We start from the raw sequence: 57671 nt of genomic DNA, 5'->3' as shown, positions 1-57671 counted from the left end.
GGAGTTAGTTTTTTATTGGCGGCTATCCTTGAAATGTTTATGGTTATCCCACAAACAATCCGTGATAAATCCTCCAGCATCGTTCAGGACTTTGGGAATGATTTAAAAGAAGGACTCAAATTCGTAGGGAAGAGCCAATATCTTGGTAAATTAATCTTTGCGACTCTTATTGCAAATGTGTTCATATCGCCGATTTTTACAGTGGGAATTGCCTATATCACGAAAATAAGCTTGAAAATGTCGGATCAGATGTACGGATTAAGCGAAGGGGTAATTATGGCGGGTAGTCTTATGGCCCCGATCGCCTTGAGTCTATTAACGAAAAAACTGACTGTGAAAAATGCCTTTGTGTCCATGCTTTTTCTATCAGGCATTTTCCTGTTAGCCACTAGCGGCTCCATTCTTCCATCCTTCACAAGTATTTTCCCAAATGCAACGATTCCGTTCTGGATATTTACTGCATGTGGATTTGGCATCATGGCTTCTATTACGATTCTTTCTATCGTTGGGATGACCATGCTACAAAACGATACACCAAATGAGATGCTTGGTCGTGTAATGGCACTTGTCACATCCATGACAATGGCTGCAATACCACTTGGACAACTGATGTATGGTTTGCTGTTTGATCGGTTTTCCGATAGCAGCTATATCCCGATGGTGCTGTCTGCTATTGTCAGTGTAATCCTTAGTCTTTACATTAAAGCTGCACTTGCTGGATATAAAAATGATGAATCAGCACCTAAGAGTCAAGATACGACCTCTGCTTAACGATGCGAATGAAAAGATAGAGGGGGTTAGTAATCCTTGCAGCAATAGATTCATCTAGCTAAGGGGAGAAATAACGGACCTTAAAGTAAGAAGAACATGTTTAAACAACAAATCCGGTATGCAAAAAGAGTCGTTTGGCACCGCGACTCTTTTTGCGTTCAAATCTATCTGGAATTGTATAAGCAGATGGGTTTAAGGAATATTTCCTGATTTAAAATAATGTAAGCAAAATGTCGTTACATAAACTGATGAAAGTTACATTTCAGATGCATCAGAATTATAACAAATTAGCTATGTATAAGATTATTTTTTATTAGGCACTGTTACATTTGATTATTATACTAGCTCGATAGTTGAACTAACGCAAATTGTGGCTACCGGTTTCGGCAGTTTTTAAAATTAATGGAGGAGAGGAAGCGAAAACGATGCTATAAGGTCGTTTATTAAGAAGATTAAGAAGATTAAGAAGACTTACGAATCTAGGAGAAGTTTAGTTTACAGGTAATGATGAAATTATCTAATAGCGATAAAACAAATTAAAGGCGCTGAGGAAGTATCAGTGTGACATAAATTTTTGAGTTGGTTCGAAGGATGCTAACATATCATAAATAAATCGTTTCCAGATGCTAATTTATGTGATTTTTATTATTTATTTCTATTTCAGTTCTTAAAACAGCCATTTCATGAACTGAAAATAAAATAATGAATTCCATTAACATACACTATCCCATTTACATCTCTACTTTATGTTCAATTATGTATCTTTAGGTATCATGCTGTTAATCGTAACAAGCATCAGCATGAAAAAACAACGAGCAAAAAACTTTGTCCATATTGAGTGTTTACTAATAGATTTGGCTTCGCGATCGTAGTTAAATAATAGCTGTAGTTATTTTTAATCAATCTGATTCTAAAATTATTTGTACGAATCAGGAACAGCCCATTTTATATTTGGCAAACTCGACTGCTTTTTTAAAATAATTTCTCCCTGACTAATAACCAATACAGTGACACTAAAGCTCTTACATTACTTCCAAATATGACTAGGACTGTAGTAATTCAATCAACATGTAAGCTGCTTATAATTATCATTTATGATACTTGAACATCTCATGGTATGTTATGAAACCTCAAATCGAACACAACTCTTATTATCTGCATATACAGGAACCGAATGTCTAGTGTCTGGCTGATTGTACTTTCTTTTTGTTTTATTTGTTTACATAATATATATTATCGGACTCAATGAATCCACTATAAAATTACGAGGTAACTTCCCTTATCCAAAAATCATTTTCTCTATTTCCCATAATGAGAATTTATTTTCTAGCAATGCTACAAAAATGGCTTTAAGTAATCGATCAGATGATATACTTCCTTCTTTATTTAAAATCATTGTTTCTGACTTTGGCCTTTTTCGCAAAAATTGCAATTTCAAGTTTCCAGATTAGGTGGTGAAATATCTGTAATCAAGTCCCATTCAAAAAGAACGCTGCTTTATATTAGATGTAAGAAAGATGCCCTGCAACCACACATGTTGCTCTTGCTAACGGTGATCTACATGGGGGCCACAAAAGGCATCCACAGCGGTATCAATTTGTATTACATATTGAACCGTATCTCCTCCTCCAATACAACCAAACATCGGCAATATTGCGGATGGCCGCTTATTTCGAGTATTTGGCCGGCTATTGTGTTATTAAGTAATTGGGAATCTGGAAATCCAGGAATTAAAGGAAATCTCTACTCCCAGCTTAAACCATAAATGTTCGGGCCGTTTTTGGTCATGTCTCTTCTAGCTTCTTACTCCAGCAAGCCAAATTCTTCGTAAACCCTTTTTGAAACAACACCGTTCTGCGGCAAATGATGATCGCGTTGAAATTTTTTGAGAGCCGCAGTTGTATTTGAGCGAAACTTTCCATCGCATACCCCATTGAAATATCCAGCGCTTTTTAAACGTGATTGAATCAGCTGTACATCTCCACCGACATCCCCTTCGGCCAAATATCTCGGATTATGATTGGGATCCCCTAATACATGCCCATGAATCGTAACTTTTGTTCCGATGGGAATCATCTCGAACAATTCTACGATGTCTTTGTTACGCATACGGATACAACCGTGGCTCAGATGCTGTCCAATCGAATGTGGCTTGTTCGTGCCGTGAATACCATAAATTCCCCATGGGACGTTTAATCCTAACCAACGTGGACCAAAAGCGGGTCCCCAGTTTTTCCCTTTGTATATGACTTTGTATTCACCAACCGGTGTAGGAGTAGATGGATTACCCACAGCAACAGTATAAGTCTTAATTTTTTGATCCTGTATCCGCACAATTAGTTGGTGTAGCTGAGGATATATTTCTACAGAAAAAATCCCTTGATTAACTCCAATAGGCAGCGATGGTTCCGCATGAGCGGGCTCGAAATTGATTACTGCAACCATGATCAGACTGAGAAAAGTAGCTACAACGCCTCGACAGGAAGGATATCGTAAATTTCGTTTCATCATTTCATCACTACTTTATTTGATAGTTATCCAATATCGTGTACAACGTTATGCTGTTTTTTGTTAAAACTCAAGTAGATATCTCCAAATAACATGGAGAATAATGCTGTGTCACATGCGATATTTGTTGCTGTTTCCCCCTCAACTAAGTTAATGAATCACATTAATACATATCCTAACCTCTTTTATTACTCCCAATACGAACTATCAATCTGAGTTACTACAACTACCGGATTATTCGCCAACAAAGCAGCTGCGCTACCGCACTACTCCGCTTCTATTTTCCTGTCGTACATCATTTATCCCTACTATTCCGCAGTCACTCTTTCACTCTAGCTGAATTTAGCCAAAACCTAAAATTCTCTGTTTGTGTTCGATTTCTTTGGTATACGTTACTTGTTATATAAACCAGTAGCAAAAGTAACCGCAAAAAATAAAATCCTCTTCATTGTTCAGTTTCCTCCTTATTCTTGTTTTTCTAGGATAGAGAAAACTGTTTAGATAAAAAGTAGTGGTAAAAATAAAATTTATATTACATGTAGATGCCTAGCATATCCCCTTCATATCTCTCCCGCTTTTCTCACATTTTACTCTCAACCCCCACCCCCTATTTTCTTCAAGCTTCATTCTCTATTTTGTCAAGAAAATATAATCTTATTGCCTAGATTTGTTAAGGAGCTTGGGAATAATTCCCGATATATAAATTACAGGATCTCCCTATTAAGAAATCAAATAAGCTTCTGTAACCTGCCGATCGAATAGTCATATATTTTGAAACAAGAACGAGGTTAACGCCGCTCCCCTTGTAAATTTGTAATTTTCATGACGTATTAATTATTTTTTTGTATTTGTTATTTATTTTAAGATAAAATATATCCTACGTTTTAGCCTGCAACGTAAATCCTAACACTACAAGTAAACCTTACAGGAAAACATATAAATAAAAGTTATAAGATTAGGAGGAATATACAAAATAATGATAACATTATATTTAGAAAAAGGGATTCTTCGCTGTATCCAGCTTGCTAAACTAATAACAAGCGAAAATAGATGGTTTACCATCTCGGAGCTGGTGAAAAAAATAGGAGGTTCAAATCAAACCATTCGGAAAGACATTTCATTTATAAAAGAAGTATTACCACCAAACTGGGAGCTTACTTGTCAAAAAGGCAGAGGGATTCAATTAATAAAACCATCAAGCTCTTCTAATAATGAATTGTACTGTTTGTTATACAGGCGATCGGTTGCATTCGAAATATTTGACGAGCTGCTGCAAGGTGATGTAAAGACAGTATGTCATTTGACTGAAAAACTATTTTTGCAACCCCGCTCTGTCTACACCCATCTAAAAAAAATCCAGAAACATATCCAGCTATACGGTTTGCTTTTAGAGAAGAAACCTTTGAGGATTGTGGGGAATGAATCGCAGATCATCTTGATGTTTTATGATCTGTACCTGCAAGCCTATTCAGATCATGAATGGCCATTTACTGAAATCAATCAAGAAGTCATTCTTCGTTATATCCATCTTTTTGAAGAATTAGCCGGTATAAATTTTCATCAAAGTTCCAGACGAAAATTATCTTTTTTTCTAACGATTTTTTTAAAACGAAAGCAACAAGGGTATGTAGTAGAATTAGAGCCTTGTAAAATAGATACTTACGTACATACAAGTATTTATCAAAAGATGTCATTAATAAGTGAAAAATTACACAATGAACTCAATATTTCTTTAACAATTGATGATACCGTACTGATAACCATTGCTATTAATGCTTCTCGGTACACTTTTAAGGATATTAATCTAGCAAAACAAACGTTCCTGCAATATTTTAAAGAAGGAAAGATAGCTATCTATCAATACGCTAAGGAATTTATTAACATGCTGGAACAAGAAACGGGGCAACGCTTAACTGAAAATGAAGAATTCATTTTTGACATTTGCAATTATTTAAGAAGAATTCCTTATCGTTTCCAGCGCCTGTCCATGATCAAAAGACCAGAAAAAATAACCACAAGATATATTAAAGAAAAGTATGCTAATACATTTGAACAGGTGAAAATCGCCTTTGATACCTTTGTCCAAAAATACGGGTTGGCTACTAATGCTTATGAGGAAGAGATTGCGAAGGTTACTCTGCGTATAGAGGCCTCTAGCATGCTGGCTGCCACCGCTCATAAAAAAGCACTGCTTGTGATTGCAGAAGGTGATAGCTGGAAGGCTTACATAAGAGCCGCTCTGATCCAGCGTTTTGGCGGAAAGCTTCAGTGTGTTCAAAAAGAGATTAATGACTTAACCAAAGATGAATTATTATCAATGGGCATCGATCTGATTATTACAACGACACCTCTGGAAATCGAAGGTATAGCAACGATTTGTATAAACCCTATTATTTCGCAAAGTGATATTGAAAACATAAGGGATTTTATAGACGATTAACACCTGTCTGCTTGAAAACGCAAATGCCCCCTGGATACTCGTATGCTCCTTCAAATTGAGAAGGCAACAAGTTATCCAGGGGGTTTTAACATGTACATTTTTATACCATTCCTTATAGAAAACCACATTTGTCAAAAATAGTTTTTGCTATAGTGAAGATCTACGTAGTTCTGATACGATTTAACTGTAAGAAAAATTCTCAATTAAAGGAGGATTAAAAAGAATTGTATAATCTGTGGAAATAAGGATGAATAAATTTTAACAGCCTTCAAGAGTCTAACATGATTTCAAACCTTCATTTTCCCAGAAAACTCTATTGACTAAAAATGCTCAAATGATCAAATTACTGATTCGCAAGAGGAGCATCCATGGAGGTTTTATTATGAAGAAAAAACTTATCTCTGCCGCCGCAGTATTGACTCTGGCAGTAACAGGACTAGAAGCAGGCATCCCCGTTAATGCTCTAGCCTCTGATCACGTAAAAAATTATGTATTGCAAGATCACATAGAATCCAAAGTATTTGATTTAGAAGCATTGCTTCTCAAGCATACCAAAAATGACATGCCTCTTCCCGATCTAAGCACTTCTACTAGAACGGTACTAAATCTAGATACCTTAAAAGCAGATGTGGTCTTCGGTGAACAAGAAGTCATTGCCGATTCCTTAAAGAAAAAAACGAACTTTAAGACAGCGAATGTGTTTATAAATGAAGATCCTGAGCCTCAAGCTTTTCCAACTAGAGAAATATTAGAAAATGTATCCGATACTCACTCTAAAACGATAACACAAGGCTTTAAAGCAGGAGCAAGCGTAAAGGCAGGCTTTGACCTAGGTTTTACCAAGGGAGATGTTACGCTGAACACTGAGTACAATCGAACAAATCAGGAAGGCAATACAACCGTTACCTCCAAAACGATTAAGTACCCGTCGCAAACAATTACAGCTCCGGCGAAATCCGTAGTAGTATTAGAATATAGTTTAGAAGAGAATAAAGCGAAAGCGTATACAGATGTAAACGCTGTGTTATCTGGGGAATATGAGAAAAAATATTACTTCATTCCTGCCCATAAATTTATTCCTGATCCACTGGGCATTAGCATTCTGGCTGACCTGATCGAGACTGGCGATATTAAGCCGGAAAAGGAAAAAACACAAAGATTTAACTTATATGATGAATTAGCCAATAATGATTTACTTAAGACTGACGATCCAGTTACGCTGGATGAAAAGAATAAAAAAGTCATTCTAAATGGTAAAATCTTAACTGATTCGTCTGTATACAGCGATAGATTTATTATTAAAAAGAAAACATACTCCCTTGAGGAATATGAGCAGCTTCAGAATAACGGAAAAGGTGGCAGAAGCAAGAGAGATGTTTCTAGCTTAGATGCTGCTCACAAGGATTTATCGGCTTTAACTCCGATCGATGAAGAAACCTATACTGTTCAGGCTATCGTTACTGAAAAATAGGCTGCAAACCAATAAAAATTAAACCCGCTCCCTGCATGTAATCGTTTCAATAGTAAAGAGGCTCATACACGATAGGCATGAGCCTCTTCTTACTTCGTCAACCAGATACACCGATTCCTCTGTAAGCAACCATAAAAAAGCCACTAAACTACCGTGTCGTGTTGACAATCATAAGAATAAAGACAATCGATAAGTAATTTATCGAAATAAAAAAATTCGTTTTCGCCCAGCTTTCATCATCTTTTACATAGAGTCCCCGCAAGGTGTGAATCAGCCAAATCACTCCTCCCAAAACAGAAACAGTCAGAAAAAAAACACCGACATAGCCGTAATAAAACATGAGTATGGTTGCTGGGATCATCAACAGGACATAGGGAATCATTTGTAATTTCGTGCGTTTTATTCCCTTTACAACCGGTAGTAGCGGAAATCCAGCTGCCCGGTACTCCTCTACTCTCCGAATGCCAAGTGACCAGAAATGAGCAGGCTGCCAGAAGAACAAAAGAGCAAACAAGAGCCACGCCCCCATGTCAACCTGATTCGTTACTGCACAATAGCCGATTACAGGTGGCATGGCTCCAGAGATACCACCAATTGATGTGCTCCAGGTTGAGCTTCGCTTTAACCAGATCGTATATATCACAATGTAGACAAACCAGCCAAGAAGCGCAAGCCAGCCGGCAACAGCGTTAACGAAGGTAAATAACAAGCCTGTTCCCAGAATACCCAGCAATATTCCATAGCCAAGAGCAAAACCAGGCTTTATACGATCAGTAGCCATCACTCGGTTTTTCGTACGTTCCATCTTTTGATCAAGCTCGCGATCCCAATAATTATTAGTCACGCAGGCTGATGCAATCATTAACGTAGAGCCTATTAGCACCCAAGTCAGCTCTAGCCAGTCCACGCTCCATTTGGAAGCCACCCAGAAACCAGCTACAACTGCAAATACATTAAGCAGAAGGAGCCGTGGTTTTGTCAAAGCAATCATATCCTTAAACACGAAGTAAACCTCCTGGAATAAGACAAGGTGTCACATGTACACCTAAGAATATTTTTGAATAACAGAAAATTTCGCTAAATTCATACCAATTACAATATCATACATAAAAGTAGTAGTAATTACAACAGACCCTCTCTTTTGTTCATTATTACGCCACTTGGAATCGGCACGAAAATAATCAAATAGGCCTTTTGACAAAAAAATCTTTCCTTTCAGCCTAATTAGCTAGTCAGGAAAGATTTTTTTGCCTGTAATCTTAGGTTTTTAATACATACAGGTAAGTACTTGCTGGGCCAAACGCAATACACTGTTCGATTGTAAGTCCCGCTTTGTGAAAGGCTAGATCATACTCCTCTTTTGTTGGGATGTTCACATCCATAAATGCATGTACTAGCTCAAAACCTACATTAAAAATCGGTAGCTTTTCTTTCATATAAGAAATAGGCGTTTGCAAGGTATCAGAAATGAGGAAGTATTTCGCTTTTGGAAAAACGTTCCGAAGCTTATCAAAGAGAGTTTCGCGTATTTCCGGTATATTAAAAAGATCATGAAGCATCATAAAACTAGTTACGACCTCTACCTCGCCGAGCAATTCGATATCCTTATGAGATGCGTTGATATCTAAAATGTTTGCATGGAGAAGCGCAGCACGCTCAGACAAGCCATGTTGTTTTAGATTTTGCCGAGCTAAAACGATAGCATCAGCGCTGATATCTATGCCAATGCCCCTTCTTTCTGGATAGTGTTTTAGCATGTTGATTAATTTGCTCCCGTTGCCGCATCCAAAATCGCAGATAGATTGAAACGGAATGCTATCTAGGATCTCTCGTAACAGGTTTTCTAATAGATCGCTATTCATTAAATCTGATCCAAGTGCAACCTTGCCTTCATCGCGTAGCCCAGACGTTCCCTGCTCGCCTGTATGCAAGTCCCCTAACCTGCGTAGCATATCGCCATAAGCCCCAACGCTCCAAATGAAATACCCTATCTGCTTTCGCACCTCCTCACCAAGTAAACTTAGCTGGATGAAGTCGTCCTGATAGCGGTTAATATAGCCAAGAATCTCTCCAGCCTGCAATAATGCCTTAAGCCGACCTATTTCACTCCCCGTCTTACGTGCGACCTCTGCGATTGAAACTTGCCGGTTGCTAACAATATCGAATAGTCCTATTTGGTGAAAAGCATAGACGACATTTGCTCCCAGATAATGATTAAAAAGCGTTTGCGGATCATGTGTTTGTTTCGTCTGCCCCATAACTAAATTCATCTTATCTCCCATCATTTATTTACTCGTGCCTTTTAGAATTGCATCTATAATTCGGGCATTTTCGGCCAGGTTATCAGGGTCAATAAGCATATTCATATGTTCACCCGCTCCTTTATGCACATAAACCTGATGGAGAGTGGATCTTTCCCATGATTGAATATCTTCTTCGGTTGTCTCATTGGAAGTGATGATATGAATATTTGCATTCAGAACGCCTTTATTGATCATTTTATTGGTATAGTCATAATATTCCTTAATCACTGCGATGTTTTGGTCTGCCACGGTACGAATACTTTCACCTAAATGCTCTGCCATTAGGTTTACTAGCTTCTGTGCTTCCGTTTGAATTTTATCGCCATCCAATTGCATAGCCTCTACACGTAGAGGTGCATCGACTATGATCAAATCGCTTACAGCCAGCCCGCATTCTTCTAATTTCTTGGTGACCTCAAAGGCTAGATTACCTCCGGCTGAATATCCTAATACAACATACGGCCCTTCTGATTGAGCTGCCTTTATATGTTGTATATACTTCTCAATCCGATCTTCCCCTCTAATAAAATCAAAGGCATGTAGAGTACAACCTGATAATTTTTGATGCAAAGCCTTATAAAGTACCCCCTGCCCTGTCATCGGCGGGAAGCAAATGACTTCCTTTGCATGCTCTGTATGATCTCGGAAGGAGATAAATGGTTTCTTCTGCACTACCCCTTTTTCAAGCAAGAGGGCCATTTGCCGTACTGTTGGGTATTCAAATACATTTCGAAGCAAAAGCTCAACTTGGAATGTCTCTTTGATTTTGTCAACCAATTCTGCCGTCTTCAAGGAATGACCACCTAGATCAAAAAAGTTCCCTACTACGCTTACTTGCTCAAGATTAAGCACTTGTCCCCAAATTTTTGCCAGCTTACTCTCCCATTCATTCTTTGGAGGCACATATTCAACCATCTGTTGCGAGAAGCTCTCCTCAGGAGCCGACAAAAGATCCCGATTGATTTTACCATTCGTGGTTTTTGGGAGAGAATCGACAAAAACATAATAGAGAGGCACCATATAATCAGGCAGCTTTTGCTGCAAATAGGTGCGCAGTTCCGCTGAGGTTATTTCTTGCCCTTCTTCTATTACGATATAAGAGACCAGGGAATCATTATTGACTTTATCCCGGTGAACACTTACCTTAGCTTGATTTACACCAGGATGTTGCACTAAGGCATTTCCGATTTCATCGAGTTCAATTCGATATCCTCTGATTTTGATCTGATTGTCTCGGCGTCCAAGATATTCTATTGTCCCATCCACCAAAAAGCGTCCAAGATCACCTGTTCGATATAAACGTACGGACTGATCTGGCGCAAATTGATGGTGTATAAATTTGGCCGCTGTTAATTCGGGCTGATTTAAATATCCTCTGGCTACCCCGACGCCACCAATATAAATCTCCCCTTTTACCCCGATTGGAACAGGATTCAGAGAATCATCCAGTATATAAGCCTGGATATTGGCAAATGGACGACCTACGAGACTCGGTATACTCTCCTTTGCACATAAATGCACGCTGTTAATGATAGAGGTCTCTGTCTGTCCATAGCCATTAAATAGTTTACGCGATCCCTTACTCCATTCGGCCATATCCACGGTGCAAAGCTCACCTGCACTCAATACTGTCTGCAAGGAATCTGGCAGCTCATCTGGGGTGAGTGTTGCTAGAACAGAAGGCGTAATAAACATTGTGGTAATCTGATTTTCATGTAAAAAGGCAACAAGATTCTTTCCTCCCGCTCTAACATCAGGGCTTGTCAGGCATAACGTAGCCCCTGCACATAGAGCAGAAAATATTTCATGAGCGGACGCATCAAAACCGATAGAAAAAAACTGGGTAAGCTTACTATCTGAAGTAATTTGGAACCTGTTAATGGTGTCTTCAGTTACATTACATAATCCTTGGTGCTCAATCATGACGCCTTTTGGATTTCCAGTGGAGCCTGATGTATAGATAATATAAGCAAGACTGTCGGCATTCGCCTGCGGCGGGAGATTTTGAGTATCTTCACCTAAAAACGCCTCTTGCTCGCTATCCAGACAAATGCACTGCATTCCTTCCTTGCTCATCAATTCTTGTAAGGATTGGCTTGTAAGGACGATTTGAAGACCCGAGTCCTGAAGAATATGTTGAACTCTTTCTATTGGATAGATAGGATCAATTGGTATATAGGCTCCCCCTGCTTTCAAAATTCCAAGCAAACCAACGATCATTTCAATCGAACGTTCCATATACAAGCCAATGAGCGTCTCACGTTCCACCCCTCTTTTTCTTAATAAACGAGCGACCTGATTCGCACGATTGTTTAATTCCTGATAAGTAATGATTTGTTTATTATACGTAAGAGCAATTTGCTCAGGCGTTTTCTTTACTTGGGCTTCAAATAATTCATGGATGCAAGCATTATCAGAGAATGGCTGGTTGTTGCTATTCCAATCAATAATGAGCTGTTGTTTTTCACCCTCCGTTAACATAGCCAAATCATTTATAGAGGCATGTGGATTTTCTAAAATGGCGTAAAGCAAGCGATGCCAATGCTCTCGCATCCGCTCGATCGTGTCCTGACGGAACAAATCAGGTGAATATTCAAAAAATCCTTCCAGCCCTTTTTCCGTTTCAGAAAAACCTGCTGTAATATCATACTTGGCGGTTTCACCGTCAATCATTTCAAATTCTACTGTAAGATCTGGCAACTGCAATTTTTCCTCCGGCACATCAACATACACAAATATAGCCTGAACTAACGGGTTTCGGCTGATATCCGCAGGCACCTTCAATTCATCAATTAATAAACCAATCGGCATATCCTGATGCTTGTATACCGCGAGAGCTGTTTCCCTTACACTGTGTAATAAGTGGATAAATGTCATATCTTTAGACATTCGGGTGCGGAGTGTACCCAGGGTTAGGAAATACCCCATTACATCCTCTAGCTCTGCTCGGCTGCGATTGGCAAGAGGAGTACCGACTAAAATATCTGATTGGCCTGTGTATCGATATAAAAGCAATTTAAAAGCGGCTAGTATAATCATGAAAGCAGACGCGTTTTCCTTTTGTGCGATCGCTTTTAGGCCATTCAAAACTTCGAGCGGTGTTTGAATAAAGCATCTGGCACCACGGTATGTAATAGCTGGCGGACGCGGAAAATCTGTACTGATATCCAAGACATAGTCACAATTTGCTAGCTGTTCTTTCCAGAATGTTAGTAATTTGGCTTTCGTCTCGCCTTGTAAATAATTTCGTTGCCATTCAGCATAATCTGCATATTGGATGGCAAGCTCCGGCAACTGTACAGGAATGCCAGTAAGCATCGACTGATAGTGCAAAGACAGCTCTTTGAAAAAGATAGAGAAAGTAATCCGGTCAATTACAATGTGATGTACAGTCATAACTAACATTGATTCTGTATTACTTACGTGAAACAGCTTAAAGCGGATGAGCGGACCTTTTTTCAAATCAAATAGCCGCTGTACCTCTTCTTTCATCTGTCTCTGTAGTTCTTCATCCCGAGTTTCATCCGGAGTAAGACGAAGATCGACCTCTGGCACCGTTATCTGGAGTTTTGGCAAGACAATTTGACGTGCTTGTCCATCTACGCTGTCAAATACGGTACGCCATGCTTCATGACGTTTCACAATCTCATTGATGCTCTTCTCTAAAGCCCAATGATGCACAGTGCCTGTTAATCTAGCGGCTCCATATACGTTATAGGTGTGACTTTCTGGATGCATTCGATTGAAAAACCACAAGCGTTCCTGATCATACGAAAGGGGACTTGCATTCGTATGCCCGCGAGGATTAATCTTTTCTTTATTGATCCCAATTTTGTTCACGTCAACATTTTTCTTCTTCAATTGCTTTTCTAGCAGTTCACGTTGTTTGTCAGAAAGTGAATTGATACGGTCCGTCAAGCTTTTCATAAAGACAGCTCCTTTTGATTACATGATTTTTTCAACTCGGTCAGCATTCTGATGCTATTCATAATCGTCTCGTTATCAATGCCGAAGTCCACTAAGCAGGCCACCTCGTCTACACCAATATCACCGAGAGTTTCGACAAGCTTTTTACATTTGTCGTGGCTGCCAAATAATGCACTTTCTTGGAAATAAGATTCAAACGCATGATTAACAATGACATCGAAGTCAGAGGCAGACATGGAGGCATAATCTGTCAGAATGTTCTTCTGTTGCTTCATAAAGGTTTTTAAATATTCCTTCATCGGCTTTTCTACCTTCGCCTTGACCTCTTCGTCACTTGTTCCTAAGCAAGTATGAAGCATCACCGCTACTTTGCGAGATTCGGGCAAAAATCCACTTTGGGATAAAGTCTTTCGATACAACTCAATTTTTGCTTCTAAATCCGCTAAATCACCAGCCGTAATTCCTGTGAGAATATTAGCTCCGATTTTGGCTGCACGCTGATAAGTGTCAGCACTTCCGTTCGTCGCTATCCAGATATTTAGTTCATTTTGCAACGGTCTAGGCAGAGTACGTATTTCGTGAACGGCTCCATTGACATCTGTAAAAGGAATCTGCTCACCAGCCCAAAGCCTTTTTACCAATTCTATAGAGTTGAACATCTCGTCTTTTCTGGATTCGTAGTAATCGGGAGCTTGGACAGGGGCAATCACAAAATCAGCAGGATGCCAGCCCGTTGCAAAGGCTACCGAAACACGTCCTTTTGAAAGATTGTCCACTACAGACCATTCCTCAACAAAGCGAATTGGGTGATGCAATGGTAGTACAACGCTTCCTGCTCTAAGCTCAATTCGTTCTGTAATCGTAGCTAGAGCAGCACTTAGCACCGAAGGGTTTGGATATAATCCCCCAAAGTCCTCAAAATGTCGCTCAGGTGTCCAAACACCTGCAAATCCATGCTGATCAGCATAAGCTGTACTCTCCAAGAGCAAAGCATACTTATTCTGATCCTGCGTAGAACCGTCGCCTGAGAAAAAGAAGAGACTAAATTCCATCCTATCTTCTCTTCTTTTTCGCTTTGGCACAAAGCTACTAGCCGCGCTGGTTTGATTTTTCACTTCCTGTTTAGATAACCTCGTAGGAAACGGGGGTTGTATGCCTTTTTGTTTGAGGCGCTGTTCAAATAAAACCCGTTGTTCAGGAGAAAGTGCTGCTAACCTTTTATCTAACTGGTTCATTCTTTATTCTCTCCTTAATTGTTCTCGCCTTTATACTTCGTTAACAAGCTTGAGTGACAGCTCCTCTGGTGACATTTTCTCGATTTCACTCAGCATACGCTCGATCTCATCCATCTCCTCTTGCCCGATCTGAGACATCGTTATCGCTTGAGCTAACTCGACAATAGTCGGATTTTGGAAAAGAATATCCATCGGAATATCGTTATAGAACGTATTTCTCAAACGTGTAACAAGCTGAATGGAAAGTAGAGAGTTGCCACCTAATTCAAAAAAGTTAGCTTGCGTACTAATCGCAGAGATACCGAATAGATCTTGCCAAATATCTGCTATTTTCCTTTCCGTCTCATCACGCGGTGCAACATATTTATCAGCTGCTTGCTTGAGATGCTCATTAGCTCGGTGAGAAGGAGTGCTCGATTGTAAGATATCGTATTGACTGAATTCTTGAATCGCAGAATGAATGTCCTGTGTAGAAACAATCACTTGAGAATAGTCGCTTGTAAGAATACGGTTCATGACCTGGGTGCCTTCTTTGGCTGTAATTCCGTATTTTTCTTGTAATTGTTCCATATGCAACTGCATTTCTAGCGGCATTCCTGTTTGGCTGTGAATCCAATTATCGTTTTTCCACATGCCCCAGTTAATCGCAATAGTAGGTATTCCTTTTGCAGTTTGATATCTCGCAAATGTATCCAAAAAGACATTTGCTACACAATTGTCCATTTGACCTACCCCGCCTGTTAGTGAGAATGTACGAGAGAATAGGAGCATAAACTCTATGTTCATATGGTCTATGAGCTTTTCTAAGACGAGTGGGCCATACACCTGCTGTGCAATATTTTGATAGCAGGAATCTTTACTTTTCAACGGGATGAAGCCAGAGCTAAATCGTTCTGCTGCATAAACAACACCTGTAATCCTTCCCGCGCTATTTTCCGCTGAACGAATCACCTGTCTCATTTCCTCTTCGTCTGTCAAATTAGCTGAGTAATAACGTAGCTGTTCACAATTTTGCTTAAGAAGACGGATTCGTTTGATTTTACTTGCAATCTCGTCATTTGCATCATTAGCTTGCAGGTAGCTATCCCAATGCTCCATTGCTGGAAAATCCGGATCCCCTATCAAAATAAGTGAAGCGTTTACTGAGCTGGCTATCTCTTCACTTACCGACAATCCTATTTCCTGCGTGGCACCTGTAATAAGGTATATGCCTTTATCACGGAAAGAAGGGGAATAAGAATGGGATTTCTTCTCTGGCAATCTTGTTTGTTTAAATTTTTGAACAAATCGGTGAGTCCCGCGAATAGCGACCATAAAATCAGAAGGAGTACTCAAAATCTCATCCAACACGTTTTTGAGCAAGCGATCTGATTTGTGAGGCAACATATCTGTCAGTTGAACATCAATGTAACGTGTTGTTACCTGCGGATATTCTTGTGCTAGTACACGCAGAGGTCCGAGTATGGTTGATCGTACTGGCAAATGAATCTCTTCATTGGATATTTCCTGGAGATTATTCGACATTGCAATGATTTCCATTTTTTGTTGAAATGCATATATTCCTAATTGTTTAGCGATGTATAGCATGCTGTATAAACTATAATGCTCTAAGTGTTCATCCCCCTGCTTTGATTCTTGCTCGTCTGTATGCTGAATGCTCCACATGTGAATGATTTTATCTGGCAGAGAATTTTGTGTATCCAAGGTTTTAAACAACTCTTCGTAGGATTCTTCACTCATGATATTGACGGTATAAGCATTTTCACCAATTTTAGAAAACGTCCGATCAGGAACGACAGTCGCTATTTCAAACCCAAGCCTTTCAGCATACTCCCCTACTTGCTTTCCTAAGCCTTGCTCATCTTGAAAAATCAGCCATCTTTGACTGGTAGAAAAGTTTTCCGCGTCTTCGATAGAGTAAGCTTTGCTTGATTGATTCCACACAGGAATATAGAACCAATCAGCCATTTCTCTTCTCTTTCGATCGAATGTTTCTGCATGACTACTTGCTGGATGTTCCTTTTTCTCCAGGAAGTAGCTCTTTCTTTCAAAAGGGTAGGTTGGAAGATGAACGCGGCGAGCGTTTTCATGATTTCCTAAAGCAGACTGATCCATCTCCACTCCGTGGCACCACAAGCCCGCAACCGTTAATCGTAGGCTAGCCACGTCTGAGTGTTCCTTTTTCGCCGATGGTAGGGTGGTGAAGGTGATCGCCTGCTGCGTTTCTCTATGCTGTCGTACAAGAGAGACAAGCGACCGGCCCGGTCCTACCTCAATAAAAATACAATTTGGCTCTGCCATCAGGGTGCGGACTCCTGTAGAGAAGTGAACGGTCTCTCTGAGATGTTTTTGCCAATAAAGAGGGTCTGTTGCTTGTGAAGCAGTAATTTTTTCACCTGTAAGATTAGAAATGTACGGAATTAGCGGTTCATGGAAGGTCCTCTGCTGGAGCGCTTCATAAAACTCTTCTAGCATAGGCTCCATCATCATCGAATGATAAGCATGAGAGGTAATCAACCGTTTAGATGTAATACCTTTGTCTTCCATCAACTTCTCTAGGCTACAAATATCTGCATCTGTACCTGCAATAACAGTAGATATCGGACTATTCACAGCTGCTATTGATAGCTCTCCACCATGTTCCTGCAATAATTCACGAACCTGTAAATCTCCTAGTGCGACTGCTAGCATTGCGCCTTTCTCCATTTTTTGCATCAAGACACCTCGTGTTGAAACCAAAGACAGAGCATCTTCCAATGACAGTACACCGGCAAGGCAAGCTGCGACATACTCACCTATACTGTGACCGATCATGGCATGTGGGCGAACACCCCATGATTCCAGTAATTTGGCTAAAGCGTATTCAATGATAAAAAGAGCTGGTTGGGCATAGATGGTTTGATGTAATTGTTCTTTTGCTTGTTCCTCCAGCTCCTTAGCCGGATACATCAGCTCCCGTATATCAATGCCAATTTGTTTTGTTACTTGCAGGGCACAATAATCTACCGTTTCTCTAAATATTTTCTCGGTCTCATATAGTTCTCGCCCCATATTCACATATTGAGAGCCTTGACCTGAAAACATGAATACGACGGAAGGACTTTGGACCACTTTTCCCTCTACGATCAATTCCCCAGAGGTGCCCTGATAGTGAGCAAAGGGAATAAACTCGTTTTGTAAAAGCATTTTCGCAGATGTAGTTTCACGAGCAATCACAGCGCTTCGATAAGTAAACTCCTTTCTTCGTGCTTGCAGCGTATATGCTACGTCCCCTAGATCTACCTCTGGGTTTTTGTCAAAGAATGCAGCTAGATTTTCTTTTGCCTGCATAAGAGCAGTTGGTGTCTTGGCAGAGAGAGGCAGTACATTCCACTCACTAGGTGAAACGGCTTCTCTTTTGGCAGGTACAGGTGCCTCTTCTAGGATTACATGTGCATTTGTTCCTCCTATACCAAACGAGCTAACTCCAGCACGAAGAGGATAATCACCCGTCTTCCACTCTGTGAGCTGCGTATTTACATAAAAGGGACTTTGTTCAAAGTCGATCTGCCGATTGGCTTCAACAAAATGCAGACTTGGAGGAATTTGTTTATGGGAAAGGGCCAGCACTGTTTTAATTAAACCTGTCACTCCCGATGCGTTATCAAGATGTCCAATATTGGTTTTTACGGACCCTATCGCACAATAGCCTGTCTTGGATGTATGCTCACGATAAGCCTCTGTTAGTGCCGCTATTTCAATCGGATCTCCCAGTGTTGTACCTGTTCCATGTGCCTCTATATAGCTAATCGTTTCTGGATTAATATCAGCAATGCTAAGAGCTTCTTTGATTACCTCTGCTTGATGAGTAATGCTTGGAGCCGTAAAGCCCACCTTCTGCTTACCGTCATTATTAACTGCTGTTCCCTTTACAACTGCTAGGATATGATCGTTGTCGGCCAAGGCATCCTCTAGACGTTTAAGCAAAACAACTCCAACCCCATTGCCAATTACTGTTCCCTGGGCATTAGAATCGAAGGCACGACAATGCCCGTCCGGGGACAAAATGCTGCCTTCTTGAAATTCAAGATCATTACTTTGATCAGCCTTAACTGATACTCCACCTGCTAAAGCCATGTCACATTCATATGTAAGCAAGCTTTGGCATGCCATATGTACGCTTACCAAGGAGCTAGAGCAAGCTGTCTGCACCGCTATACTCGGACCCTTTAAATCTAGCTTGTATGATACACGCGTTGAAAGAAAATCAGGTTGTGTAGCAAGCATGATCTGAAAGCTTCCAACCGAATCTACAATGGCAGGATGACTATGGACATGGGCTAAGTATCCAGATTGCCCGCTGCCTGCGTAAACCCCAATTCTCCCACTGTACTTCTCCGGATCATATCCTGCCTGCTCTAAGGCCTCATATGCTGTTTCGAGGAACAAGCGTTGCTGAGGATCCGTGATCTCTGCTTCCCGTGGAGTCATTTCAAAAAACGCTGCATCGAATTCGGCCATATTTTCCAAAATGCCCATTGCTGGAATCTTTTTTTCCCTTTTCGGATCAAAGAAATGAATGGATTCTTTCCCTTGACGAAGGTTTTGCCAAAATTCCTCTATGTTTCTAGCACCCGGAAATCTTCCTGACATACCGATAATGGCAATTGAGGATTGCATTTCCTCGCTTATCAATTCATGCATCTTTTGTTACCTCCCACGTTTTCTGATCTGTTTTTGTTTCTGCATCGCTTCCTTACGCTTCAAAGCTATTTCCCTATTTACAGTCCCAGTTGACACACTGCTCATCTCCTGACTCAGTCTAAGTGCCAATGTATGGATGGTGGGATAACGAAACATATCAATAACCGGCAAGTCTCTTCTGAATATTTCATTAATTTCTTGGTGAACATGAAATAACCGGTAGGAATCTCCGCCAATATGGAAAAAATGATCATGGATACCCACCTGTTCAACCCCTAGCGCCTGCTGCCAAATTCTTGTCAACGTTTTTTCTATTTCTGAGATAGGAGCCAAATTTGCTGCCTGATCGACTTCACTATTGGGTTGATTTTCTTCAATAAAATGTAATTTTTGGCGATTGATTTTGCCGTTTGGAGTCAATGGAATATTGTCGAGTATCTTGATTGCATTTGGAATCATAAAGAAAGGCAACTTTCCCTGTAAAAATTCTCGCAATTCTTTTGCTAGAGAAATAAAAGCTCCTTCTTCTTGAGAAATAGGCACAACATAGGCAACTAATTTCTTAACGTACTTCTCATCATCTTCCACTACCGTCACGCACTGCTTGACTACTGGATGCTCACGCAGAACATGTTCGATTTCTCTGATCTCAATTCGATGCCCACGTATCTTCACCTGATCATCAATTCGACCTGCGTAAGCAATGCGTCCATTAGGTAAAAATCGAGCTAAATCTCCGGTGCGATAAAGTCGAATAGCCCCCTGCCCAAGCTCATCAAACTCAACATAGACGAACCTTTCCCTAGTCAAGTCCTCTCGATTCAAATATCCACGTGCCAAACCAGCGCCACCGATATACACCTCACCAATCACGCCAACAGGAACGGGCTGTTGGTTTTCATCTAATATAAATATTTTGGCATTTGAAATAGGCAGTCCAATGTCCGGTGGTACCGGGTTGTTCAGCTCTTCTTGTCTATTTGAAAATACATACTGGCCACTAGTAGAACATACCGTTGCTTCAGTAGGTCCGTAAGAATTAAAAAAACGACGATTTTTCCCCCAACGAACGGCAACAGTAGCAGGACAAACTTCTCCGCCTACCTCCAAAGTTTGAAGATGCGAAAGCTCTGCATCAGGAAGTAAAGCCATTACCGAGGTTGGAATTGCTGCCATATTAATTCTTTTCTCATCTAACCAATCAATCAATTGTTTGCCTGGAAATAAGCGTTCTTTCGTATCCATGCATACTGTACCGCCGCTAGCAAGTGTCGGAATAATTTCGCGCACAGAGGCGTCAAAGCTAAAGGAACAGAATTGTACCATCCTGGTTTCAGGCGATATTTTATGCAAATCGCGTGTTGCAAAGATTAAATTGCTTAGACTTTTGTGTTCAATCATGACACCCTTTGGCCTGCCAGTCGAACCAGAGGTATAGATGACGTAAGCCAAATCATTAGGATCGGGGGAGCATAGTGTTTCCAAGTGACTATTTACCCTTGGAGAACGCTTTATGTCTGCTACAAACTGTAAAACGTCGATCCTCTCTCCCGAAAAGCCAAGATCTGATAGATCAGGCTCTCCCGTTGTAAGCAAAATAGATGCGGCACTATCCTCAAGCATGTACGCAATTCGTTCCGGTGGGTAATCAGGATCAATAGGCAGATAAGCAGCACCTGCTTTACTTACAGCCAGCAGGCTTACAATCATCTCGATGCTACGCGGAAGCATGATCGCGATTATGCTTTCTCTTCCGGCTTTTTCTCGTAACGTATGTGCCATGCAAGTAGATAACTCATCTAATCCCTGATAGCTTAGTGCCTTTTCTCCGAACTCTACCGCATGATGCTTTGGTACCTTGCTCACTTGTTCTGCAAATAAATCGACAAAGGTTTTCTCTAGCGGAAATTCCTTTTCTGTTCGATTCCAATCAACCAAAATCTTTGTTTTTTCTTCTAAAGAAAGCAAGTCCAATTCCTTAATGCATTTCTTCGGATCTTTTAAAGCACTTTCGATAATTGTTCGGTACCGCTCGCTCCATACGCTAATCTCTTCTTCAGTAAATATATCCAAATGGTGATCAAAATCTAGCTGATAGCTTTTCATATCACGTCGATCTTTAATATGTAGAACTAACTCCTGTGCCTCGTATCCACTGAATTGTATGTCAGTTGTATAACGCAAATCATCCTGCATTTCGAATTCTAACACCTGAAATTCCATTGCTATTGAAAAGAGCTGCTGGACATCTGGGTGCTGCTCCCTCACCTTGGACAATAATGTTTGATAGGGGTATTTTTGATGCCGTAGCATTTTTCTTTGCTGTTTGGCGATTTCTTGACAATGGCTAACAAAATCCAAATTAGGATTTATCATATGGCGAAACGGGAGCGTGCTTGCAAACATGCCAAATGTATGTTTATCACGAGCATTTGAGCGATTGCTAATAATATGTCCTACAGTAACATCTCTCTTACCCATGATCCGATAGAGGTATAGATAGAAGGTTCCTAGGAAAAATGCATTAGGACTGATCCCAAATGTATCGCAAAAGGCTTCAATTTGATTACGAAGATCATAATGTATAAACAGGCTATGACGTCCACTAGCGATATTGCGAGACAGCTCATCTTGATTACTAAGACTTACTAGTTCTGGAGCCTTTTCGAACTGACTGCTCCAATAGTCCTCATCCAATGAAAAGCGCCTGGACTCAAGATATTCCCTTTCTCTGTCTAGCATTTCTATATAGGAAGGCTTTACTTGCTTCTCCCGCTCTTCCCCTCTTGCTAACTGCTGATAGCAAGCAACAATTTCTTTAATGGCATAGAGCATCGCTACACCATCAGCGATCAGATGACTGAATTTCATATAGAGAATGGTCTCTGTATCTGTTTTTTGTAATATGGCAAAGTAATACAATGGCCCTTCCGAGAAGGAAAAAGGCTGTTTCGTGGTTTGACTAAGCCATTCTTGAATAGCCTGCTCTCTCTGATCATGAAAACGAAAATCAATTATGGGTATACTTGGATGGATGTCTTCGGAAATCGTTTGCATGGGAAACTTATTTGTATCAGATTGACTGAAGATAGTTGTGAGGCGAATTGAGTCATTTTCACTAATAAAATGATGAATTGCTTTAATCAAAATATCATGTCGCAGGCTTGAAGAAAAAGTAAACGAAGCGGCGAGATTCGTTACCCCTACATTCGGATAGATATTTTCCACAAACCAAATTCGCTTTTGGGCATTGGTCAACGGATAGGACGGAACTGCTTCTACATACATAAATGCTGCCCTCCCATATGTAAAATTTTAACGACACCAAATCTTACTTCTTCATAAAAAAGAAGCATTGTATAAATACTTATCCTTTATACAACGAACAATAGATAAATATTTATTGGGTAACACATGGCGAAAAGATTAATAGACATTCCTCCTGTAGCCATAAAAGGTAGATTTTTATGGTATATATTTAATATTTAACTAATACTTTACTAAATTATCCTAATTCCGCCTTGAAATGTCAATCAAATCTGAATATTTTTATTACGTATAAATTTTTAAGTAATAAAAGGATTAAATTCCATTATATAGAAATTAATATATGTTTCTATTTTGCTTACAAGGAGAGGGTTCAAATGAAAAAAGGTCTTACTGCTCTGATGATCAGCACACTTTTAGCCAGCATGTATTTTTCTCCAGCTTATGCTGCAACAAAAGCAACAGGAGTTGATTCCAAACCGATTACAACTGTAAAATCATTGGATGCAAAGGTTTCCGATCCCAATCGATTCAACGGTTTACGTGTTAAGGTAGTCGATGATCCTACCGTATTTCTTATTATGGATGGAAAGAAAAGAGGAATTGTTAGCGAGGCCGTGTATTTCAGATTATTCCGTTCATGGGATGGCATTCAATCATTCTTATCACTTGATGGCATTCCTGATGGCCCAGTTATTAACGAAAACACCCAATTGATCAAATATCAAAACAACCCAACGGTATATTTAATAGATCATGAGAACGGAAGGACTGTAAAACGCGGTTTTGTTAGCGAGGCGGCATTTAACAAATACAGCTTTGATTGGAATAAAATCATTACGCTTCCAGCTTCCTTGCAAAATACCATTCCTGATGGTACTCCCATCACCCATTAAAAACTAAGATTAATAGCCTGAAAAACACCTCTTGTCGTGGTTGCTTGTCTTTCCTGTGTGATGGACGCCGCCTTTCAGAGGTGTTTTTTATGTTCTTTAGCATGTTGGGATACAGCCTTTTAGTCTCTTTTAAATAAAATAAAAATTCCTTGCTCCTGCCCTTCCCCTGCAAAAAAGCATCACCCCCATTTACCCCTAGATTCTCTGAAAGTCTCCAGCTTTAATACATTCACTTTCTAGCAATACTTTAATTTGTACATTATTTTCCTTTGTGGAATGATCGGATGGTTAAAACAAGTGATGACAAAATTAACACATTTTAAGTGATTGAAATCACGACATGAACTTAAATTTATTCATATTCTTAATCTAGATACAAAATTTTAAACTTTATGGAGGCATTCATATGGAACATACATTTACTGAGTCTTCTATTATTGGTGAGATTGTAACAGAATTTCCAAAGGCAAGCGACCTTTTCAAATTATATAAAATAGATTTTTGCTGCGGCGGTAACAGACCCCTTATTGATGCTATTAAAGAAAGAAATTTATTGGCTGATGAGGTTTTAACAAAATTAAACACTCTGTATCATGATACAAAGCTTTTACATGAATCTGTAATTGATTGGAGAACTGCCTCTTACAGCGAATTAATTGATTATATTGTGAATAAACATCATCGTTATTTAAATGAAGAATTGCCGCAGTTAAGCCCTTATGTAACAAAAGTGCTACGGGTTCATGGATCTCAACAACCACATTTAGCTCGAATTCATAAGTTATTTCATGAGTTAAAAACAGAATTGGAACAGCATCTAATTAAAGAGGAGACAGAAGATTTCCCGTTGATTTTAGCATTTGAGCAACATGCAACAGATGAAAATTATACAAAACTATGCAAGGTAGTCGAAGAATTGGAGAATGAGCATAGCCACGCAGGCAATATTATCAAAGAACTTCGTACCATTACAAATGACTTTACCCCACCAGAAGGAGCTTGCGGTACTTATCGTCTGGTCTATCAACGGCTTGAGGCACTTGAAGCTGATTTATTCCAGCATATCCATCTAGAAAATAATGTGTTGTTCCCACGTGCAATAGCACGAACCTAACCCTCTTCTAAGAAATGGGACATGAGTAAAAAGTCGCTCATATCCCATTTCTTATCTATTTTATGTTTCGACTATAAGATTACAGGAATCATGCAATATCTCAATGTACAAGCACAATGGCAAAAACCTCTTGCCTTCCTTCTAGACCAGTCTTTTGCTGCATGTAACCGTAGATATTATATAGAAAGAATTATGCCTAGATCGGGTAAGGAGTTGTCTATATGACAGAAGAATTAATTAGGAAGCATGTACGAAATATACCCGTCTTTAAAGAACTTTTTGATGAAGAACTTCAAACTATCGTGAATATTTCTCAGGTTCGAACGTATAAAGCAAGGTCTTTTGTATTTTTACAGGGTGATCCGCTTGATCGTGTATTTTTTATCCATTCGGGTAAGGTAAAAATTCAAAAAACAGATAAAACCGGTAGAGAACAGATTGTTTCTGTGCTTCAGGCTGGAGAAATGTTTCCGCATGCCGGGTTCTTTCAAAAAGGCACCTTTCCAGCAAATGCCGAGATACTAGAGCTTGCAGAATTAGTTGTTATTCCAATCGCTGATTTTGAAAATGTTTTGCTTCAGTATCCTCGTTTATGTATTACATTGTTTAAAATTCTAGAAGAAAAGATTGTGGATCTCCAGAATAGATTAGAGGAAAAAATTCTTCATGATACCTATGAACAAATTATTATGCTATTGCTTCGCTTATGTAAATCAAATGGAATACAGATTCATGATAAATACAAATTAACAACTCAATTTACGAATCGTGAACTCGCGAATATGATTGGAACTTCTCGGGAAACAATTAACCGCACAATTAATCAGTTAAAAAGAAAAAAGCTGATTGATATTGATGAAAACGGATTCTTCATTCTGACTCCAGAAAGATTGCAGGAAGAAATCGTGTAATGGCAACCTCTGCCACCGTCTAATCTTATAAATAGGAAGTAATAATTCAAGTTTAATGAGAAGCATCTGTTTATAGCCTAAATGCCTGTCCCCCATCAGTTTCCTTACACAAACTCGAGTAAAACCTTTTAAAAATTACCTTTGTGATTTCACTCACAAAATATTCATTCTCTCTATGCTACACTATCATTGAGAATCAATATCAATCATTGTGAAAGATGAGTACACTGACGAATTTGAATGGTTTAGGTAAATAGTTTGCGTTGGTAATTTATCAAAATGATAAAACACGTAAATAGTAAAGGAGAATTCCTATGAGTGAAATAATTAATAATCGTGAACAAAAAAGCATGAATACATTTGAAAGACAAGCTATCCTAAAAAAAATTATAAAAAATCTTCATCAAGGAAAAAGTGTGGAAGATGTGAAAGCTCAATTTGAAGAAGCTGTTGGGAATATTACGGTTGCAGAAATTTCTCAACTGGAACAAGCGCTCATGGAGGAAGAAGGAATCCCAGTTGAAGAGGTACAGCGCCTATGCTCGGTGCATGCAGCCATCTTTAAAGGTTCCATTGAGGAAATCCATAGATCAGAACAACCAGAAGACCAACCTGGCCATCCGATCCATACCTTTAAGCTTGAGAATAAAGAAATAAATCATCTTGTGAACTTTAAACTAAAGCAGCATTATGAACATTTTGAAAAAGACGATAGGAAAGAAAACGTCTATTTGCTTATGGAAGACGTAAATCTGTTGCTGGATATCGATAAACATTACAGCCGAAAAGAAAATTTACTTTTCCCTTTTCTAGAGAAATACGGCATCTATGGGCCAACAAAAGTTATGTGGGGAGTCGATGACGGCATTCGTTATGGCATTAAGGATGTTAAACAAAAATTAACAAACTACAATGGAGCTAAAAAAGCAGTCTTAGATGGACTTTCTTTTGTTATCCGCGAAGTTAACGAAATGATTTTTAAAGAGGAAAATATCTTATTTCCAATGGCATTGCAAAATCTTACTGAAGACCAATGGATTAAAATTGCTCATGAAAGTGATGAGATTGGTTTTTGCTTAACAGGCCCTGCCGGTGTATGGAAACCTGAAAGAAAAGATATCGCACAACAGTCTATATCTGAAGGGTTTATTCATTTGGAAACAGGCATTCTCTCACTACAGCAATTAGAGCTAATCATGAATCACTTGCCAGTGGACATTACATTCATTGATCAGGATGATGTAGTGCGTTACTTCTCCCATGGAAAAGAGCGGATTTTTGCCCGCACGAAAGCAGTAATAGGCAGAACAGTTCAAAACTGCCATCCTCCGAAAAGCGTTCATATCGTTGAAAAACTCTTAGAGGATTTTAAAGCTGGAAATAAAGATTGTGAGGATTTCTGGATTAAGTTTCAGGACAAATATGTATACATTCGCTATTTCGCTATAAGAAGTGAAGATGGAGAGTATATGGGCACCCTTGAGTTTACGCAAAATATTAGTCCTATTCAAGAAATTGAAGGCGAAAAACGAATACTCTCCTAAGCTTGAGATTGTCATGAATTACCTTGGCCGTTTTCCAGGGAGGATGAATCCTAGCTGTATAGCGGTTCACCCTCCTTAAGCGGTTCATGCGGTTCATGCTGCTCATTCTTATGCAATTAAAAATAAATAATAATTCGAGTTTGTGAAGGCTTTTTACGATCATACTCTATATTTTAGAACGAGCTATTGCTCCAGAAACTAATGAGGATTCCCCTATTTTAGCAGCTAGGGTGCTTTTCCTATGCACTTGTAGCCAAACTACTATAAGGATTATGTGTACTTCATTGAAATTTAGTTTACATAATGATTATTAAGTTAATTTAAAACCATACCCACCCCTTTTAATCCCCAAATGCAAATATTATTTCCGCCTCACAAATTAGTTCTCCATCAACTGTAGCAATACATTTGCCTTTCCCAATAACACCTTTTAATCGAGTAATGTCAACCTCTAGACGAATCTGGTCTCCAGGTTTAACTTGACGTTTAAAACGACAATGATCTATACCGGCTAAAAGCCCTAACCGCCCTTTATTTTCTTCCTTAGTCAGCATCACAATGGCTCCTACCTGAGCTAATGCCTCTATAATCAACACACCTGGCATAATCGGATAATTCGGAAAATGTCCTGTAAAAAATTCCTCATTAGCTGTAACATTTTTTATTCCAACTGCTCTCTTTCCTTCTTCTAACTCCAATATCCTATCCACTAAAAGAAATGGATAACGGTGTCTAATCACATCCATAATCTGTTGAGTATCTATCAACACTATTCCCCCTGAATCATTACCGATTAACTTGATTTTATCACTTCATACTAATAGTTGGTACTATAAAATGATATCTTTCTTCGGCAAATCAAATTAACCATATGGCATTATAGCCAACGCGAGGCATGAAGCCAGTTTGACCTGTTCCAACAATTTGAACATAATCAAAAGTTTGTAATCCTCCCCTTGGACCTTCTTCTTGAAAGGGACTCGGAATATTCCAACGTATTCCTAGTACGGCCGTTCCTTTTGGAATGTCGGTTTTCATGGATTCTGAGCTAGGTTCCTGTAAGATAATCCAATCATTCGTGGTCAAATGGAATCGTTTGCTATTCGTTTGTTCCACAACTTTTGTCCTCTGCAACGCTATTTTTGCTATTTCAATATGAAAAGGATCTTTGCCTTCTATGATAAAATCTCTTAATATATGCTGTGCATTCGTACTTGCAATACGCCCCAAGCTTTCTACGGCTCCCAACCTTATACCGTCACAAGGATGTTTAAGTAGCTTGGATAAGTAGGGAACAGCAGCATCTCCTATCGCTTCCCATTCGTATGAACCTCTGTAAAAAACCTCATGTAGCGAGGAAGCGCTGCATTTCAATTCTGTATCTCCGGCTGTTCTCCACTTTTCGTAAAGCTCCTTAGGATTGTATTTCTGAATACCAACAAGCAATTCAGTGCCAGCGCGCAGAGAGCCTGGATCATATAGATGGTTGACTTCTGTAAGATTTTTTACCGTTGTGTGAAAACGATATGCCAAGCACTCTAAAGTATCGCCAGATTGTACAACATAATACGGTCCCCCGCCTGCTTGTGGTAAATCCTGACCTTTTTTTGGGATAATCAAAGGCACTCCTGGAAAAATTCTGTTTGGATCACAAATAATATTCGCCTTTAGAATTTCTCTAACGGAACTTTCAAATTTGCTTGCGATTTTCTGTAAGGTATCATTTTCCTTTATAAAATACAGCATAATGATCTCTCCTTTATGTAATACCTTTAGGTAAGAAAAAATGAATGCTTCTCACCTTCAGTATCAAGGGAAGTAACAGGGTATACGCGAGAACCAGGCGTCTCGCATATACCCTTTGTCAGTAATCCGGGGGGTTTTTTATCTAGGACCCGGCGGCTCTGGAACGAAAGGTTGGCCTCGTAGCTTGAATGTGGCATCCGCACGAGCTAAATCGCTATCTGCCGGTTCTACCCAGAGATTAAAATTCCGGTGACGAATGAAACGGTCAGGAAAATTCTTTGAACGAAATGAGACCAGGCTTCGATTTGTAGGATCTGTAAGACCGGGTACCATGATAAAGGTTGAGTCCAGGATGGCTAGCCGCTCCTCTGGTGTCGGAGGGCGTCCAAATGGATAACCGGCCTCGTGAAGCTTAAGCCGAAAGTTTTGATGTCGTAGGTAATGCAGCGGGTAGTTAATGGATCTAAGTCTCCCTTCCGCTCCAAACCTCCAATCTCCTGTCCAATCAAATGTGGCATCATGTCGGTCTAAATCACTTTGGACTGGAGTGAGCTCCCCAAGAAAATTCGCATGACGGATAAACCGATTCGGATAGTTGACGGATTCTAGAGAAATGTAAGTCATACTATGCCTCCTTACTAAGAAAAATTTTTATCGCAACCCCTTTTTCTATGCCTAATTTAGGACAGCCTGGATGCATGTGCATGGTTGTGGCTGTTTCTTATGTCAAAAACCTACATTGGTGTTAATTGTAATTTTTATTCAATCAAAGCTATATTGGTGAGGAAATGAAGAATTTTCTGATAAATCACTGGACTGGCATGATTCTTTGTTAAGCCGAAAGAATTGTGAAAGAATAGTTTTCAACGTCTTTTTGTTGCTTTGTTTATAAGAGAAAATAGTAGATATGAATCGAAAATAACTCAGCATCATAAAATTCTCCACTTTGAGGGTAGCTTTATTAATTGATTTTTCTAAAAGTCCTGCAACATATTATTTTCATATTTTCATTGGTAATCTCACTGGGGCAAAGAAAGTACTATAATTCCTTGATTAAGGATACACAGAATCTAATAGGTTAATTTCAGGAATAGTTGTTATATTGGCCTTCAGGGAGGTTAGTTCCAATAATAGTATTTGTTGTGTATAAAAAACCGGTTTGCGATAAAAATAAATTAGACTTTTAGTTAAAATAGAAAGCAGTGAGTTTCTCTTATGGAAATCGTTCAAAATTTTATTCCTGTGGGTCGTAAAAACAGACCTGGAACACCTCTTCACGGCCCCAAATTCATTACAATACATGATACAGCAAATGACGCGAACGGTGCGAATGCTCTAAATCATGCAGAATATCTTAAAGGGGACGAAGCAGCAAATAAACCTGTTAGTTGGCACTATACAGTAGATGACAAAAGAGCAGTTCAACATCTGCCAATTACAGAAAAAGGCTTCCATGCTGGAGACGGAGGAGAAGGACCTGGTAACACATATAGTATCGGGATTGAGATATGTGAAAACAGGGATGGCAATCGAAGAAAAGCTGAAGATAATGCAGCTGAACTGGCAGCGAAGCTATTGAATAATCACAATCTCAACATAGAAGCACTTGTGCAGCATCACAAATGGACAGGCAAAAACTGCCCTCATATCATTCGTGAGCGTCCAAATGGCTGGGAACAATTTATCGAGAAAGTAAAAGAAAAGCTATAATATGGAAAAGTAATATTTAGGAACCCACTTAAAGGAAAAAGAAATTTTTTTAAAGGTAAATGTCCTCTTCAGATAGGTGTTGAATCCAACAAGTAAAAGCCCTCCGATGCTTTATTTTTTCGGTCAGAGGGCTTTTTCGTTATCTTTGTCTTGCTCCGTACGTGAGGTGTTATTTATTTGGGGTGCTTTTCTGCTAGCAATCATTAACTGATTCACAGATGAGATCTGCCACTTGCATCAATTAAATGTCCAGCTATCTGCTGTCAGATGAAGCAAGATCCAGCAATATCCGCCCCATCTTCAGGTTCCCCCCATCTGTTGAATGTTGAAAGAGCGGCGGCAATTTTCTGTCCATTGGGAACTTGCAAAGTCTCAGCATTCATCTCTGTATTAATAATGCCAGACAGGATCGCTTCACCGTAATATTACGGCTCTCTAGATGATCAGGTGATTTTGGAATGTTGTGCTCCCATTCAGAATTCAAGTCTATTTCAATGAGGTTAACGCAGGATCAGATATCGTTTAATAAAACTAAAACAAGGTTCTGCTCTATTTTTTAATCGATTGGCCAAACTTCTATTCAAACTTTAAAGGATTATCCATTTGCCTTCTACGTATCCACCGATGGGCTCCATAATGTTGTGCTACTTATGCAGTCATAACGTTTAGGTAGGTAGTTTTAAACAAACAATATAAGCAAATTATCATTTGGTAAAGACTGTAATCCAATGACCTGTTTTTACACGAATCTCATTCGTCCCCCAATAACAGTTACATTAGTATTGAATATTTTTATGAGGAATTAAAGCACAAAATTAATAAAAAACGATACTTAATGAGATATTATGACATGTATTGAACTACATAAAGAAGGTGTATGATGTGAAAAGACTTCTGATTATATATGTCCTTTTTTCAATTTTAGCGGGCTGTTTTACAAAACAATTTCCAGTTGAAAAGCAAGGATCTAACGTTGGACATGAAGATGTTGAATTAACAAAAAATGTGAAGCATCCGTCGTCCCAAAACGAACCTCTACAATCCCCAACTCCTTCCATCCAAGAAAAAGTCATTTTAGACGTGCCATTAATATTACAAAAACCTGAACTGAAATACGGATGCGAAGTTACAAGCTTAGCGATGGTATTACAGCACGCTGGCATCAAAGTTAATAAAATGGAGTTAGCTAACAGCATCAAAAAAGATAATGACCCACTGTCAATGAATAAAAGCGGGAACATTATTCAATGGGGAGATCCTAAAGAAGGTTTCGTTGGAGATATAACAGGGAAAAATAAGGGATATGCTGTCTACGTACAACCGCTGCAAGAATTGATGGAACATTATCTTCCAAATCGCACAGTGAACTTAACAGGAAAACCTTTCAATGATGTGCTAACTCAAATCAAAATGAATAAACCTGTGGTGGTTTGGACGACAGGAGATTACAAAGTTCCGGATAGATGGGAGTCTTGGAAACATGGGAACAAACAAATTACAACTCCCCTAGATTTACACGCTGTTGTCCTTACAGGTTTTGAGGATGGGTACATTTATATTAATGATCCTTTAAGCGAAAAAAAAGCCCGTAAGGTAAACCAAGAAACTTTCATCCAATCTTGGAATGCATTGGGAAAACAAGCCTTATCATATCGTTAACCAATTCAAATTCATTAAATATCTATAGGGGTCCAAGGTAAAAACGTGAACTTTGTACGTTCAGTGATTGTCCTCATGAAAAAGTCGATTTTTTATTTTTCTACCAAATAAAAGAGCAGTCTCTTATCTGCTCTTTTATTAGTGTAACTTCCCTGTACACCTTATTTTCTATTCTATTTTCGGTAGTAGTGTTTTGCCCATTCGTTAAAGACTTGTTGTCTGGACTGTGCTATCTTTATGGGAGCGTCGCTTGTTTCCCAATAATGAATTGCCTCACTTAATGTCTTATAGAACCGCAAATCATTAATATTCCATGAGCAAAAAATCCTTCGATACATAGACCCGTTACGGATTCCATCTTTGTATCTCCTAACTGCTTTACTAGCTAATCTTTTAGCAAACTTTTTTCCAGGGCCCGTTTTATCCTTAACTATTGGAAATTTCTTGTAGCTTCTGCTCATCAATAACCTCCTAACCGGGAAGTTAATGACCGTAGTTCATCTCCTTCATAAAACAACCTCCTTTTAATCCATGTATATCTACATACTCACCAATTACGTAAAAATTTCAGTTCTCTTCTGCTTTTTCTGTAAGCTTCAATAGTAAATCCTTCATTCCCGTGCAAAAGGGTTGCCAAATCGAACTAAAACATGCCACAAGTATTTTAATTCTTGAAGTACCTTTTCATAGTCACCTCTGTCGCTCCAATGTTCTGGATTACGTTTCAAATCATTGACGGCAGCTCCGATCACGCTGGCGTCGATATAATCATTCCACGCTATCCGTTTGGCTAAGGAAGGCATGGTTGGCCCTCTAAAATCCTCGGGTATTTCTTCCACTCGCAAAGAAAATCCCATATGCCAGTAAAGCTCAATAGAATACTCTGAGCACATTTTTTCTAAGCATTCTCCTATGTACGTGCCTTTAAACGAAGGATCGGCAACAAGCACTTCTATGTCATCTACTAAAGTAATATCCCCATGAACCTGAGCCTCAATATAGTGATTAAGGTTTCGGCTGGGCTTATCCTTTGAAAAATCCTTGAATGGCCGTTCCAGATGATACAAGAGATGATCAATCAATTTCCGTGGTGTCAGATCTTTCTCCCCGATCGCATATTCCAGTAAAAATGCATCTTTCAAAATCGCTGCTAATATGTCATCAAACTCGTCATAGGTCCCCTTTTCCTTTGGATCCTGATGCGAATCCAAATAAGTGTATGTGCAACGATAAGAAACCTTAGGTGATAAAAGAAAGTAGCATGAACCAAACCGTGGAGCAGGTCCATCCGGGTGTAACATTACATGTAGTGCCCCGTACTTTGGGCGTTGATTATTGGTCACGTCATCTAATTGATAAACGCCTCCAAACAACTTTTTCTCCCAAAGATCCCGTACGCCACCTGGATAAGCCGATACGCTCCCATTGGAAATGTGAGTTTCGAACTGACTCTTATAAATTCCCTGTTCAAGCAATGACTGAGCTACACTTTTCATGTCTGCAATTGGTCGATCAGGATGGAAATGCAATGCGACCCTCGCATGCGACATCAGCTTAATCACAGCGTCTGCAAATGTCTTCCAAGAGATATTTGACATCTGAAGAATTTCCTTAATTGACTTGTGAGCTTCATGTTTTCGTGTTCTTGCGTATTGTGAAATATGCTCAATAGCCAAGTGCTGTACACTTGACAGCTCTTTTTTATCTGACACTTGTATCACCTTCCGTTGAACTAATGGTTATCGAAAGCTTAATAAAGGCAGCGGTAGTCTAGGACTTTATTTTATCCGAAGTTGTCACTGCCTTGTTATTTGAGATTTGTCTAATCTTCTTATAGCCCACCCGCATATAAGATATGAAGCAAATGAATACATTGGCAAAATACCCCTGCCATTATCATAATGACAGGGGCCATCTGCAGGTATAATACCATCCCTGGTACTTCCATCCGCATAAATATCTTGCATCAGGAAAACTATGCTCTATCCTTTTTTGAGCGATAGCCAAGATGAAAAGACTAATTCCGCGTACCACAGCCACAGCGAACCCACACCTTTCCTTTGATTTCTAGAGCTTCAGATACAGATTTGTTAGTTGAACGTCAGCCCAACCTTGGACTGGCCGGCCCAGTCGCCAACGGGAGTAACGGTATAAGCTGCTCCTTTAGTCAATTTGCTGTCCTGCGCAAGATCGAACACGCCCACTGCACCTTTGCGGCTTGAATATTTATAAGTACCGGTCAGTTTATTACCCTCTGCATCGGTCAATTCCACACTGCGGCCGGAGAACAGCTCATCTCCCGGGTCCTTTGCCAAAGTAACGGCAATGGATGTTTCACTGATTGCCTCCGCTTTGACGATTTTCAGCGGTGCGATATCCTCGGCTACGAATGTCTGATTGGCAATTTCCGTCCAATCCGAGGTAACGGTATATTTAACACCGGGTGTCAGCACCTGACCTTCCGGCAAACGGAATTTTGGTTCTTGCTTGCCATCCGTCGATTGGGTGAACGGGACGTATTTGGCTACGATCGGTTGACCGCCTTCCGGAGTAATCATGACTTCTCTGCCTTGACCGGAGGAGATGATCTGATAGGTTCTTCCATCCGCTCTGTTGTTCTCATCCAGGACGAATGCATTCGCTCCGCGGCCGCCGCTGTATGCGCTGATAACATATCCGTAGTCTACTACTCCATTAGCCTTGAGAGCTTCCAACTCGAAAGTATCGTTCGAAACCTGTCTAGCTTCCGTCATGTCAAGCTTGGTTGCGTTACCTGTAAATGTACCCGCTTTTTGGCCTCTGTAGGTCAGGGTATACGTCGTACCTGGTTTTTGTACGGTTGTTGGTACGATATACGTTGCAATCGAACCCGTTTTTAACCGCGGCATATTATTCAAGGTCAGTCCATCGTTAAATACAAAGTCTTTTTTTGTCTTGGCAAATACTTCATTCTCAGCTGTCAAAGGAGCGTCAAAAGTCACAATCAAGGTAATGGCATTCAGCGGACGAACGCTCGTAATTTTCGCATTTGCCGAAGGAATCGCCTGACGAGCGATATTCAGCAGGTACGCTGTTTCGCCGCGAGTGGCATTGTTATCGGCTCTATAAAAACGCTCCATCCAGTAATTCACGGATTTCATATCACGTTTCAACGCTTTGGACACGATTTGTACTAACTCCGCATGTGTCACAGTTCCATGTGGATTAAAGCGTCCTTCTTCCGCCTGCATGATTTCTTGTGCTACCAGTTCAGCGGCGTAATTGTAGTACAAATCATCCTGATTTACATCCTTGAAGCTAGGCAAATTGCCCCCTTTCCCTTGGAGACCAAACGTAAGGACGACCGTTTTCGCCAGTTCGGCGCGAGTGATCTGGTTCTCAATCCGTATGGAGCCTTTTTCGTAGCCATGCATCACGCGAAGTTCAGCGAGTTTGTTGACTGCTTGTTGAATTTCCTGTGATGAGAGGCTCGTTGATGCAGCTTCTGCATACAGAGCGGTAAATGGAACGAATGCCGTTCCCAAGGCAGCTGCCAGCATCAAAACAGCCACTTTATTAGAATATTCATTCATCGGTAACTCCTCCTCCAGATAATAGGCATAGTAGTAATTCGTCATAACTCTATGATAAAGGAGGGATATAAACCCCGAAGAAACTCGGGATAAACCGATTCTAAAATCTTTCTTAACAAATTATAAAATCGATCACACGGAAAATCGGTATCCGGCACCCCAGACAGTTTCGATATACTGCGGGTTGGAAGGATCGACTTCTATCTTTTCCCTCAATTTGCGAACATGTACGGTAACGGTTGCAATATCCCCACTGGAATCCATACCCCATATTCGTTCAAATAACTCATTTTTGCTAAAGACACGATTGGGATTGCTTGCAAAAAATTCAAGCAGGGTAAATTCACGGGTTGTAAATATCACTTCTTGATTTCGTACGTAGACTCTGTGGGCAACTTTATCAATGACCAAGCCGCGAATATGAATTTCGGACTTATGATCAGTCTTCTGTCTGCCCAATAGCCGTTCATATCTCGCTAGATGTGCCTTGGCTCTCGCCACTAGCTCGCTAGGGCTGAATGGTTTGGTAATGTAATCGTCGGCGCCAAGATTAAAGGCGCGAATTTTATCAATCTCTTCTTTTTTTGCAGAGACAATCAGAATTGGCACTTCCTTGCTTTGTCTGATTTGATTGCATAATTCAAAGCCGTTCATCACAGGAAGCTGTAAGTCTACAATAATAAGATTGTAATCCCCATGAAGCGCAAGCTGTAAACCATCATTGCCTGAATGACATAAATCAACGAGAAAGCCATTTAGTTCAAAATAATCCCGCTGCAGCTCAGCGATCGTAGTTTCATCTTCAATGATAAGGATTCGTGTCGTCATTGGTTTGGTGTACCTCCTTCGTTCGTCATTCGTTTCAGGGTAAAGAACAGGCTCGTGCCGATGCCTAGCTCGCTGTTTACCCAGATGGAGCCTCCATGTCCTTCTATGATTTGATTCGCAATGGCAAGCCCCAGTCCGCTGCCGCCTGTTGAAGAATTGCGGGATTGCTCTGCACGATAAAATCGTTGGAAAACATGGGGTATGGCTTCAGGCGGGATGCCCTTCCCGTTATCCCGTATTTCAATGGTGACCCATACTGGGGAAACTTGTACGGAGACGCGAATCATTTTTTGCTTTTTGTCCATAAAATTCTGAGCATTGCTAATAATATTAAGTACTATACGTTTTAATTTCTCCACATCGGCAAGTACTTCAATGCTCTGACTTGGACGCTTCCCCCACTCAAGCAGGATTCCTTTTTCCTCCAATTCATAATACAGTTCGTCAATACACTCATCTAAAAAACCAACAATATCTACATGCTCAAAGAAGAACGGGACTTGCTTTAAATCGAGCCTGGAGTAGAGAAATAGTTCGTCTACGAGTTTATCCAGATCGTTGGCTTTGGAATAAATGATGTTCACGTACTTGTTCATTTTCTCAGGAGTATCTGCGACCCCATCCCGTATTCCTTCGATATAGCCTTTTATATTAGTAATAGGCGTACGCAAATCATGAGAGATGTTGGAGATTAGTTCTTTCCGGTTCTCCTCGTCTTTTAATCGAAGCTGAACCGATTCAAGCAGTCTCTTTCGCATATTTTCAAACGTCTCGTTCAATTGCCCGATTTCGTCCTTTGAACGCAGATCAAGTGAAAATTGGAGATTGCCCTCCTTGATGTGATCAGCCGAAGTCCGAAGCAAATCAAGGGGTTTGACGACGCTTCTGGTAATCCAGCGGTATAACAGCATATTCGCAACCACGACGACGCCGATGAGAATTAGAATGAGGATGGGTAACAGCCTGCGTATCACTTCACCAAAAGGGCTTCGCTCCCGTATAACGAAGACGCCGCCTTGGGCGCCATCCGAAAAGCGGAAGTCGTATTTAGCGTAGGCATAAAATCTTTCGCCAATGTTAAAGGTATTGCGAATCTGATTGTTGTCCAGATCATAGGGAGGCAGATTCTGCTCCAATGCAGGCTGGTTAAAGGTACGCGACGCAAAGACCTGATTGCTTTCCCGGCGGACGTAGAGACCGGCCCTCACAGTTTTAAGCTTGAAATCGTAGTCTAGCAGAAGCTCTTCATTTTGCAATTGATCCGGTTCGTTTTTGGCGAGATATTTTAATTCGAGAAAGATCGATTCCTCTTGTTCAGTCAGCGGATTAAGCTGGTAGTGGACTTTATAGAAATCCCGAATACTGTGAACGTCGCCTGTAGCTGCGATCGTGAACAGACTGGCAGTTAAGAAAAAGACCGAAAGGCTAATGATAAGCATACCTGTATAAGACAGCAATAGTTTGACTCTAATGGACATAGCTCACCTCGTTCGACTAGGGGGAATAGAACATACCATCGTTTTTTGACTATAACTCCTGGACTAGCTTTGAAAGCACTCCTGTATTTGTTTAATAAATGCTTGGCTGCCCGGCTCAGATACGGTCGAAGCGGTAAATAATTGACAAGCTGCGGCTGGGCGCACCCTCCTTGATGTGTATCGTGTGTAAAACCGGATCGCAAATTTATCGTATTAACGGATGTGGCTGGTGGCTGTAAGGTTGCACTAATATTGACCTTCGAGGACATGGCTAGCCTGCATTTTTAGGGATTGGGACAAGATGACTCTTCCCTGTGGCTTTAAGGTTGCCTTTGGATGAAACATCAATTGCGGAAGAAGCAAGCGCGCTATCTGCCATGATGCAGTCCGGCGGCTACATTTTTGCTTCCCTGATTCCCTTTCCAGTGAGATTTATCCATGATTATACGGGCAGTTTCCCCACTGCTGCCATTGGATTGATTTTTACGGTAGCGGTTATGATTGGGTTCTCGTTTAAAATCGGCAATAAAAAAGCCGAACATATGAGAAACGGGGACAGGGCGTAGCCTTGACGCGGATAAATCCCTTACTATCGTACATGATCCGATTCCTGCTCGGCTTTCTGGCGGGTTCCACTCGCCTGGTGCCGCTTGCACGCCAAACCAGATTCAGGATTTTGCAAAAATTAATAATCTGGTCTTGCCTCAATCCTTCTATTCCATGAAAAAGAAGCCTTCCTTTGATGGGTGCTCGTCACTTCCATTTTACAAAGGTTCAGCTTCTTGAGGTTTGACAATACGGGAAACGGTCCGGATCCGTTTCTCACATGAACTATTTTTTGTTCAGGTTGTGGAAATGCTCAAATAATTGATCGCAATCTTCTCTTTTCTCGACCTTGACCATGTTCAGAACGCTCTTATCTTCTCCGGTCAAATATTTACGAATATGCATATCGGAAAAACCGTGCTTATCCGCGTCTTCTGCGGTGTTGCAATAGTACACTTTTTTTATGCCGGACCAAATGATTGCCCCTACACACATCGGGCATGGCTCGCATGTTGCATAAATTACACAATCAGACAAGTCCATTGTGTCCAATTTTTTACAAGCTTCTCTGATTGCTACCATTTCCGCATGCGCAGAAGGATCCGTATCCCGCATCATGGTGTTGGCTACAACGGCAATAACTTCATCTCCTCTAACAATGGTTGCGCCAAACGGCCCTCCCGCTTGATTATCCATACCTTCGATCGTCGCTTCAGCAGCCAATTTCAAGAAATCCACCGTTCCGTACCTCCATCTCATTTGTTTCATGATTTCTTTACTCTAGCTAATAAAGTGTACAAGACAAACGACACAATCAACCCGCTGAAAAAAGCGAATTCATTCAATGCTGCTATCTATTCTTTAGCCTTTAATCTTTCACGCTTTTTCCTAGAAGGATTCCAGCAATTTTATGTATATATTTATAAGTTTCGAAATCTTCACAATTGATTAATGCGATAATTGTCAATTTTTCTTTTGGAAAGCGTAAGAATTGCGACTGATAGCCTGCTCAAACTTCGCCGTGTTCTAAATAATGAAAGTCGAAAGATCGAGGGATAAAATATGCCAAAAGCATAGTCTCTATGTCAATAATTTTGTCACTAGATGGCGTTGTTTTTGGACCGACTTTCTCGATTCTTTTAACAAGCTCTTTCCCTCTATCTCTACCAGAAGTGAAGTTTTCTCCCCACGTTATCATGTCGTCAACATTTGAATGTACGGCCCCATCACCTGTATGTTCCCAAGGGTTCTCAAAGATTTCATACGTTCCTTGCTCGTTTTTGGTGGAACCACGAGCAATTGATAAGTTTGTAGGATAAGAGTCTACAATTGTTGTATCTTTCATATTTAAAGGTTGAAAAATACGCTCCTTTGCAAACTTACGCAGACGCTGTCCACTTGCTTTTTCTACTATAATAGATAATAAAAATGTCCTGTGTCACTTATTCAAACTTTGTACCTGCAGCGAAATTAATTATTTGATGATTTTCAAGATGTTCTAATGATTCCTTAAAAGTTAATTTATCTGGTTCTAAAATTTCTTTTTCTTCTGCTAAATCCATTATCAATCATGCTTAAGTACCTCTTCTCAACTTTAAAAATCTTTACTAAATAATTGAAATTAAATACTGTTTTTTAAATATAACAAACTAAAGGAACTATTACAAATCATTGGAATTAGTTTAGTTTCACGAACACATCTTGGTTTTTTAATGAACTTATAGGAAATGAATACGGATGAAACGAGCCGTTTTATTTGATTAATAAAAGTAGAACACTCTTGCTTATAATTAGTCAAAAATGCATACTGACAACAAATATTTTATCACTATCTTTCCAATCTGTTATCAGTTCTAAGAGCTTGTTTCAGCTAAATCTCTAAAGCCATTATATTGGTATTATTCTTCCCACGCCTTGTTGTTGGACAGGAAATGCTGCGCCTCTATTGTCTGATCAAATGAGTTGAGTCCTTTCTCGATTTTGGTACCGTTTGGATACTGGACATGCAAGGTATCCCCTGTCGCAGACGTATCGTACGCATAGGTGATCTTGCCCATTCCTGGATGTTAGACAGACAATATGCGTCCTATCTCATAGTATACGTAATGGGCCGTCTCCTTGTCATTCTCAAAGGTACTCATCAGATTCCCGTTTGCATCGTATTGGACTTTAAAAATGTCCTTTTCCGGGTCTTTTACATAACGTATCCCTCTAATACTCCTGGCAATTTGCGCTTGTTATATCAAACCCATAGTTCCTCTATTGCTTATGTTTTGTTTTGCCTTCTATGCGGGTAGTACCAATGTCGCTGTCACCACCCGCGAAGTAGAGTGGATTCATCCTCAAATAATATGTTAGAAAAGCCGATTTTTCCTGAAGCAGGAACCACCGGCTTTTACTATTACGTCTCTCTTCTGGTCTGTGATGATAGCAAGAACGGTTACGATCAACTCTCTAAATAACGATAAAGTGTAGTTTTGCTTATTCCCGTTTCTTCTTTGATTTGTGCAAGACTGTATTTTTTACTTTCGTACATACTAATTGCCCTTTTAACATTCTCATCAGGTTTTCGTGGACGGCCAGCTGTTATTCCGTTTTGCTTTGCTTCATATAATCCTTTTTTGGTATTCTCACTTATTACATCTCTTTGAAAGCTCAATAAGTAATTTACGCTGTCATGAAACGTATAGCCAGTAGAATTTCGAGTATCAATCCCTTCTCCAACAGATAAAAGATAAGCTTGCTTATCACTTAACTGATTTAACAAATCTGCCAGATGTCGAGTAGAATCAGCAAACGTGAATAATTTAGCAACAACAATCGTATCACCTGCTTGCAGTTCACTCATCATTTTTTTTAGTACGATTCTTTTTTTGGGGGAAGAATGTTCCTCAGTAAGCAGATGATCACAGTTTAAACCATTCAAAACCTTATATTGGATTTTACACTGTACATCATCTTGATTTGGTCTCATGTAACCAATTAACATTACTTTCACTCCTTACTACCCAATCCTAATTAAAAGCATACCACAAAAAAGTTCCAAAATGGTTCCTTTTTGGACTTGCCGGTGATAAAATGAATCTGCTCAACACGGAAAAAAGATTAATAAAATAAGGAGTGAGAGTAAACGTGTTTGAACAGATGAAACGAGAATGGTTTTCCAATATCAGAGGTTATGTACTCTCAGGAATTGTTGTTGCTTTAGCCCTCATCCCTGAAGCGATTGCCTTTTCGATTATTGCCGGCGTCGATCCTATGGTTGGTTTGTATGCATCTTTTTGTATTGCAGTCATTATCGCATTTGCTGGCGGGCGTCCAGGTATGATTTCCGCTGCAACAGGTGCAATGGCCCTACTAATGGGGCCGCTTGTAAAAGAACATGGTTTACAGTATTTATTAGCTGCCACTATACTAACCGGGGTCATTCAATTCATGTTTGGTGTTTGTAAGATTGCAAAGCTAATGAAATTTATCCCTAGAGCTGTCATGATTGGATTTGTAAATGCGCTGGCCATTTTAATATTTATGGCGCAGATCCCTCATTTCGTTGGGATATCAACTTCGGCTTATATATTTGTCGCGATTACTTTGATTATTGTATATGTAGTGCCTAGATTTTTCAAAGCAATACCTGCTCCTTTGATCGCAATTATTGTCTTGACTGCGGCTTCGATTTGGGGACATTTCGATTTAAGAACGATTGGTGATCTAGGTAAGATCACTCAAACGCTTCCTTCCTTCTTTATTCCTGACGTTCCGTTTACCATAGAAACGTTGCAAATTATCTTTCCGTACTCAATCGCTTTAGCCGTCGTTGGATTATTAGAATCGTTGCTAACATCCGCCATTGTAGATGATATGACAGGAACAGAAAGTAATAAAAATCGAGAATCAAGAGGACAGGGTATAGCAAATATAGTTACCGGCTTCTTTGGTGGCATGGCTGGATGCGCCATGATTGGCCAGTCTGTGATCAATGTCAAATCGGGAGGTCGGGGCAGATTATCCACTTTGATTGCAGGGCTGTTCTTATTATTCCTCATTCTTGTATTGGGGGAATTGGTTATACAAATACCAATGCCTGTGCTGGTTGGGATTATGATCATGGTATCGATTGGCACATTTGATTGGTCATCTTTCTCCTATTTGCGCAAAGCTCCCAAGTCAGATGCGATTGTCATGTTGACTACCGTGATTATTGTTGTTGCAACGCATGACCTTTCAAAAGGAGTTATTGCCGGAGTTATTCTTAGCGCAATCTTTTTTGTTGCCAAGATCTCGAAAGTAGAAGTTAAAAAACACCAAATAAGCAACGTGATCAAATATGACGTGACTGGTCAATTGTTTTTTGCTTCTGTAGAGGGTTTTGTTAACACATTCGACTTTACGTTAGCAGAAAAAGATATTGTGATTGATTTCTCGAATGCACATATTTGGGACGATTCTGCCGTAGGCGCGGTAGATAAAGTAGTCATCAAGTTTCGTGAAAATAATAACCATGTAACGATCATCGGACTCAATACATCTAGTAAAAAAATCATGGATAAATTAGCCCTCTACCATAACACGAACGCACAATTAAAAGCTCACTAACGACAAAGAGAAATGATTATGTACCAACGTATTTTACTCGCTCAAAGTATGCAATTCATGCGGCCTAGAAAGCCGCGAGAATTGCAACTTTGGCTCCAGAATCCTCTGTAGAAATCTTGTTTGTAGCTGACTTATCTGGGTTACTGCCAGCAAAACGCGGATTTAGAACGCTAAGGAGTTTTGACCAAAAAAATTTTCACCATGCTAAGGGTGTGACCGGCGTACAGAACTCCATTTAGGTTCATAAATTTTTGCATCTCCTCATGTACATTGAACTTTTGTTCACAAATATCCTCGCATTCCACAGCTTCTCTCATAAGGAAGACTTTGAACCCATGTTTCCGTGTTAGAGATGTGTTAGTAAAACGGAAACTCACCGGATATGATTTCGGGCTTTGAGGTGTAATTGAGTAAACGATTTTAACCAAATTGGATAGGGAATCATCCGAAACTGATGAAGACATTTTTGAATTAATTCGGTGGTTTACAAGGTAATCTTGTGCAATCAAACAGACCAAAATCACCACCGGTAAATGATTATGGAGTTAAAAAGATTGGTTCACCACAATTAATATTTCACGATTATATGAATTACTTTATTATTTTTTTGTTTACTTAAATTTTTAACAATCTTATAATATAACGGAACTTTAACATTTGGAGGGATTTGGAAATTGAATTTTAGACTAGTTACATTTGTACTTTTACTCAGCTTGGTTAGTCAAACCATATTAACACCGTTTCAAGCATTTGCTGCTTCAGAAGAACTTTCAACCATCAGCAAATCTGAAGCACAAAAAGAGTCTACGGACTTACATCAGGGTTCTGAAGAAGATATTTCCCCTGATGACACCCCTTTTGTTCTCCCCACTGAATCATCTGAAATCAGCGAGGATATAGAAGTAAAGGAGCAAGTCTCCAGAGATACAACTGGTCCTATTGAAAAAGAGCCGGAAAACGATACAAGTATAGATAATACTGCTTTAGAAGGACTAGAAGAAGTAGAAGAAGCAGAAGAAGCTAATGTTGATGATTACAAGAAGCGTAACAAACGTGCAATCGCAGCAGTAAAAGAGGAAGTAACTGTACATAAAGGAGAAACAATTGAATTTGAAAGCGATACAGCTGTAACAATATCAAGTAATGCAACAAGCTCTAAAAATAACCTTTACCAATATATAAAGTATGACACTGAGGGTGCACCTGTTGAATTTTTTGAAGATGCTCGAGGTGGAAAAACTGTAAAAGGTAAAATGATCGCTACAGTCATTACTGATGAGCCTGTAACCTTTACATACCCTACAGGGGTAAAGGTCTCATTTCCTAACACCCCTGCATTGAGGACTGTTGAATTAGAAGGAAACGAAAGCTATACATTTACAAACATTTCAGATTTCAAATTTTATGTGAAAGCTAAAGGAGGAACGAAAAGTCCCACTCCTAAATATGATTTTTCCCTTTATGACTCTGATGATAATTTAATCAAAGCTTTAGTAGCTCAGGGGTCTGGACCTCAAGCAAGTGGCATGCTTTTAAAACCGGGTGAAAAAGTTGTTGTCACCACAATTTCGGGTGATTCTATTAGATTTGTAGCCCCATTTGATGCAACAACAGGTAGACATAGTGATACCCCTGCATTGAACAGAACCGAGTTAGCTTTGGATGAATCGTTGACTCTTACCAATATAAGTAAAGTTAATTCATTTGCAAACGAATGCTTCATCTAAAAATCCTTTTAAGTATGTAAAATACAAAAGTAATGGAGAACCCGGTCTTATTAATTTGAAACATACAACGAACATTTCAATAAGTCCTGAGGAAACGATTGTGGTATCGCCTTCGACAAGCGAGCCTGTAACATTCATTTACCATCCCCTTCAGTTCCTCAATGAGGATGAATCTGATCCTCCTTTTTATGAACAAGTACTGCAAAAGGGTGACAGTAATTATTTTGATAATTTGAGTGACTTTCCATTAAGTCTGAAAGAAATCCGAGTTTCTTCCTCTGATAAATTTGATTATAAAATTTATGATGACGAAGGTAATTTGTCAGAGAGTTTGTGAATACATCAACACCTCCAAAATTATCACCTAATGGCAGAGCTTTAATTAGTAATGTTTCAGATAACCCAATTACCATTTACAGCCATTATCGATATTTATCTTCTACAGACAGCTCTGAACCAGCTCTTGAACGTGTTGTGTTGCATGAAGGAGAGACAATTGAATTTGTTAATATCTCTGATAAAGCACAAAAAATCCGGACGGATACTTCTAAAAAGAATGACAACCTAGTACATATGGCTATGTACAAGTCTGATGGTTCCATTAGAAGTGACGCATTTTCGTATCTTTGGGGTTCGGTTGTTGGAACACATTCAAAAGAAAAAACGGTTTTACGAAACGAAAAAATCGTATTTACCAGAATTTCTAAAAAACCAGCTACATTCATTTACAATAAAGATAACTTTTCCATGCGTTATTCTAAGAAGGAAGCTCTCACCTATAAACTTTTACATCAAGGTGAAAGCATGACTCTCTATAATAACACTGATCATGATACGTTACTTAAACCATTTGGGAAACGCGAAAAATCAAATTACAACTACATACGTTATTTAAAGGACGGCAGAACTCAAGAATATGAGGGTTATATTAACAATACAGCGTTACCAGCCCATAGTCGTGTAACGATCACCCTTTTAAGCGAGGAACCAATTACATTCTATGGACCGGCTGAACTTATTACTGAAGCAGCCAGTATGCTCCCAACATACAATACGCTTGAACTTAATTCATCTCAAACATTAGACCAAGAAAATAACGATACTCTTTATTACAAATTTACAACAAACAAATCAGGATTACATCGCCTGTTTACGGACTCTATTGATGTTAATAGCACTGATATCAAAATATACGAAGATCCTCAGCTAACTACATTAATTACGGAGAGTGCCGAAAACATTACGCTTGGATCCTCTCATTATAAAAAAGCGGAAGCTCTTTTGAGAGGAAACCAAACCTATTATGTTCAAATAACAGGTGCTAGCTCCGGCAGAAGCATTACTCTTGAAGAGGATTTTGATTCAACGCCTCAAGAGGCAACACTGGGTACTCTCAATGCTATTTATGACTTTGATCTCAGTTCAGTATTTGACATTGATTATTATCGATATATTTTACCTGAATCATCTCAGCTGAACATTATTCTTCCAAAAGGAATGGCCACTATTGAAAATGGAAACGGGGATATTTTAAAAATAATAGTAGCTGGCAGTGATGATACTGTATTCATACCCGAAAATCCCGGCGTTTATTTTGTAAAGCAACAATTAAATCCTGAAGAACCTCAGTATCGAACGAAACGAAGCATTGGAAGTAGCAAAGGAAAATTTGCTGTTAAAGATTTAACTCCAATTCCTATGTTCAAGACAATTACTTCGATTCCGGGTAAAAAAGATCCAGTTACGTTTAAATGGCGTTATCTCTCCCCTCATACAACTACTGTCTTTGAAGTTTATGAAAAACGAAATAAGGCAAAGGGAAAATTAGTTTACAAAGATGTTCGGACAGATTTATTTCAGGCGAATAAAGATTATTTCTTTCTTTGGGACGGATATGTAAATCAACCAGATGCTGGAACTCATGCTCAAAACGGTCGATATGTGGTATCACTTTATGCTTCCGATGCTCCAATGTTTAAGTATGAAGCAGATGTTATGGTTTTAAATAATAAAGATCTCGAGTTAGATGGGGATACGCTCATTGATGTTTATAATAAAAGAATACCGTCTGAAAAAATTTCACGTATGCAAACCTACCTGAAGAGTATTCAATTTTATGAAGGTGAAATAACTGGTCATTATGATTATGAATTTTTAGTATCTGTAATGGCTTATGAAAATGTTATCAATAAATGGGGGCTGCATGTTGCTAGAGATGTTTATCTCTATGATATGGGATATCTATCAGAAGCTGGTGAAGTAAACGACCGATTATTAGGGTACGCTTATACAGATGCTTCTTTAGGCCATAGTAAATATAGTGAATTTACTCAACTAATGCTCGAAGGTGATTCTGTTATTCTATCTTTCGCAGAGCCATCTTTGCCCTTAGGGTATTTTGGAACCTTGATAGGAAAAAATGGTAGCAAGATTATTAAGAATACTGGGGAATTAATAAGTAAAACCGGTAAATTAAGCAATAAACTTATTAAACATATAACTACACGCCATATCTTTAATAAAGCGAAAGATGAAATTCCTTTTCTTTTAAAGAAATTACCTCGTGAGAAAGTTGAAATAGTTATTTCCGGAACAAGTAAAAAACCAAGAAGTTATTTCAACAAAGAATGGTCAAACAAACAGATCGAAGATGCAGTACAGTTTGCTTTTGAAGATGTTGTTAAAAAAGGAAAAGGTGATGGTCTACATCATGTCGAATATTTAGGTGAAAAAATCACTATTTATATCCGTAAAGGATTACCTGGTACTGCTTTTGGTTCACATAGATACACGTTAAAAGATTTTGGTTATTAGGAAGGAGTTAATATGTTTATTATAAATTATCAACTTGCTTTGTCTGAATCAGAAATTTCCTCCCTTACGTATGAAGAGTTTTTAGAAGATTACGGTGATGATTTCTTAGGGTTGATACTCTTTTCTTTTAATGAGCAGGAATATGGATATTATTCTGAAGATGCTACGGTCCATGAATTCAACTTATGCCAAGAGTGGATTATACTTTGGTTTCAACTGTTAAATGATGCTGTTTTATTATTAAAAAAGGAGGGTTATGCTGCTATTAAAACCATAGAGGAACCTGATAATTGGATTGTATTCAAAAATAGGAATGAAAATGTATTGATTGATTTCGTACTGGCAACAGATAGGATTCCCAATGTAGTCGTGTCTGCTGTTCCTCTTTGTGGCATCTATGATGCTGGATGGGAAAATGAGATTATAAATAAAGCTCAATTTCTTTCTGAACTTAAAACGAAAACAGGCGATTTCATTCAAAAGATAGAAAGATTGAATAACAATCTTGCAGAATCAAGTGAAAACTTTCAAAGACTGAAAGAAACATACTTCTTGGCACACTTTTAGGCTTAAAAAACGAAATTTTATTTTATAGTCGCTTCTGAATTTGTTGTACATGATTATTTTTTTGTAAAAACCTTTTAAAAAAAAGATCGTTCTCTACCTTAACTAACTACTCTTAGTAAGGAGAAGAGCGATCTTTTTTGCTGGTATGTACTCGTCAATTAGCTGTATAACATATACAAAAGGTACAGGATATTTTTCTAAAGCTAGACAAACTCTAGCAGGAATAAAAGCCTATTAATATCCGGATAAATACGATATTATATAATACATATTTATCGGTAATCGCCTTAATATAACCAGAATTAACCTCTGGAGTTGGTGAAGTTGGAATATTTGAAAAAACTATTTGCAAAAAAAGACGATCCAATAAACTACTTTAATTCAAATAAGGTTATAAAAAACCAGGAAAAGTCAAGGAGGCTGATTAATATTGAACAATTAGAGAAATATATTGAAACCTATCTAGATACAGTTACCGATAGCATTTTAATAAGCCCCTTCGAGTTTCTCCACGGGTTTCATGTAAGAAGCAGCCTTCATCAAAAAAAAGACTTATTATCAGAAGAGAAAAAAAGAATTTTATTGAAGTATGATAAGCTATTATTTTTCCGCTCATCTGAGATTTATAATCATATGAAAGTCATTTATCATTTCGAAAACTCCTCTGAGTCAATTGAGGAATGGTGGTGGCATCTGGATAAAGTAGTGAATAAAACAGTAACGATTGATTTTGAATCACAGATCATTGTCTATAACGGAAATAAATACCAATTGTAGAAAATAACTAAAAAGGGCAAAAAGAATAAACGATCTTTTTGTCCTTTTTTATATTACTATCTGTCAAATTCAAGTATGTTATTTTTGGTTTTAGAAGTCACTTCAGAGATGTATGATAAACGAATTAACTTTCAAAAGATGCTAGTCACCTGAATTTACAGATGTAACTGCTATCACTGATAAAACTGCAATATAGATAAAAGAGGGATATACATGTTACGAAAAATAGGAATCCAAGAAATAGTACATGAGACACTAGAACTAGATGATTATATTCTGTTCAATGTTTACTGGAAAACTCCATTTGTATTTCCTACTCAATACTGGAGAACTGGGGATTCAGAAGAATCTTTTATAGAGATTGGGATTAATTCAGAATCAGGTGAATTACTCTCCATTACATCAATATTACTACCTTCTGTATCTTACGAGTGTCCCACTTTCTTAGATAGTCAGAAAGATATTGATCAATCTGGCATCCCAGTTTTTGATATCTCTGCCTGGAAAAATATCAAATATATTAATGATCCAATTGATTTCCAATCATTCTTTTTTAATGGAAAGTTAACCATAGTTTTAGATGATACAAAAACAGTAGCTTCTACGTTACTCGGAACATTTTACGTTTTATTTTGATTCCAATCAGTTTATGGTAGCTTTTGAACTTGGAAATCTTTCTGAAGAGGAAGTTCTTCAATTGATTACATATTGTAACATGTAACGGTATACCTGATTTAAATTGCCCCCATATCTTATTTGGTATTATCCCCTTTAGGTAGACAGTAAGAAGAAAGCCCTTTACTGTTTACTTGGAGGGGAATTTTTATGAGCAGCGCTAAAAAGACGTATTCTCTTGAATTCAAACATCATGTAGTGGAATGTTTTGAGCAAGGGACTACTTATAGGGAGATTAGAGAAACATACGGTCTTGATTTAAGAATGTTCCGCAGGTGGGTTAGAAGATACAGAGATGATGGATTGAAAGGCTTAGAGGGCCTAGGGGGAAAACAAGAAAAACAGAGAAGACTCGTGAAAAATCTCTTCCCCCGGCGGAAAAAATAAAGCGCCTTGAGGCAGAAATAGAGTTATACAAGCTGTTGGCCTTGAAAGGATTAATAACCAGGATCATCGGACCAACCGGGGTCACTTGTAATGCATGTGTATTGAATCGACCAATCAGGCTCTGCCATAAGTACGTCCTCACTTAGATGGTATCTAGGATCAATGCCTTCCACACAACCATTTCCCTCCTCACCTTAAAAGTTTTGATAGTCAACTTCTATTCCGTATTCATCTTGTTTTATACAACCAATCTAGCGTTTTTTTAGTTTGGTCATTCCCTGGATTCGTTCAACTTGATCTCCTTCTTTACGTTCTATGATGAGATTGGCTTGTTGCACAATTGTCGTACAGTGCATGTCATAATAAGCAGTTATAGGCAGCAGGCAATTCGCAGTTGTTACTTGATATTCAGGAAACAAGACTAATTTTTTCATCTTTCGTTCTCCAAAAGCTGGTGTAACACCGATCAAGTTATCATAGCGGCCATTTTTTTCTTTAACTCGTTTCCTCCAATCAGCAATTTCATTCCTGGTTCTACATTAAAAAAATAATCAGAAAAGACTACAGCGGCTGTCTGTACTTGGTCTAAATCGTTCATAGGCATTTTCTTGGCATTTTCTTATCGTGGACAAATATTTCAAAAGCAACGACTTTCACTTCTTTTATAGGAGCTTGTTGATCTTTATGCATTGGTTGACTTTCTACACTTTTTATAGTTGTGATAGATTCACTCTTAGCTGTACTTGGTTCTTTTTCATTTGACGAGAAATGACAAAAACAACGATAAGAAGCAACACGGATACAGCTACTAACCACTTCACATTTTCTCCTTTATCTCTCCTCTGGATAATGGTCTGTTCTAACTTTGTGAGTTTCTGCTTATTGTATCCCTTTTTATTTTCCTCTTCCTTTCCGGTTCTTGATACTTCTTGGCATTTTCTCGCGAACTTTCATAATTTTGGGACTTTGGTTATTTTGGCTTCTATCGTGACTTTGCTCTCGTTCGAATCTCTTTGCAATTTGTGTATATTTATCGTTTGGTTTTTCTTTTTTTAAATTTCCGTAATTGTTTTGATTAACCACTTCTTTTTGATGTCTTGTACGACCCTTGTTTTGACTACTTGGACGGCGTGAACGCCGAAGAGATTCCACGCTATTTATGTTTGATTCTGATTTCCCCATGAATTTTGTAGCCTCACGCCGCATGTAGGCACGCGGACTGTCTGCAAATCTACTTCCTCTTATTAACCCTTGTATGGTTCCTCTTATTATGGCGGGAGCAATATGGGTAAAGACAAAAGGAAGAAGACAGCAGCCTGCCAAACCAACAAAACAATGAATAGTGATGGGCACAGCATATTTCATCATCGCTGTGCCGATAGCTACCCCCCTTCTTGCACAGGTGAAAAGTTCACTAGTCCAAGAACTGTAAGTACTACACCGTCTACAAGTCCTAAACCAAATGACATAATCTCATTCAGGTTATCAATAGCTATAAAAATGGCTGCCGTTGTGATAAGTGCTAAGAAAATAGCTTTAAACGCTTCGCCATTTCTACCTTGCGCGTACTTAACAAGGACAATGAAGCTTAAAAAGAGAGAGACAAAACAAATTATCATATACATAACTTTTAAAAGGCCGAATCTCATCACTGACCTTTTCTATGGCTTGAATCAAAAAATCTCCTTCGGAGGCAAATCCAAGTTGAAAAAACAAAGATAGTGATTTTAAAAATGGCCAGATTGATATCTTGAAAAAAACGTAATACGTTCGTGCTATATTTTCTCCAGTATCCCCTACCTTTGGAGTAATCCCTTGCATTTGAAAAATACGCTGTATCCCACTTGTAATTACTATTTTGAAATTTTTTATACAGCAGCTGATCACCAGGACGCTATCAATATTCCCATGTTTCTCCGTTTGTTTTATGACCAGCACCTACAAAAGAGCGAATACACGTTTTGGCTTTATCTCGATCCAGTTCTGTTTCATCGGCCACCAGTTGGATGATCTTTTCTCCTACTGTTTTTTCTGTTGTCATTTGCAATGGGCATTCTCCTTTCCAAATAAAATTCCATAAAAAAAGCTGACTCCATGGGTATAATGTGGAATCAGCTCTTATTTCTTACTGTTATTACTATAACATCGTTTCGTCAATGATAGTGTATCCACTTTGTTTAAATCTGTATCATTTTTGTACGATTCTGTATTCATTCTGTACCATATGTGAGATATCCGGTTGCCAGAAACACCCGAATTTCATGGTTCGAACGCTTGAATTATCTGGACCTACATAATCGTTTAAACAAGAAACCTACTTGACGGCTGCCTTTTCCCAACCGCAAACTACTAACCATTAACCGCCCATTTCATGTGTGTAAACAGTGACCATGCTATATAACATAGCTGATTATCACTTTCTCCTCCCCTTATTTAGTCTTTATATAGACTAGACCGAAACAAGTAGTCGGCAACGCAAGTCCTGACAGCGGGAGGGGCGGGGAGGGTGTTAAAAAGAGCGTACAGATGAGACTACACTCTCTCTGTACGCTCTTTTCCATTAATTCGTTACGAACTCACCTTTTATCGCATCAAAATAGGAGGCATTATCTTTCTTCTCCATTTGGTAAACAAGCCGAGGAGTCTTTAATTCTTTCCCCTCTTCGTCATACCAGAAGTAAGAAAGAATAATCTCGTATTCTTTTTGGAAGGCTTCCTTAACCTTTTCGATAGAGGCCGCTTTCTTACCATCTGGTAGGTCACTAGTAGCAAAGCTTGGAATACTGAATCCCAAAACTTCTCCTGTTTCCGCATTCAGTTGTACAAGATATATCTGGTCTGCTACTTTAATATCCTGATGTACAATGTGGAACTCAATCGAATAAATATTTTTCGCCTTTTCTTCCATTTCTTTGATTTCCTCAGGGGTAGCGCCTTTTAGTTGAATCTCATTAAGCCCTGGTTTAGAGATTTCGCCTAGAATAAGCTCTTTCGTTCCAGTAACATATTTATCTAGGAAGGATAGGGCTAATTTTTGTGCCTCTTCTTCTGTTATTTTTATTTTCTCTTTGTTATAAACCGGGAAATTGGTTTTAGTGAAATCTAGCACCTTGCCTGTTTTTTTATCCGTTTCAATACTTATTAATTCATCTGCCCCTTTTTTCCACATGAAAGAAATGATATTCGAATCTTCATTCTTATCATCCTGATAATTCCATCCAGCTAGTTTTATTCCCATTCCTAGTAACAACTTTTCTGCTTCTTCTTTATTTTTTACAATCATTTCTTTTCCCTTACCCGCCAAACTTACTTTTTTATCACCTGTATGCTTCCTTTCATCCTTACCACTCTTCGCATCAACAATTACATCATCATGTACATCATAGGTTAGAAAAGGAATGACTTTTTCTTGATCAGTATGTGCTCCCAATACATATTGTGAATAATAGGTAGGAGTCAATTTGGCAGCTTCCCAGATTTTCTTGGCTGCCTCTTCTTTTTTGATTATTTGATCGGCTTTCGGAAAGGAATTCTTATCAATAGTTGTTTCACCATCTTCATCCTCAAATTCTGTTATCATCCCTTCCTGATTCACTTTTACAATTAATCTGCCCTTCCCAGCTGGGACATCGTTCACATGTAGGTTATAGTTTAATTTCAGTGTGGTTGAATGCAATACCATTTTTTCCGCTTTTTCTTTTGCCTTATAATTTTCTGCTTCTTTACCATAAATGATTTTTATAAACTCATCTGCTTTTTCTCTAGCTAGTTTTTCGGTCGGGTATGTATCAGATGCCCACTCATCATTCTTTACAAGTAAACTTATGATTTGTCCAGATTTCTCACCGATCCCTAGTTCAGCATAACTATTCTTCGTTTTGGAATCTGCTAATTTAACTCTCCAATAAGCTTCCCTAATTTCTATATACTCTGTTTCTTCTATTTTATATCCGCTTAAGGGAGTGTATTTGGTTAAAAATTCAGTAACCTTCTTTTCCAATTCCTTTGGAAATGCTTTTTGCTCTTTTGATTTGGTATTCGAATCGGCTTCACCTGTTTTTACGGCTGTTTGTGAACTAGCTTGTCCTTTTGATGCATAAGTTACCTCTGGTCCTATCGCGATCAGACTTGTTGTCAAGAGCGACACGGTTACCATAAAAATGGCTCTGTTCCATGTTTGTTTCTTCATTCTTACACCTCTTTTTTATTAGTTACTAGGTCTTTAACTCTATAATAATGACGAACTCTAGATGAAATGGTTACCATTCATTCGATACTTTTTTGTGAATTTTTTTTAGAAAACTTGGCTTTGCCAAGCCTTTGGCGCAGGCAAAGCCATAGTTGCACTTATGCATGCAGATACCACATCATTATAGCTTGCTCGAAATGGTTGCATTAAGTTCTACACTTACATCTTCATTTGCTGATAAAGCGATTTCTGCCTTGGAAGAACCTGACTTTTTTATTACAAAAATACTTTTGTCGAGCAATTTCGTCTGACCCATCTACATTTTTGGACGAATCTTTTTCAAAACGATATCCTCCAAAAGCTAATGCTTTATTTTTGTGTTCATTCTGTTGTTTTTGTTCCATTTCCGAAGGCGTATCAATTACTCTTATTGATCGTAACTTAGCTGTTTCGGAAGGTTTTTCCAAACCATATTTTTTTACTAGTTTCTTCTTGATTTTCAAGAGTTGCGTAGATAACCTCATTAGTCTTAACTGGTTGCTCATTTAGATAGACAAAATCTTCATTTGGTGTTTCATGTTTTTTCGCACTTACACCTGATAACCCTACCCCCGAAAAAGCTGTTACAGATAATACCAAAAGTGTTGCTAATGAAGCAAGGGTCTTTTTTTCATACTATCCTCCCCAACGATACTTATAAGCTAATATTAACATATTTTCCGTGATTTGGTTCATATTATGGTTTTTTTAGGCTTACTATTTCTTGTTTCGAAAAAAACGTCTACATCCTGACTTACTTTTCAGTCTTAAATCGATGTGCTAACCACTTGCTTAGTTTTTTTCTAATTCTTCTAGCATGATCACTGTATCGATGGAGTCACCCCATACTAACATGTTGTAAACCCCCTAGAAGGTCTTTTATGAATAGCTAAAAACGGCTATATAATTATTACCCCTACTGTAAAGTTTCCCGTACAGCTTATTCATATCGACCAACTAGCGTCTAAGCTTCTGTAAGATAACGATGTACTCATCTAGTTGTTGGCTCAGTTGTAGTACGGTTGGGTGTACGAACGAGCCTTTTTTGTAATACAATTGTGCAAATTCTTGGCGTAGAACTTCAATGAGCTTCTGTAAATCATTTTCCGGTTGAGAATTTTCTGTTTTCATAGCTGAGATTCGAGTTTTTGTTTCTGAAGGAAAAGTACTGAATCTGGATGGTTTTAAGGGGTTCTCTACACGAAATATGGGAAACAGTATTAAATTCCCTTAGAAAAGGAGATATTCATGGAAAAGCAAGAACTGTTCAATAACATATTAGATTTATCACCAGTTAATGAGATAGAACAAATTGAATATTTTATAGATAGCTATCTTCATCTTCATCCCACTGATATTGATATACTACTTCGTGGTGCTGTCTTAGTTTTAAGCCCCCCAATTGCTGATGTATACAAAAGCTTAGATTATTTAGAAAAAGCGATAACTATCGAGCCTACTAATCATAAAGCTTGGTTTATACTTTCTCATATTCATGAAACAAGACTGGGAGGTATTGACATCAGGGTCATCGAGCATCTTTCTACGATACATCCAAAGGAAAAAGAAACCCAATCTATCATTGAATTAATAAAAGGATGGTATTATTGTAAAATTGATGACCTAAACAATTATAAAAGCCATTTACAGAAATCAATTGATTTAGCACCTAACTTAGTTTTTAATCATGTAGAATTAGGAAAGCTTCTATTAGACCTAGGGTATAAAACCGAAAGTAAGCATCAATTTAAGATAGCTCTTCAAAACGTTGTTAAAATATACTCTATAGAGGAACCAATTATGGATTTAACTGATTATGATGAATTTATTAATGAGAACATCAAAGGGATATACCTTACAGAAGTAGTGGTTGCTGGTTATAAAAAATATCTTTAAAAACCTAGAGTATAACTAAGTATATCTTAGAGATGATTCATCTCAAAAAAATCGTATAAAAGCCCATCTCTAGTTATATGACTGACCCCCGTTTGCAGGACAGGGATCAAAACACCTAACACGTTTAAGCAGCCAGTCGGCGGAAATCAATCTGCGACTGGTTGTTTAGTTTTGTTTGAATGCGAATTGAGTTATAGTAAGAGATATATTCTCGAACGGTCTGTTCAACGATTGCCGTCGTTGTACAGGTTAACCCTTCGAGGATGAATGTTTCCGACTTGAGGCAGGCGTGAAACGATTCAATCGGGGCATTATCAGCAGGTATTCCCTTCTGGGACATACTCATGGTAATGCCTCTTTCCTTTACAGCTAATTAATAAGCCGGCGAGATATAGACGGACTCTTGATCACTATGCAACATACATTGCTCCAGTGGTGGAAGTTGCTACAACGTATCTAAGGTAGTAACTTGCGTGTCTCCAATATTGTAGGCGATGATCTCGCCATTGTATAAGTCCATGATATTGGATAAGTACAACATTTTTCCACCGTAAGGCAGGTAAGTAATGTCTGTGACCAGCTTCTGTAGCGGATGATTCGCCTGAAAATCCCGTTTCAAAAGATGATCCGCAACCTGTATCGGTTGTCCGATTCTCTTTCGCTTTTTTACTTTGACTCAACATTGCAATCCTTCTTCTTTCATAATTCGTTGCACTCGCTTATGGTTAATTTGCATCACTCGTCGCAAAAGTGCAGTGATTTTACGGTATCCATAGCGAAAGCGATGTTCCTAACACAATCTTCGGATATGGGCAACCAAAGGATTCAGAATCTGTACGTCTAATTGTTTTCTCCATCGATAGTACGTAGAGCAAGAAATTCCGAGCCACTGGCATGCTAATTGCTAGATACTTCTCCCTTTATCTCGTTCATTCATTGAACTACTACTTTTGGTGACACCTCCTTTCCCATACGTGTACTGTTTATACAGGCTGCTCAAAACAATGTGTTTCGCCATTTCTGTACCATCTCATCCATGTTTTAAATTGTGTTTTGTTTTTGATAGAAAGCTGATCCATCACTTCTTTCACTGGGATACCAGCCAATCTCATCTCAACAGCCTTCATCTTAATTTCCATAGGTAACTCACTCTCGTTAGCAAAGAAAAAACACCTCCAGGTTACTTCCATATCTTACGACATGGTTGCATTCTCTTGAAGGTGTTTTGATTTGTCTCACGTTATGGGGTCAGTCCACTTCTCTGTAAAAGGATTTTTTCTGTTAAAGGTACATAGTATAAGTGGACAGGTCAATAGAATAAAGTTTCTTTTAGGGGTACCGCCACATGCCCATCAACCTAAGATTAAGTAAAAGTCCGTTCAACTGGATTTTTTC

The 57671-nt window shown here is 38.9% G+C and carries 47 protein-coding genes and 2 pseudogenes (1 of these 49 running past the window's edge); 20 read left to right on the top strand and 29 right to left on the bottom strand.

The features are described 5' to 3' along the window. Together QZ995_RS16605 and QZ995_RS16600 are read left to right on the top strand one after the other, a co-directional pair. Positions 1-771 carry the 3' portion of an MFS transporter gene (locus QZ995_RS16605; protein WP_301808960.1) on the top strand. 528 nt of this gene lie to the left of the window's left edge, so 771 of the gene's 1299 nt are visible here — the last part of the coding sequence; its start codon lies beyond the left edge, outside the window; it ends in the stop codon at positions 769-771. A gap of 1561 nt (positions 772-2332) precedes the next feature. Continuing rightward, positions 2333-2536, top strand: a complete 204-nt coding sequence (locus tag QZ995_RS16600; protein WP_301808958.1) for a hypothetical protein — start codon at positions 2333-2335, stop codon at positions 2534-2536. Between the two features lie 38 nt (positions 2537-2574). On the opposite strand, the gene QZ995_RS16595 is transcribed toward QZ995_RS16600, so the two are convergent. Beyond that, on the bottom strand, positions 2575-3216 hold the full coding sequence (locus tag QZ995_RS16595) for a L,D-transpeptidase family protein (RefSeq protein WP_301808992.1): 642 nt from the start codon (positions 3214-3216) through the stop codon (positions 2575-2577). 1039 nt (positions 3217-4255) lie between these two features. Between QZ995_RS16595 and QZ995_RS16590 the strand changes: the two genes are divergently transcribed. Further along, positions 4256-5719 (top strand): BglG family transcription antiterminator, encoded by a 1464-nt coding sequence (locus QZ995_RS16590; RefSeq protein WP_301808957.1) that lies wholly within the window; start codon positions 4256-4258, stop codon positions 5717-5719. 382 nt (positions 5720-6101) lie between these two features. Then, entirely contained in the window at positions 6102-7190 is a 1089-nt protein-coding gene (locus QZ995_RS16585) for an ETX/MTX2 family pore-forming toxin (protein ID WP_301808955.1), read from the top strand. A gap of 148 nt (positions 7191-7338) precedes the next feature. Here QZ995_RS16585 and cyoE read toward each other — a convergent pair whose 3' ends face one another. The 6 genes from cyoE to QZ995_RS16555 all read right to left on the bottom strand — a co-directional run bounded on the left by cyoE (position 7339) and on the right by QZ995_RS16555 (position 22626). Then, positions 7339-8193, bottom strand: a complete 855-nt coding sequence (gene cyoE, locus QZ995_RS16580) for a heme o synthase (protein ID WP_301808954.1) — start codon at positions 8191-8193, stop codon at positions 7339-7341. Positions 8194-8449: 256 nt separating this feature from the next. Next, positions 8450-9460, bottom strand: a complete 1011-nt coding sequence (locus QZ995_RS16575; RefSeq protein ID WP_301808952.1) for a methyltransferase domain-containing protein — start codon at positions 9458-9460, stop codon at positions 8450-8452. Between the two features lie 15 nt (positions 9461-9475). Then, complete coding sequence (locus QZ995_RS16570) at positions 9476-13420, bottom strand: non-ribosomal peptide synthetase (RefSeq protein ID WP_301808951.1); 3945 nt, start codon at positions 13418-13420, stop codon at positions 9476-9478. Further along, on the bottom strand, positions 13417-14655 hold the full coding sequence (locus QZ995_RS16565) for a MupA/Atu3671 family FMN-dependent luciferase-like monooxygenase (RefSeq protein WP_301808950.1): 1239 nt from the start codon (positions 14653-14655) through the stop codon (positions 13417-13419). The genes QZ995_RS16570 and QZ995_RS16565 overlap by 4 nt, the downstream gene beginning before the upstream one ends. A gap of 30 nt (positions 14656-14685) precedes the next feature. After that, entirely contained in the window at positions 14686-19338 is a 4653-nt protein-coding gene (locus QZ995_RS16560) for a type I polyketide synthase (RefSeq protein WP_301808949.1), read from the bottom strand. Positions 19339-19344: 6 nt separating this feature from the next. Then, positions 19345-22626: a non-ribosomal peptide synthetase gene (locus QZ995_RS16555; protein WP_301808948.1), complete on the bottom strand. Its 3282-nt coding sequence runs from the start codon at positions 22624-22626 to the stop codon at positions 19345-19347. A 356-nt stretch (positions 22627-22982) separates the two neighbouring features. On the opposite strand from QZ995_RS16555, the gene QZ995_RS16550 reads away from it, so the two are divergent. The 4 genes from QZ995_RS16550 (at position 22983) to QZ995_RS16535 (ending at position 27070) form a co-directional block, all read left to right on the top strand. After that, complete coding sequence (locus QZ995_RS16550; protein WP_301808947.1) at positions 22983-23501, top strand: hypothetical protein; 519 nt, start codon at positions 22983-22985, stop codon at positions 23499-23501. 406 nt (positions 23502-23907) lie between these two features. After that, a complete protein-coding gene (gene ric / locus QZ995_RS16545) occupies positions 23908-24615 on the top strand; it encodes an iron-sulfur cluster repair di-iron protein (RefSeq protein ID WP_301808946.1) in 708 nt (235 codons plus the stop codon). A gap of 221 nt (positions 24616-24836) precedes the next feature. After that, entirely contained in the window at positions 24837-25526 is a 690-nt protein-coding gene (locus QZ995_RS16540) for a Crp/Fnr family transcriptional regulator (RefSeq protein WP_301808944.1), read from the top strand. A 314-nt stretch (positions 25527-25840) separates the two neighbouring features. Beyond that, entirely contained in the window at positions 25841-27070 is a 1230-nt protein-coding gene (locus tag QZ995_RS16535) for a DUF438 domain-containing protein (RefSeq protein WP_301808942.1), read from the top strand. 341 nt (positions 27071-27411) lie between these two features. On the opposite strand, the gene fabZ is transcribed toward QZ995_RS16535, so the two are convergent. The 3 genes from fabZ to QZ995_RS16520 form a co-directional block, all read right to left on the bottom strand. Next, complete coding sequence (gene fabZ, locus QZ995_RS16530; RefSeq protein ID WP_301808941.1) at positions 27412-27837, bottom strand: 3-hydroxyacyl-ACP dehydratase FabZ; 426 nt, start codon at positions 27835-27837, stop codon at positions 27412-27414. Positions 27838-27928: 91 nt separating this feature from the next. Next, positions 27929-28816: a LysM peptidoglycan-binding domain-containing protein gene (locus QZ995_RS16525; protein WP_301808939.1), complete on the bottom strand. Its 888-nt coding sequence runs from the start codon at positions 28814-28816 to the stop codon at positions 27929-27931. Between the two features lie 138 nt (positions 28817-28954). Further along, positions 28955-29440, bottom strand: coding sequence for an AbfB domain-containing protein (locus tag QZ995_RS16520; RefSeq protein ID WP_301808937.1), 486 nt, complete (start codon positions 29438-29440; stop codon positions 28955-28957). Between the two features lie 591 nt (positions 29441-30031). Here QZ995_RS16520 and QZ995_RS16515 point away from each other — a divergent pair. Beyond that, a complete protein-coding gene (locus QZ995_RS16515; protein WP_301808935.1) occupies positions 30032-30526 on the top strand; it encodes a peptidoglycan recognition protein family protein in 495 nt (164 codons plus the stop codon). Between the two features lie 212 nt (positions 30527-30738). Here the strand turns inward: QZ995_RS16515 and QZ995_RS16510 are convergent. After that, a pseudogene (locus QZ995_RS16510) lies at positions 30739-30965 on the bottom strand (SDR family oxidoreductase); the annotation flags it as partial. Positions 30966-31408: 443 nt separating this feature from the next. Here QZ995_RS16510 and QZ995_RS16505 point away from each other — a divergent pair. Continuing rightward, positions 31409-32185, top strand: coding sequence for a C39 family peptidase (locus QZ995_RS16505; RefSeq protein WP_301808934.1), 777 nt, complete (start codon positions 31409-31411; stop codon positions 32183-32185). Between the two features lie 173 nt (positions 32186-32358). Here the strand turns inward: QZ995_RS16505 and QZ995_RS16500 are convergent, their stop codons facing one another. The 5 genes from QZ995_RS16500 to QZ995_RS16480 form a co-directional block, all read right to left on the bottom strand. Next, the gene (locus QZ995_RS16500) at positions 32359-32646 is read right to left on the bottom strand and encodes a hypothetical protein (RefSeq protein WP_301808933.1); all 288 of its coding nucleotides are present in this window, start codon (positions 32644-32646) and stop codon (positions 32359-32361) included. Positions 32647-32796: 150 nt separating this feature from the next. After that, positions 32797-33903 (bottom strand): DUF3626 domain-containing protein, encoded by a 1107-nt coding sequence (locus QZ995_RS16495; RefSeq protein WP_301808991.1) that lies wholly within the window; start codon positions 33901-33903, stop codon positions 32797-32799. 372 nt (positions 33904-34275) lie between these two features. Further along, positions 34276-35757: an S-layer homology domain-containing protein gene (locus QZ995_RS16490; protein WP_301808932.1), complete on the bottom strand. Its 1482-nt coding sequence runs from the start codon at positions 35755-35757 to the stop codon at positions 34276-34278. Positions 35758-35889: 132 nt separating this feature from the next. After that, complete coding sequence (locus QZ995_RS16485) at positions 35890-36585, bottom strand: response regulator transcription factor (protein ID WP_301808931.1); 696 nt, start codon at positions 36583-36585, stop codon at positions 35890-35892. Then, positions 36582-38063, bottom strand: coding sequence for a HAMP domain-containing sensor histidine kinase (locus QZ995_RS16480; protein WP_301808928.1), 1482 nt, complete (start codon positions 38061-38063; stop codon positions 36582-36584). The genes QZ995_RS16485 and QZ995_RS16480 overlap by 4 nt, the downstream gene beginning before the upstream one ends. Positions 38064-38377: 314 nt before the next feature. On the opposite strand from QZ995_RS16480, the gene QZ995_RS16475 reads away from it, so the two are divergent. Then, positions 38378-38629 (top strand): hypothetical protein, encoded by a 252-nt coding sequence (locus QZ995_RS16475; RefSeq protein ID WP_301808927.1) that lies wholly within the window; start codon positions 38378-38380, stop codon positions 38627-38629. Positions 38630-38894: 265 nt separating this feature from the next. On the opposite strand, the gene QZ995_RS16470 is transcribed toward QZ995_RS16475, so the two are convergent. The 3 genes from QZ995_RS16470 to QZ995_RS16460 form a co-directional block, all read right to left on the bottom strand. Continuing rightward, positions 38895-39347, bottom strand: a complete 453-nt coding sequence (locus QZ995_RS16470; protein ID WP_301808926.1) for a nucleoside deaminase — start codon at positions 39345-39347, stop codon at positions 38895-38897. A 271-nt stretch (positions 39348-39618) separates the two neighbouring features. Continuing rightward, positions 39619-39996, bottom strand: a complete 378-nt coding sequence (locus QZ995_RS16465; RefSeq protein ID WP_301808990.1) for a serine hydrolase — start codon at positions 39994-39996, stop codon at positions 39619-39621. 1059 nt (positions 39997-41055) lie between these two features. Further along, positions 41056-41598 (bottom strand): recombinase family protein, encoded by a 543-nt coding sequence (locus tag QZ995_RS16460; protein ID WP_301808925.1) that lies wholly within the window; start codon positions 41596-41598, stop codon positions 41056-41058. Positions 41599-41753: 155 nt separating this feature from the next. On the opposite strand from QZ995_RS16460, the gene QZ995_RS16455 reads away from it, so the two are divergent. The 8 genes from QZ995_RS16455 to QZ995_RS16420 all read left to right on the top strand — a co-directional run bounded on the left by QZ995_RS16455 (position 41754) and on the right by QZ995_RS16420 (position 50152). Next, on the top strand, positions 41754-43205 hold the full coding sequence (locus QZ995_RS16455) for a SulP family inorganic anion transporter (RefSeq protein ID WP_437124749.1): 1452 nt from the start codon (positions 41754-41756) through the stop codon (positions 43203-43205). A gap of 674 nt (positions 43206-43879) precedes the next feature. After that, positions 43880-44932: a hypothetical protein gene (locus QZ995_RS16450; RefSeq protein WP_301808923.1), complete on the top strand. Its 1053-nt coding sequence runs from the start codon at positions 43880-43882 to the stop codon at positions 44930-44932. Next, positions 44910-45269 (top strand): hypothetical protein, encoded by a 360-nt coding sequence (locus QZ995_RS16445; protein ID WP_301808922.1) that lies wholly within the window; start codon positions 44910-44912, stop codon positions 45267-45269. Before QZ995_RS16450 ends, QZ995_RS16445 begins: the two co-directional genes overlap by 23 nt. Further along, entirely contained in the window at positions 45266-47746 is a 2481-nt protein-coding gene (locus tag QZ995_RS16440; protein ID WP_301808920.1) for a hypothetical protein, read from the top strand. Before QZ995_RS16445 ends, QZ995_RS16440 begins: the two co-directional genes overlap by 4 nt. Before the next feature lie 12 nt (positions 47747-47758). Beyond that, positions 47759-48313 carry a hypothetical protein gene (locus tag QZ995_RS16435; RefSeq protein WP_301808919.1) on the top strand — a complete coding sequence of 185 codons (555 nt, stop codon included), beginning with the start codon at positions 47759-47761 and terminating at the stop codon, positions 48311-48313. 324 nt (positions 48314-48637) lie between these two features. Next, complete coding sequence (locus tag QZ995_RS16430) at positions 48638-49090, top strand: hypothetical protein (RefSeq protein ID WP_301808917.1); 453 nt, start codon at positions 48638-48640, stop codon at positions 49088-49090. Between the two features lie 213 nt (positions 49091-49303). Then, the gene (locus QZ995_RS16425) at positions 49304-49726 is read left to right on the top strand and encodes a hypothetical protein (RefSeq protein ID WP_301808916.1); all 423 of its coding nucleotides are present in this window, start codon (positions 49304-49306) and stop codon (positions 49724-49726) included. A gap of 189 nt (positions 49727-49915) precedes the next feature. Continuing rightward, positions 49916-50152, top strand: coding sequence for a helix-turn-helix domain-containing protein (locus tag QZ995_RS16420; RefSeq protein ID WP_301808914.1), 237 nt, complete (start codon positions 49916-49918; stop codon positions 50150-50152). A 50-nt stretch (positions 50153-50202) separates the two neighbouring features. On the opposite strand, the gene QZ995_RS16415 is transcribed toward QZ995_RS16420, so the two are convergent. The 9 genes from QZ995_RS16415 to QZ995_RS16375 all read right to left on the bottom strand — a co-directional run bounded on the left by QZ995_RS16415 (position 50203) and on the right by QZ995_RS16375 (position 55511). Continuing rightward, positions 50203-50325 (bottom strand): hypothetical protein, encoded by a 123-nt coding sequence (locus QZ995_RS16415; protein ID WP_301808912.1) that lies wholly within the window; start codon positions 50323-50325, stop codon positions 50203-50205. 78 nt (positions 50326-50403) lie between these two features. Then, complete coding sequence (locus QZ995_RS16410; protein WP_301808910.1) at positions 50404-50586, bottom strand: hypothetical protein; 183 nt, start codon at positions 50584-50586, stop codon at positions 50404-50406. Between the two features lie 32 nt (positions 50587-50618). After that, positions 50619-50750 carry a hypothetical protein gene (locus QZ995_RS16405; protein WP_301808908.1) on the bottom strand — a complete coding sequence of 44 codons (132 nt, stop codon included), beginning with the start codon at positions 50748-50750 and terminating at the stop codon, positions 50619-50621. Positions 50751-51046: 296 nt separating this feature from the next. After that, positions 51047-51520, bottom strand: coding sequence for a hypothetical protein (locus QZ995_RS16400; RefSeq protein WP_301808906.1), 474 nt, complete (start codon positions 51518-51520; stop codon positions 51047-51049). A gap of 14 nt (positions 51521-51534) precedes the next feature. After that, a complete protein-coding gene (locus tag QZ995_RS16395) occupies positions 51535-51801 on the bottom strand; it encodes a hypothetical protein (RefSeq protein WP_301808905.1) in 267 nt (88 codons plus the stop codon). 248 nt (positions 51802-52049) lie between these two features. Then, complete coding sequence (locus QZ995_RS16390; RefSeq protein WP_301808903.1) at positions 52050-52199, bottom strand: hypothetical protein; 150 nt, start codon at positions 52197-52199, stop codon at positions 52050-52052. A 513-nt stretch (positions 52200-52712) separates the two neighbouring features. Then, the gene (locus QZ995_RS16385) at positions 52713-54341 is read right to left on the bottom strand and encodes a YcdB/YcdC domain-containing protein (protein WP_301808901.1); all 1629 of its coding nucleotides are present in this window, start codon (positions 54339-54341) and stop codon (positions 52713-52715) included. A gap of 227 nt (positions 54342-54568) precedes the next feature. Further along, complete coding sequence (locus QZ995_RS16380; protein WP_301808899.1) at positions 54569-54844, bottom strand: hypothetical protein; 276 nt, start codon at positions 54842-54844, stop codon at positions 54569-54571. A 493-nt stretch (positions 54845-55337) separates the two neighbouring features. Then, the gene (locus QZ995_RS16375; protein ID WP_301808897.1) at positions 55338-55511 is read right to left on the bottom strand and encodes an aspartyl-phosphate phosphatase Spo0E family protein; all 174 of its coding nucleotides are present in this window, start codon (positions 55509-55511) and stop codon (positions 55338-55340) included. Positions 55512-55628: 117 nt separating this feature from the next. Here QZ995_RS16375 and QZ995_RS16370 point away from each other — a divergent pair, with 117 nt between their 5' ends. Further along, positions 55629-56276: a tetratricopeptide repeat protein gene (locus tag QZ995_RS16370; RefSeq protein WP_301808896.1), complete on the top strand. Its 648-nt coding sequence runs from the start codon at positions 55629-55631 to the stop codon at positions 56274-56276. Between the two features lie 124 nt (positions 56277-56400). Here QZ995_RS16370 and QZ995_RS16365 read toward each other — a convergent pair. Continuing rightward, positions 56401-57466 (bottom strand): annotated as a pseudogene (locus QZ995_RS16365) (IS3 family transposase). Positions 57467-57671 lie beyond the last annotated feature (205 nt).

It is taken from the genome of Brevibacillus laterosporus, from assembly GCF_030489605.1.
Classification (GTDB): Bacteria; Bacillota; Bacilli; order Brevibacillales; family Brevibacillaceae; genus Brevibacillus_B; species Brevibacillus_B laterosporus_E.
The sequence above is the reverse complement of the archived record's forward strand: the minus strand, read 5'-3'. Positions and strand labels throughout refer to the sequence as shown.

What these genes read in the sequence shown, in the direction of transcription:
- QZ995_RS16565 (WP_301808950.1), bottom strand. Translation starts at nt 14,655, where the DNA reads ATGAACCAGTTAGATAAAAGGTTAGCAGCACTTTCTCCTGAACAACGG.
- QZ995_RS16555 (WP_301808948.1), bottom strand. Translation starts at nt 22,626, where the DNA reads ATGTATGTAGAAGCAGTTCCGTCCTATCCGTTGACCAATGCCCAAAAG.
- QZ995_RS16540 (WP_301808944.1), top strand. Translation starts at nt 24,837, where the DNA reads ATGACAGAAGAATTAATTAGGAAGCATGTACGAAATATACCCGTCTTT.
- QZ995_RS16535 (WP_301808942.1), top strand. Translation starts at nt 25,841, where the DNA reads ATGAGTGAAATAATTAATAATCGTGAACAAAAAAGCATGAATACATTT.
- QZ995_RS16435 (WP_301808919.1), top strand. Translation starts at nt 47,759, where the DNA reads ATGTTTATTATAAATTATCAACTTGCTTTGTCTGAATCAGAAATTTCC.
- QZ995_RS16405 (WP_301808908.1), bottom strand. Translation starts at nt 50,750, where the DNA reads ATGAACGATTTAGACCAAGTACAGACAGCCGCTGTAGTCTTTTCTGAT.
- QZ995_RS16400 (WP_301808906.1), bottom strand. Translation starts at nt 51,520, where the DNA reads ATGATGAAATATGCTGTGCCCATCACTATTCATTGTTTTGTTGGTTTG.
- QZ995_RS16455 (WP_437124749.1), top strand. Translation starts at nt 41,754, where the DNA reads ATGAAACGAGAATGGTTTTCCAATATCAGAGGTTATGTACTCTCAGGA.
- QZ995_RS16520 (WP_301808937.1), bottom strand. Translation starts at nt 29,440, where the DNA reads ATGACTTACATTTCTCTAGAATCCGTCAACTATCCGAATCGGTTTATC.
- QZ995_RS16550 (WP_301808947.1), top strand. Translation starts at nt 22,983, where the DNA reads ATGAAAAAAGGTCTTACTGCTCTGATGATCAGCACACTTTTAGCCAGC.
- QZ995_RS16595 (WP_301808992.1), bottom strand. Translation starts at nt 3,216, where the DNA reads ATGGTTGCAGTAATCAATTTCGAGCCCGCTCATGCGGAACCATCGCTG.
- QZ995_RS16590 (WP_301808957.1), top strand. Translation starts at nt 4,256, where the DNA reads ATGATAACATTATATTTAGAAAAAGGGATTCTTCGCTGTATCCAGCTT.
- QZ995_RS16420 (WP_301808914.1), top strand. Translation starts at nt 49,916, where the DNA reads ATGAGCAGCGCTAAAAAGACGTATTCTCTTGAATTCAAACATCATGTA.
- QZ995_RS16500 (WP_301808933.1), bottom strand. Translation starts at nt 32,646, where the DNA reads ATGAGCAGAAGCTACAAGAAATTTCCAATAGTTAAGGATAAAACGGGC.
- ric (WP_301808946.1), top strand. Translation starts at nt 23,908, where the DNA reads ATGGAACATACATTTACTGAGTCTTCTATTATTGGTGAGATTGTAACA.
- QZ995_RS16585 (WP_301808955.1), top strand. Translation starts at nt 6,102, where the DNA reads ATGAAGAAAAAACTTATCTCTGCCGCCGCAGTATTGACTCTGGCAGTA.
- QZ995_RS16410 (WP_301808910.1), bottom strand. Translation starts at nt 50,586, where the DNA reads ATGAAAAAATTAGTCTTGTTTCCTGAATATCAAGTAACAACTGCGAAT.
- QZ995_RS16570 (WP_301808951.1), bottom strand. Translation starts at nt 13,420, where the DNA reads ATGAAAAGCTTGACGGACCGTATCAATTCACTTTCTGACAAACAACGT.
- QZ995_RS16460 (WP_301808925.1), bottom strand. Translation starts at nt 41,598, where the DNA reads ATGTTAATTGGTTACATGAGACCAAATCAAGATGATGTACAGTGTAAA.
- QZ995_RS16575 (WP_301808952.1), bottom strand. Translation starts at nt 9,460, where the DNA reads ATGAATTTAGTTATGGGGCAGACGAAACAAACACATGATCCGCAAACG.
- QZ995_RS16425 (WP_301808916.1), top strand. Translation starts at nt 49,304, where the DNA reads ATGTTACGAAAAATAGGAATCCAAGAAATAGTACATGAGACACTAGAA.
- QZ995_RS16515 (WP_301808935.1), top strand. Translation starts at nt 30,032, where the DNA reads ATGGAAATCGTTCAAAATTTTATTCCTGTGGGTCGTAAAAACAGACCT.
- QZ995_RS16490 (WP_301808932.1), bottom strand. Translation starts at nt 35,757, where the DNA reads ATGAATGAATATTCTAATAAAGTGGCTGTTTTGATGCTGGCAGCTGCC.
- QZ995_RS16485 (WP_301808931.1), bottom strand. Translation starts at nt 36,585, where the DNA reads ATGACGACACGAATCCTTATCATTGAAGATGAAACTACGATCGCTGAG.
- QZ995_RS16480 (WP_301808928.1), bottom strand. Translation starts at nt 38,063, where the DNA reads ATGTCCATTAGAGTCAAACTATTGCTGTCTTATACAGGTATGCTTATC.
- QZ995_RS16395 (WP_301808905.1), bottom strand. Translation starts at nt 51,801, where the DNA reads ATGAGATTCGGCCTTTTAAAAGTTATGTATATGATAATTTGTTTTGTC.
- QZ995_RS16560 (WP_301808949.1), bottom strand. Translation starts at nt 19,338, where the DNA reads ATGCATGAATTGATAAGCGAGGAAATGCAATCCTCAATTGCCATTATC.
- QZ995_RS16525 (WP_301808939.1), bottom strand. Translation starts at nt 28,816, where the DNA reads ATGCTGTATTTTATAAAGGAAAATGATACCTTACAGAAAATCGCAAGC.
- QZ995_RS16385 (WP_301808901.1), bottom strand. Translation starts at nt 54,341, where the DNA reads ATGAAGAAACAAACATGGAACAGAGCCATTTTTATGGTAACCGTGTCG.
- QZ995_RS16370 (WP_301808896.1), top strand. Translation starts at nt 55,629, where the DNA reads ATGGAAAAGCAAGAACTGTTCAATAACATATTAGATTTATCACCAGTT.
- QZ995_RS16375 (WP_301808897.1), bottom strand. Translation starts at nt 55,511, where the DNA reads ATGAAAACAGAAAATTCTCAACCGGAAAATGATTTACAGAAGCTCATT.
- QZ995_RS16600 (WP_301808958.1), top strand. Translation starts at nt 2,333, where the DNA reads ATGGGGGCCACAAAAGGCATCCACAGCGGTATCAATTTGTATTACATA.